We start from the raw sequence: 57,671 nt of genomic DNA, 5'->3' as shown, positions 1-57,671 counted from the left end.
CTTGTTTTCTGCTTGGTCATGTTCAGGTCGAACAGCAACGAAAGGCGTTGCATCTGTTCTGTTTCGTCTTTTGCATCCAGTACCCAAGGTGTTTCGGCCAGAAGGATGTTTTTCACTTCTTCGTCCTGTTGCAACTTGGATATAAGCGTTTCTTTGCTTCCGCCTTGCTTTTGCCATGCCTGAATCATATTGGCTACACGCGGATATTGTTGCATCATACTTGCTCCCAACGAATTGACATAGTAGCTCGCAAACCACGAAATAGCATCGTCGTTGCTTGGGTTGCTCAATACCGGCAATGCCATTACGGCGTACCAAGCCGGATTGTCGGCATATTCGAGTGTGAGGCGGTAATTAGTCAACGTAGCCGATTGGTTATTTTTGAGTTTCTCGTATACGAAAGTGTTTTCGCCTGCTTCGGTAACGTCGAATGGCATGCTTTCGGTCACCATCATACGGTTCGACAATACAGGCAATACGTGCTGCTCGCCGTCGCTGAAAGTCTCGCTTGTCGCAATAATGCGGCAACCCAGAAGCTGAATATCTTTGGGTACATCAAATGTCCACGATGCGGACGAAGAGGCATCTTTTTCGAGCGTGAATGCCTGTTCGCGGTTAGCTGTCGCTAAATCGATTACTTTCTCGGTCACCGGATCGAAGAATTCGATATATACTTTCCCGTCGATAGCTTTGTCAGACAGGTTTGATATTTTGGTCGAAATGGATGTTTTATCCCCTTCGCGGACGAAGCGCGGCATATTCGGTGTAACCATTAATTCTTTTTGTGTTACGACATATTGCTCTGTCTGGGCAGATTTCATGTCCTTGTCGTATGCCAGTACGCGGAATTTCCAGCGGGTATTACTTTCGGGAGCGGTGAACGATACAAGTGTTTCGCCTTTCTCGTTGGTGCGCAGTTGCGGATAGAAGAATGCCGTTTCGTTGAAATTGCGGCGGATTTGCACTTCTTCTTTGGCTGCACTTCCTCCTGTAGCTGGATTTTCGTCCATAATAACTTTATGGTCTTTCAGTTCGGCAATGTCTACACCGAATCTATTGTCATCTCCTTTCACATCAGCCATACTTACTTGTACTAGTACTTCTTCCATTTCGCTTTTTAGTGACGGAGGTGGAGGCACATTTTTTTCCTTTGCCAATCCCCGTATCATAATGTGAGAGCTATTGTCGAACTGGAAACCGAATAACTCCAGCACATCGAAGTCAAAATATTTTCTTTCAATGTCGTATTCGGAGTAGTGGCTACGATAGCTTGAACCGTATTTATCTATGGCTGCGTAATATTGGTATGGGCTGAAATAGTTATTGATATATGGTTTATTAAGCACCCAACTGCGTATATATCGTGACCCTAATTTATCGAGCGAACTGTCGTACATCGAAGCCAATACTTCGGCTATACTTGGATTGCCTTGCTGGTCTTTCACGCTGATGGTCCATGTTTCTTCCTGTCCCGGGCGCAGGCGGTCGCGGAATACCTCGAGCTTGATAGCGAGTTTGTCGTCGCGTTTTTCCTGTACTTTTTTCAGCGATATATTTTTGTTATAGAATTTTTCGTTCTTGACGTAAGTGAGACTCAGATATACTTGTTCGCCATATTCCTCTTTGTATGGGATTTTGAACATGTGATTGCTGTTGCTCAAGGTAATCCGTTTTTCTTCGAACAGCTTTTCTTTGTCGTATATCTGATACAGGATGCTAACGTCCTTTTCAGTCAGTCCGAATAATATTTCGGCCGGTTGGCTTGCAGAGAACGTGCCGTTTTTCTTGACTAACCATTCACCTGTTTCGATAGGCGGGCGCTTGTCGTTGTAGGAGAAGATAAGGAAATCTTTCTTATCTTCCACTTCTTTTCCATTGCTGTCTTTAGCTGTTATCTGAATACGGTATTTACCCGAAACAAGTTTATTCAGTTGCGCACGTAATCCTTTTTGTACACCGGTTTTGAATGTTCCGTTGAGGACTTCGTTTTCTTGTGTACCATTATCTTTGAGCTTATAAATCTGATATTTGCCGGAAGTCTCTATCGGGACATTATTCAGGTTCATAGCCTCTATTTTCACAGCCACAGTATCGGATTTCTCCAATTGTAGCGGAATGTTGATATTGATAGCCATCGAAACATCCCCAACAAGTAATGAGAAGCTGCCGGATTGTGTTTCGTTATTCAAATCGGTCACTTTCGCATTTATGGTGTATTGTTGGATGCTGTTTGCATATCTGATGCTGGAGCTGTTTTCGCCGGCTTTCGGCACAAAGGTGATTTCGAACGAACCGTCGGCATTTGTTTTCACGTTTCCATTATCAAACGCCGAAGTGTTTCCGCCGTATCGCCAGAAGCTATATTGCTGCTTATTGATGGTATATTCTACGGTGGCATCTTGCAGGCTGATTCCCGAGAAGTTTTTGGCATACCCTTTCACCGTTACGGTTTCGCCGAAGGTGTAGGTCTTTTCTACTTTGTCGAATGTAATTTCGAAAGTCGGACGCTTATATTCCTCTACCTGAATACTGAAGGTTTCACTTTCGCGCTCGGTTCTAAGCTCGATATTGTAATAACCTAATAATCCTGATTGAGGAACCGTAAATTCTCCTGCTACCGAGCCGAATTCGTTTAACCTTAGTTCTTTTTCGCCTACAATCTCGTTATTATTGTTTTTCAGCTTAGCTGTTACTTTCTTGTTAGTTACAGGTTTTTCCAAACCATTCATTACAACGCCTTTGAAGTATACGGTTTGCCCCGGGCGATATATTCCTCTGTCGGTGAAGATGCTTATTATCTGGTCATCTGCGTCGGGTGTATTATCTTCGTAATAGGAAGAACGGAAGTAATAATTAGTATTAACCGATTGTGTAGGAAATATGTCCTCGCCGTACTGCACAATATAAGAACCATTGAAATAATCTTTTCCATTCAACTCTTTAATACCCTTGAATGAAGCCAAGCCTATAGCATTCGTTGTAGCCTGAGCCAGAGGTTTGTCCGATTCGGGTTTTATATCTTCATTCTTTTCGTTCCGTTTATATATCGATACTGTTGCACCCTCGATAGGTTTACCTGTGATGCGGTCGACTACATATACCTGATAGCAGTTAGGTGCATTGTTGCGGCTGAAAGCAGCCATGCGTGTAACTGAAAAATTGAATTCGATTAGCTCGTCCAGTTCAGATTGTTCGGTTATCTGATACTTGCCGGGAGCGAGTTTTCCCAAATTCAGTGTCGTATCTTTCAGTAAATAAGATTTCTCGCGCTTATAATTGGCCGGATATTCCTTGAGTGTTTTTCCGCCATTTTTGCTTAGCATTAGCTCCGGCACTTCATCCAGAGCTTGCAGGTTTCTGTAGCGTATGTCTACAACCACTTCATTCGTAGGGTAATAAATGTTGTTCCCTTTGATGTCGAGATATGGCTTTTCTAACGCTTTTATGATTTCTTTTATATTACTGATTAACGGATAATTCGGATAATTGGCAACTGCCTTTTGACACAGGTTATATGCTTCCTCTGTACTTGCCGGATTATACGAATCGTAGTCTACAGCATATTCGTATCCGTATTTGTATGAATAATTGGATGACGAAAGCAGTAACCGGGCAATATTTTCTACAACGGCTGCATTTGTTTCATTATCTTTATACTTCTCTGCCAATTGTTTATAGAAATCTAACAGGCTATTGTTACTGAAATCGTAAGACAGTTCCGAAAGATAATTCGCTTTGTTTATTTCGGTCAATATAACGGTCGAGGTCATTCCTCTTGCGAGCAAATCGTTGAAATACTGCTTATAATAATAGAGCGCCAGTGTATTAGGCTTCTCTTTGATGTCAATCAATATATATTCATCAGCCGGAACAGCTAATTGCGAAGACGAAAACCCGGTATGTTCTATACTTCTATAATAGTCTTCGGTAGGTGTTTTTTGTGCCTCTTCTATCGCACGCTTCATCAGGAAGTCGTACAGGGTAGGGTAGTATGCGGGCGAATTGTCGCCCAACACGATGATATTATCAAATTCTTTTGTCGTGTGTTTCTTTAAAACCTCACTGTTGGCTACCGACTGTTTCAGATGTTCGAGTACTTTATCCGAAAAGTTGCTTCCCGACCATTCTTTTATATCCTCGGGAACAACATCGGTCAAGGCTGTCCGGTTGTAGAAATTCCACCTGTTCCAATTGTAATAATCGTTATACAACTCGGCTAATAAGGAGTTGAGCAACGCCTTATATGCTTCGTCCTTTGTTTCAGCCAATAATTGATTCAAATCGGCGAAAATGGCTGTATTATTTTTTTTATCTATCTTGATTTTATAGATGTTTTTGACTAACAAGCTTTTTATGACCTGTTGCGTATTTTTTTCGGCGATAGCCTGTTTCAGGATATCCTCCACCTCTTTCGCTGCCGATTGAGGCAAATCGTCCTCGTCGTATTGAGAAACTTGCTGCCAGAGCTGCTCGTATTTTTCGGGATTGTTCTGTGCCACCATATTTGCGGTAAATGATAAGATGATACCTACAATGATTAATAACTGTCTCATGCGATAATAGTTTATAATATAACAATAATATGCTTTACAAAGTGAGCTGTTTTTGCTCCGAATCCATAAAAGTAAGGATAAAATTAAGGATAATTCACTTTTTAATAAACGAAAATGCGATAGCTTATGTTCGGCATGTCCGTCAAAAGTTGTGCAATATCAGCAATAATCTATTTAGAAAAGAGTTATATTTGTGTGCAGTTAAGAAAAAGGTCTGTCGATTTGAAAAAATACAACTACATATTATTAGTTCTACTGTTGGTTATTGGCGGTTCGTGCCGCAATGCCCAATTGAAAAAGGCGGATGAAAAGTTTGCCAAAGGAGAATATTACGATGCTGCCGAACTATATCGGAAGGTGTATCGTAAGATTCCGCCTAAAGAGCGTGATTTGCGTGGCGAAGTGGCTTTTAAAACGGCCGAGAGTTTCCGCTTAATCAATATGCCTATACAAGCCAATTCGGCTTATGCCAATGCTGTACGCTACAAAGCTGATGACAATACGTTGCCTCTGCAATATGCGCGCACGTTGCACAAAACGGGCAACTATAAAAAAGCTGCCGAGATGTACGAACTGTTCCTCGAAACCTCGCCGGATAACCGCTTTGCGAGGAGCGGTCTGCACGGAACAGAACTGGCACAGCAATGGAAAGCCGCTCCTACGGCTTATACTATAAAGAAAATGAACCTTTTCATGTCTACCCGTGGCGGGGAATTTGCACCGATGTTATTGCCGCCCGATTACGACCAAGTGTTCTTTTCTTCGAGCCGTAAGGAATCGAAAGGAGATAACCCGAGCGAGATAACAGGCGTCAAGAATAACGATATATACTTTTCGCGCAAAGACGATAACGGCGAATGGATGGCTCCCGAGCATTTGGAATCACCCGTCAATACCGACTTTGACGAGGGCGTAACTTCTTTCAATGCCGGAGGAACGACGATGTATTATACTTATAGTCCGCAGGATTCGGTCAATTCGTCTTATAGCTCTATCTATATCTCGCAACGTGCGGGAGGCTCGTGGGGTGCTCCCAAACAGCTGAAATTGAGCCGCGATACGATGGCGGTATATGCCCATCCGTCGCTGACACCGTCGGGGGAGTTTCTCTATTTTGTTTCCGACCTGCCGAAAGGATATGGCGGAAAAGACATCTGGCGTGCTAATATGGTAGGCGATGAGATAAACTACATCGAGAACCTTGGCCCGGAAATCAATACGGCAGGCGATGAAATGTTCCCTTATATGCGCGACGATACCACTCTTTATTTCTCATCCGACGGACATCCGGGGATGGGAGGGTTGGATATTTTCAAGGCTGTATATAATCAGCATTCGGGCAGATGGGAAATCGGGAACATGAAATATCCGATAAACTCGGAAGGCGATGATTTCGGTATCACATTCGAAGGGGAGCGCGAACGGGGCTTCTTTAGCTCCAACCGGGGCGAAGGTCGCGGATGGGACAGGATTTACCGGTTCGAATATCCCGAGGAGAATATCCGTATCGAAGGATATATCGTAGACCCTGACGATGAATTTGTTACGAATGCCACTATCCGTATGGTGGGTAATAACGGCACGAATAAGAAAATCGACGGGCGGCAGAATGGTACTTACAATTCGTCGGGAGATATTGGCGTGAATTATGTCTTTCTGGCAAGTGCGCAAGGTTACCTGAATGCCCGTATGGCATTGAATACCTTGCCGAATGTGGCGGATTCCACCTATTTTGTTGATTTCGTAATGACGCCTATCAATAAGCCTGTGGTGCTGGAAAATATATTCTTCGATTTCGACAGAGCCACTTTACGCCCCGAATCGAAAGACGGTTTGAATGAATTGATAGAGCTTTTGAAGCTGAATCCGAATGTAACAATCGAGTTATCAGCCCATACCGACCGGCACGGTTCGGACGAATACAACGATAACCTTTCGCAGCGGCGTGCCGAATCCGTTGTCGATTACCTTATCGAAGGCGGCATAGCGAAAGACCGTCTGGTAGCGAAAGGATATGGTAAACGCGAGCCTAAGAAGGTAACGAAGGCTGTGATTAAGAAGTATAAACTATTTAACGAAGGGGATGTGCTGACAGACGCTTACATCGAGCAATTACCTCCTGAGGAACAGGAGATTGCCGACGAGATAAACCGTCGTACACAGTTCCGGGTATTGAGTATAACTTATAATATGGAATGATGCGCATAGTTGCTCTTATTATATCGCTATTATTGGCTTTCGGTGCGGTGCAGGCACAGGAACTGGTTGCCAAGGTTACGCTGAATACGCAGAAAGTCCAACTCTCCAATCAGGATATAGCCAAATCGCTGGAGGAAGGAATCAATCATATACTGAACGATACCAAGTGGACAAATACTACGTTCAACAAGAGTGAGCGCATCGATTGCTCGGTTGCCATCTCGCTGAATGAGGTGACTTCGAGCAATACTTTCTCGGCCGAAATCGTAATCACATCGCGTCGCCCCGTATATAATTCGGGTTACCTGACAACATTGCTCAATTTCAGGGATACACAGTTTAAATTCGATTACACCTACGGGCAGTCGTTGGACTACAACACGATGAGCGTAGACAACAATCTGGTTGCGGTGATTGCTTATTATGCCAACCTCGTTATCGGCTTAGACTTCGATTCTTTCCAGCTGAACGGCGGAAAACCTTATTTCGCCAAAGCGTTGGAGATAGCCAATACAGCTCAGGGCTTCGGGACAGTAGGGTGGGAGCCTTTCTCGAACAAGAATAACCGCTACGATGTAGCCAATGCCTTGACCGATGACGCTATGGCTGAATTTCATGCTATCTGGTACAAATATCACCGTCAGGGTTTGGACGAAATGGCTGCCAATCCCACACGCGGAAGGATAACCATTATCGAGACATTGAATACCCTGAAAGAACTGCATACCAAACGCCCTTCGTCGCCTATCTTTTCGCTCTTTGCAGAAGCCAAGGTGGCAGAGATAATACGGGTCTGTTCGGCCTGCACACCCGATGAGAAGAAGGAGATAAAAAAGCTGCTTATCAGCATGTTCCCGACAAAAAGCCGGGAAATAAACGAACTTAACTGAAAATGAGTACTAAAAAGAAGATTATCAACGACCCCGTATTCGGGTTTATCAACATACCTAACGATTACGTTTACAACATCATCAAGCATCCTTTTCTCCAGCGCCTCAACAGGATAAGGCAGCTCGGGCTGGCATCGTTCGTCTATCCCGGTGCGCAACATACGCGCCTGCACCATTCCATTGGAGCGATGTATCTGATGGGCGAAGCCATCAACAGCCTGCGCTCGAAAGGGCATGAAATAACCCACGAAGAGGCGAACGCGGCACTTGCAGCCATTTTGTTGCACGATGTAGGGCATGGCCCTTTTTCGCATGTGTTGGAATATACGCTAACGAACGGTATTCATCACGAAGAGTTTTCATTGGCGCTGATGGAGCAACTGAATACGGAGATGAACGGGCAATTGGATAGGTGTGTCGAAATCTTTACCGACCGTTATTGCAAGCGCTTCCTGCATCAGTTAGTCAGTGGGCAGTTGGATGTTGACAGGCTCGACTACCTGCGTCGCGATAGCTTCTTTACAGGGGTGACGGAAGGCAATATCGGCTCGGCACGTATTATCAAGATGCTCGATTTGCGTGATGATAAATTGGTTGTCGAAGCGAAAGGTATCTATTCTATCGAAAACTTCCTGATGGCACGCCGGTTGATGTATTGGCAGGTTTATCTGCACAAAACGGCTGTGGCAGCCGAAAAGATGTTGATTAAGACATTGAAAAGGGCAAAGGAACTGACAAAGAACGGCGTACAACTGTTTGCTTCACCGGCATTGCGCTATTTTCTGGAGAATGAGGTCAACAAAAGCCATTTCGAAAAGAATAAGGAGGAAGTCCTTTACTATTTCTCCCGCTTAGATGATAATGATATCTGGTGCGCCCTGAAAGTATGGGCGGAGCACGAAGACAGGATACTCTCCCTGTTGAGTTCGGGGCTGATTACCCGGGAGCTTTTCAAGATAAAGATTTCGGCAGAGCCTTATACCGAAGCATTTATACAAGCATGCGAAGATGACTATATCACCCGATTGGGCGTGAGCCGCGAAGAGGCATCCTATTTTTTCTCGGTGGATACGATTACGACCAACATGTATAGCGAGGCCGACGATAGTATCGACATCCTCTACAACGACGGGACAATAAAAAACATATCAGAGGCTTCTGATATGCTTAATATTCAATTACTTTCCAAGAAAGTGGAGAAGTATTATCTTTCTTATCTCAAATTAGCGTAATTCTTCGAGTTTCTCGAGGGTAAACCCTTCGAAGTTGGGGATAACAGCTTGGCATTTGCTTTCGAGCGATTCTTTGCTGTTGGTGGTTGCCAGACCGATAACTGTCATTCCTGCTGCTGTTCCGGCTTCGATACCTGCAAAAGAATCTTCGAATACAATACAGTCCTGCGGGTTGATATTCAGCTTTTTCGCAGCTAACAAAAAGCAGTCAGGAGCAGGCTTTCCATGCTCTATGTCGGCCGCTGTAATGACTATATCGAACAACTCGTCGAAATGCAGGGTGTTGTTTACAGCGTTCATCTTCGTTATACTCGAACTGGTAACTAAACCTACTGTCACGCCTTTGCTTTTTAGCTCTTTCACGAAGTTTACCGAACCGGCTATTTCATCAAAAGACATTTGTGCTTCGAATTTATCAAGATCAGCAGATATGTTGCGGATGTCTTTTTCGTCGTATTCCGAGAAGAAGCGTTTGAAGATACCGGGCAGGGTAGCGCCTTTTATCTTTTTTTCGAAATCCTGTATGCCGAGGCCGAATCGTTCGCCTGTATGCTTCCAGAATTTATCGTACTGCGATTCAGTATCAATCATTACACCGTCCATATCGAACAGCGCACAAATAACCTTTTTCATATTTTACCGGGTGTATAGTGGTTTTCTTTTAAGCATCCTGCAATGCTAAGTAATTGTAATCGCTGACTATTTTTCGGAGAAACACATAATCAGGTTCACTACTCTGATAGCCTGTAATCTCTTTGATCCGTTGGGAAAGCTTAGATGTGAAATAATCATTTCCGGCCATTTTAGAGTCGTTCATAATAGAACGTATTGTTTGTAAATCCCTGTCGGATAAGCGATCTAATACATCTATGTATGTTACTTTATAATCTTCGCGGAAATCGAGACTTGGTATCTGGAGCTGGCTTTTCGCATCCAGTTTCAGGCTGATGACGGTTGTTCCGGCTAATAAGTCGCCTAAGCGTTGCGAGTTCTTGGTAGCAGCAATCGATACGATGGCGACAATGCCATTGAATAATGAAAAATCCACCAAACGGAATAGCCAGCGAAGCATATAGCTGCCGAATGAAGGAGTAGTCCCGTCAGTATTGATAACCCGTATCTTCAATACCATCTTACCCGGGCTCTGGCCACGATTCCAAGCCTCAAATATCAGGTCGTAGAAAAGAATAGGGAATATCATAAGGCTCGAGAAGAATATGGTGGGCCAGTTGTATTCAAATATAGTTACTCCACCCATCAGCGCGAATATATACATCAGGCCGACGCATCCGATTACCCACAGTATCATAACAAGGTAATCGATAATATAAGCAAGAACACGATGTCCGATGCTTGCCGGTTCGTAGTCTATGGTTACGTTTTGAGTGGTTTGTACTTCTATCGACATAGTTTAATTCGCTATACGAGAAAACAAAATTACAAAAAATAGTGTGTATATTGCAATATCATCTAATCAATATTTTATGGAAAAGCAACTATTATTACGTAATCCTGATTTATATCCCGATGAAAAGGTCTTAGGCGACGTTTTGGGGGATGTCTATCCTGTGCTGTTTAAGTTGACGGAAATGATGGAAAGCCCTGATTATGGATTGACCATTAACTGGAATTTTTATAAGGATGGGAAGGCATGGTTGGGGAAAGTTGCCGGCAAAAAGAAGACAGTATTCTGGTTATCTATTTGGGAAGGGCATTTTAAACTGAGTTTTTATTTTACCCCGAAAAATTGGATGGGGGTTATGGATCTGGATATTGATCCGGCGATAAAGGAAGATTTTGAAAGAATCGATAAAACGACTCGCCTGATAGCCCTTATTATAGCTGTCGATAGCAGGGAACAGTTGAATGATATATTGCAGGTTATTAAGTATAAGCTCTCTTTGAAGTAATTCCCGCTATATAAATAAAGAGCCGGATGAATCACTCACCCGGCTCTTCGGCCTATATACCTAATTAAGTAATTTAATTAGTTGTTATTATTAATTCTTTACCTTCTTTCAGTTGGTCGTGAGTGATGAAATAGCCATCTATTTTCTCACCGCCATAAGTTATGTCTGTAATCTTCTCTCCATTACCTTTTTTGGTGATGGTGAAATCTTTACCGTCGAGGTTGAATACAACCTTATCGAACAATGGAACGGTAATGATATATTCCGGATCGGCTGGAGAGTAAGTATATAATCCCATCGCATTGAATACATACCAGGCTGACATTTCTCCTGCGTCGTCCATACCACAATATGCAAGTCTTTCAGGTCCCATGCGGTAGTATTCATTCATCAACTTATTCAAAAGTCTCTGAGCTTTTTCCTGTTTGTCGATAAAATAGTACATATAGATAACCCCATGATCCGGCTGGTTTCCATGGCAATATTGACCGATAAACGTTGTCAGGTTATGCGCTTCGTAGCCTTCCCAAGGAATAGTGAAAAGGGAGTCGAATTTCGTTTCGAATGCTTCTTTGCTTGGATAAAGGTCGATAAGTCCTTTAGAGTCGTGGGGAGCGAAGAAGGTCGATTGCCATCCGTTGGCTTCGCGATACATGTATTCGTAGAATGGACGTTTCGGGTCGAACGGGGTAATCCATTCGCCATTTGCCAGACGTCCGCGCATCAACTGCGTTTCAGGATCGAACAGGTGCTTGTAGCTGCCGGTTCTCTTCATCAGTTTGTCGTAGTTTTCCGTGTCACCGAGTTCTTTAGCTAAAAGAGCAGTCGCATAATCGTCATAAGAGTATTCCTGCGTCTTGGTTACGGCAGCTTTGGCTACGGTTTCCAGTTTTGGATCTTTAATATCTTCTTCCGAAATCCATCCTCTTTCCATGTATTCTTTGATGTGAGGGCGTCCGCCTCGGCCTTCTACAAAGGCATTATTCAAAAGGATTTGGTAGGATTTGTTGACATCGAAGTCTTTGATTCCTCTCAAATAGCTTCCTGCGATGAATGCAGATGCATGGTCTCCGTGGAAGAAGGTCGGCATAAATCCTCTGATTTCGCCTTTGTCTGTTATCGATTTGATAACGTCGGAAGCTACATCCGGAGATACCATGCCTAACAATATCAGTTTGTTTCTGTAATCATCCCAGAATGATGGTTCGATATAGTAGCGGAATCCTTTGTTTACCACTTCGCCTTTTTCGTTTACGAAATCACCATTGGCATCGCTCAGTAATATCGGATATAAGAATGAACGGTAGAGAGTAGAATAGAATGTTACCATATCATCTTCTTTTCCGCCCGATACTTGTACTTTAGAAAGCAAAGCCTCCCATGTGTCGCTGGCTTCTTGCTTTACCTGTGCAAAATCTTTAGCAAGCATTTCGGCTTCGAGGTTAGCTTTCGCATTCTCTACACTCACATACGAGAATCCCACTTTCATTTCGAGCGGATCATCTGTATTGTCGTTATCGAGGAAATTTACAACGCGTACTTCTCTATCGCCATCCTTAACAGCTTCTACATTTTTGATCTTGTGGTTTGTTACCGCATAGAAATAGAACGTAGGCCCTGTTTGCTGATAACCTGTGAATACGTTATCGCCTGATTTTTCGATCTCCCATCCTCTGACGCGTTCGTTGGAGCGGGCAAGGTCGGCTAATAGCTTTTTATTCTTTCCGTCTTTGTATGTATATTTATGATATGCACAACGCAGGGTAGAAGTAACTTCTGCATCGATGTCATACTTTTCAAGATACACCTGATAATATCCCGGGCTGGCCGATTCTTTATCGTGGCTGTATGTTGTATAGTAAGCATTCGGGTCGATATCACCTTGTACACCGATAAACGGAACATAGCAAAGATTCCAGTGCCCTTTACTTGTGTGGACGAAAGCATGGATAACAGAGTCTTCGTATTGATAACCCGAACCGCTTCGCCACATAGTAACAGGCGTAACCTGCACCATCGAGTTAGGTACCGATGCTCCGGGAAACGCTTCGCCTCCCCATGCACGGCGTGTTGGGTTATACCCCAAATCTACACTATCCCACAGCGTTGTAGTCGCCATAAACGGATTGACATAATCGGTCAACCGTTTTTCTTCGGTGGTCGTACAGCTTGCAATGACTACGAGCAAGCCCATAAGAATGATAAAATTAATTTTTTTCATAGCAAATATTTTATGATAACAATTTTGGTTCACTTATGGATTGATTGTCCTAAACAAAAATAAATCTATTGCTCCGATATGTTAATACACGAATGTGACAAAGCAGTCCGAATACTGGACATGGTGTAATAAATTGTAAAAAGAGGAGATATTGTCATATGCATGACCATGAAAAACAAAAAGGATTTCAATTTCTTGAAACCCTTTTGTGCGCACGAAAAGATTCGAACTTTCACACCCCTACGGGCACTACCTTCTGAGAGTAGCGTGTCTACCAATTCCACCACGTGCGCAGAGTAGACCGTTGATGGGTGCAAAGATATAAGATTTTTGTGAAATATAAATACATCTTTGCCAATAAAAAAGTTCGGCGGAGGATAATAATCGGCAGAAGTTGGCGTTTCAGATATATGTAAGGAAATAAAATAATACTTGCCTATGAAGAAAACTACCAAATCTCAATCGCTGAAGTTCATAACAAGCAAAGATAAGGTTGTCGCACCTTTAAATTCTACGCTTGATTTTATCCGGGTGTTCGCCAGGATATATGAACCGAAAGAAACAAAGACGAGTTCTCTTACTGAAATCTGTGTGAATTAGTAAACCTTTAAGGGAAAGTCAAAAACAGGCTGTTACGATGAACGTTACAGCCTGTTTTCTGTTTGGTGTTTGCTGTTGGAAATGAAAAGGCTTCACGCCTGCATATAATAATTAATAAGTAGTGTTTGCTAATCTATTTTTTCTTTGTCTCGACAACGATAACGCCATTCTTAGCTTTTTCCCCGTATCGTTTTATGGCTTCTTTGTTCTTCAGGACACTGATGTTTTTGATGTCATCCTTATCCATGTGCTGGAAGTCTTTAGTCGAAACTTCTTTACCGTCTATTATCCAGAGAGTATCGAATAAATCGCTCGAATTGCTCGAAATATTTATGTCACCTGTATTATTCCGCGATGATATTTTGTAAGAATATGTATAGGCGTTTTTGGCCGGAATAATTGATAGCGAATCGGCGCTAGTTATCTTTACTAGGAGGTTCTTCATCCGATTATTTGCTGTTAACAGAGAATCAGCATTTTCCAGATTGAACTGATAATCTTTTCTTACCGATATATTCCTGATTTTGCCTACTAATGCGGAATCTAAATGCGAGATATTCTTGATTCTGCTTATGAATGCCGAATCTTCACTTGCACTGTTAAACGAAAAGGATACACTGTTTTTCGACAAATCTGTAGGATTTAGCATATTCAGCGAATCCCGGAAATTCACCTGTACTATATTTCCGCGTAATAGCGGTTGCAAGCGTCCTTTTACAGAATCCGTCAGCATATTGGCATTTCCAAACACTTTGAATGCTTTTGCATTGGATGGGTTCAATAAAATCAAGCTGTCGGCCTGTACTTTCCCATCCTCAAAATATAGCATGCTTACCGTCCTTTCGGGTATCTGTTTAATATATAGGTTGATAGAATCCGGATTGTTAGGGAATGTTTTTGTGATTGATTTCTGAACCTGTATTTGCGTATTATCATTGTTTGCATAAACAGTGTCGAATACCACCTGTACCTGTACGCGGATCGAATCTTCGTCGCTATCCGCCTTGATTTCGTTATTCAGGGGAGCATGCAACTCCGGCGAAGAATCCATGTCGATTACATAGTTGGGCTTGGCTGAAGCCCAGATATACGCGCCCATCAGCGGAATGACGATCAATACTGTAATCTTTTTCCAAGGCGAACTTTTTGCTTTAGTTATCATAGTCAATCTATTTAAAGGATTAGACATATTAAATGCACTGGAGAAAGCGAAGACCGGCCCCCCGAACCGTTGATTGATGAGAACGGCACGATATAGGGTAGGGGATATACCTTCATCTATCACCGCTTTGTCGGCCAGATATTCATGATTCTCTTTCTGCAACGAAATGTATTTCCATGCCAATGGGTTGAAACATTGCACAATAAGTACGATTTGTCCTATCAATAAGTCGATCCAGTGCTTTTGGCGTATATGCGACAATTCGTGCTTGATAATCAGGTCTGTTTCGGTCGGGGATAATTTTTTACTATCGAAGAGTATATAGTTGAATACGCTGAACGGCGATTTTATCTTCTCCGAATCTATTAGTACATAGTTCTCGCCCGAATATGATTTCCGGGCATTCGTCATCCTTTTTATCTTGAGCATCGACCTTATAGCGCGGAACAGCATTATTCCGACGATTACGAAATACACACCGCCTATAATCCTCCATACATTGACCGTATTGCCCGAGCTCACACTTTCTTCTGCTACTGTCTGGGTATTGGTTACAATATTGGCAAGGAGTTCGTAAGGTATATGCACATCATAAGTATAGCGGATGCAAGGGAGAATGAAAGACAGAGCCAATCCGGCCAACAGATAAATACGGTTGAAATGGAAGAAAGTAGTACGTCTGAGGAAGATTTGATAGATGAGCATGAAAACACCCATACATAATCCCGATTTGATGAGGTATATTATTAATTCTCTTTCCATAGCATAATCTTGTCTGTAGGTTATTCTTCTTCCGGTTTCTCTTTAAGCTCCTTACGCGCTTCTTCGAGCAGCTTGTCTACATCCTCGATACTCAGATTCGTTTCCTTCGCAAAAAAGGAACACATAGACGAGAACGAGCCGTCGAAGTAGTTTTTGATAAACCCGAAGAGCTGCTTTTTGGAGTAATCGCCTTTCGATACGATTGCCTTGTAAATATTCGTACGGCCTTCGCTTCGGTGTTCAACAAACTGTTTATTCTCAAGAATACTCAAGATAGTCGCGATAGTGGTTCGGGCAGGTTTGTTCTCTGCGAATGCTTTCAGGATGTCCTGTACAGTACCTTCCTCCATCGTCCACAATATCTGCATTATTTGTTCTTCTGCTTTTGTCAGTTGCATAATAATATGATTCAAGTTTACTCGACAAATATATGTCTAAGAAATTAGACGAAGAAGAAAATATTGTTAAATTGTTTAAAAATTTAGACGAATTTTATAAATTGTTTATTATCACCGATTTATTTCGAAAAGTAACACAAGTATACTTATTTTCGACGTTTTTTGGCGAGTTATTTTTTTCATTATAGCTAATGCTTTTTGTCATGCTGAGTGAAACGAAGCATCTCGCCTCTTTATAGAGAAGAGACTTCTCTCTTTCGTTCGAAGTGACAATAAAAAGTAACATACCTCTACTTATTTTCGACGTTTTTTTTAATCGAGTTACCTTTCCTCGTAACTTGTAACTGCCCGTAGGGCGAAGTAACTCGTAACTAATAAAACTTGTCAACCTATTTACTGCTTAAATAAATATAGATAAAGTCAGTGCCAATTTTGATAATTCATTAACTTTAGGCACTTATATAAATATACTGAATGACAGACGAAATCTTCCCCCTTGTAGATGAACAAGGAAATATCGTGGGACAAGCCACCCGTGCGCAGTGTCACAGCGGTAGCAAACTGCTGCATCCGGTAGTGCACCTGCATATCTTTAACAATAACGGGGAACTATTCCTGCAAAAGCGTTCGCCGAAGAAAGATATACAACCCGATAAATGGGATACATCTTCTGCCGGACATATAGATTTGGGCGAGAACCCCGATACGGCAGTCCGGCGCGAAGCATACGAAGAATTGGGAATTACCGGAATAGAGCCTGTTTTTATTACTTCCTATATTCTCGAGAACGAACAGGAGCGCGAATTGAGCTATTGCTATTATATCGTCTATGACGGTGTAATACAGGTGGATAATGACGAAGTTGCTGACGGGCGCTTTTGGACATTGACCGAAATTGAAGAGCAGGTAGGTAAAGGCGTGTTTACCTATAACTTCGAACAGGATTTTTTTGCATTTCTGAAAGGCTGGATGAACCATACAAGTGAGTTCGGTTCAATATAATTTCATACATTTGTATTTCGCATAATCGGATAATATGAACAGAATCTATCTAATTGGCTATATGGGAACGGGTAAAACGACTTTGGGCAAAGCATTGTCCGAAAAGTTGGGTTATTGTTTCATCGATCTCGATCACTATATTCAGGAGCTTTATGGCAAAACCGTTGCCGAATTGTTTAGCGAATACGGCGAAGCCGGATTCCGTGAGATAGAGAATAAAACTTTGCGCGAAGTGGCTGCGTTCGATGATGCAGTTATTTCCACGGGAGGAGGTACACCTTGTTTTTTCGACAACATGGACGTAATGAACAGCTCCGGCACTACAGTCTACCTCAAGGCAAGCCCCGAAGCCCTTTTCAACAGATTGAGCATTCCCGAGCATAAAGAGAAACGTCCGCTGATAAAAAATATGGACGAAAAAGATTTGTTACAATTTATAGCGGAAAACTTGGCTAAGAGGGAAGCGTTTTACGAGCAAGCCTATATCGTATTCGAAACAGAGAATCTTATCAGCCGTGATAGTATAGACGAACATATCGAACGGATAACACAGATATTATCACCCTATATAAATAAAATTAGACAATGAAAAAGCCCATCGTTCTTTTATTAATTATTTCGTTATCAACACTTCTTTCGGCACAGGTCAGCGAAGGAGGAATACCGCCTTCATTCGATGCCGTCGAAGCAAAAATACAACGCTCGGAGCGTATATATGATATCAGGCTCACAGCCGATATAAACAAACTGAAACAGGAAGATGCACTTGTGACCGACAAAAACATTCCTTCCCGTGTGGCCGTTATCGTTCCGGTAAACAAAGATTTAGCCCGCGACGGCGAATGGCAGACATTGGAATCGGGAGAAACTATTTGTCGTCTGACGCTGAAATCGGAAGGAGCGAAAGGTATTGTCCTTTATTACAGCAAATTCAGAATTCCTTATGGCGGTAAGCTATTTATCTACGACAAAGACCAAATCCAGCTGTTAGGAGCGTATACCCATCGCACCAATCCGCGTGGAGCAGAATTTGTTACCGAAATGGTGTACGGAGACGAGCTCGTTCTGGAATACGTCGCCCCTTCGACGGATAAGCCCGAAAAACCACAGATTGTTGTGTCCGATTTGGCGCATGCCTACAATCATATCGAAGATAACATCTATGCCAAAGCTTTGCCAGATAGTACTGGCTTTCGGGCATCGGGTAGCTGTCAGGTAAACATCAATTGCCCCGAAGGCAATAGCTGGCAGGTGCAGAAGAAAGGTGTTGCCCGCACCTATACAAAGATAGGCACTTTTATGTATCGTTGTTCAGGCACACTGATCAACAATACCAATAATGATAAACGGGCATTTTTCCTCTCTGCCTATCATTGCTTTTATCAGGGACGTTATACAGCCGATTTCAATACCATATTGTTCTATTTCAATTATGAATTTCCGGGCTGTACCAATGGCGTGTATACGCCTACCGAAACGAAAACACTGGTGGGGGCGCAATTGAGAGTTGCCAGCCCTATCGACGGGGGATCTGACGGAGCATTACTCGAATTGTTAAATCCTATACCGGACGATTACGATGTCTATTTCAACGGGTGGGATATCACCAATACCCCTTCACCGAATGGTGTATGCATCCATCATCCGCAAGGTGATGTGAAGAAAGTCTCTACTTATACTACTGCAACTACTACCGGCACATACTCCGATACGGACGACACGTCTATTGCCAACGCTCACTGGGTAATCACTTTCTCGCAAACGACTAACGGGCACGGGACGACCGAAGGCGGTTCGTCAGGCTCTCCTTTGTTCAACAAAAACGGATTGTTGATAGGTTCCCTTACGGGAGGATCATCAGGTTGTACCAACAGGGCCGGCGAGGATTACTTCGGCAAGATATTCTATCATTACGATCAGCACCCGAATACAACATATCACATGAAACCTTATCTGAATCCTTCCGGCGAAACGGTTACCACTCTGCCCGGAAGGCATAATTACGATATCCCTCCTGTTGTTGGTGAGGATCTGAAACCCGTTTTTGCCTATTGGGATCCATTAGAAGGGTATCATTTAACTCTAAGGGTGAGAGTGCGAGATGCCGAAAATGAAATAAGCCGTATTCGCATCGTCAATTTCAGAGGTTATACCATTTTAGATAAGAATGGTAAATTTGATTTAGATTTGGAGGGTATAATCAAAATAGATACAACAGGTTGGCCTCGAGGATTATATATTCTGATCGCCGATACTAAAGACGGACGCTTTTCATTTAAACTGATAAAATAGAGGGTACACATTCATGGCAAAAATAAAGACAGTCTATGTTTGCAGCAATTGCGGCAACGATTCACCTAAATGGATAGGTAAATGCCCTGTCTGCGGGGAGTGGAATACCTATGTCGAGGAATCGATTGCTACATCTGCCACCAAAACAAAGAGCGAGATACTGTACGCAACCGAAAAAGCAAAGCCGCTTCGCCTGAAAGATGTAGAAACGGGCGAGGATCCCCGCATCGACCTGAAAGACGGCGAACTGAACCGTGTACTCGGAGGCGGTATGGTACCCGGCTCTCTGATTCTCTTAGGTGGCGAGCCTGGAATAGGCAAATCGACGTTGATTCTGCAAACAGTATTGAATCTGGATAAGATAAAGACATTGTATATTTCGGGTGAAGAAAGTTCGCGCCAGCTGAAGATGCGAGCCGATCGCATCAATGCCAATAACGAAACATGCTATATCTTGTGCGAGACGAATCTCGAACAGATCTTTACGCAGATAAAGAATATCAACCCCGATTTTGTTGTCGTAGACTCTATACAGACAATACATACCGAGTTGGTCGAATCCTCTCCCGGAAGCGTGTCGCAAGTGCGCGAATGTTCGGCAGCCATCCTCAAATTCGCTAAAGAAACGGGAACGCCTGTCGTACTGATTGGGCATATCAACAAAGAAGGTAGCATTGCGGGGCCTAAGGTGCTGGAACATATTGTCGATACTGTCCTCCAATTCGAGGGAGACCAACATTATATGTACCGCATTCTGCGCAGCATCAAAAACCGCTTTGGTAGTACGGCCGAATTAGGCATCTACGAAATGCGCCAAAACGGGCTTCGCGAAGTGAGCAATCCGTCTGAGCTGCTTCTTACACAGAACCACGAAGGACTGAGCGGCGTATCTATTGCTGCTGCTATCGAAGGCTTGCGCCCTTTCCTTATCGAGACGCAGGCACTTGTCAGCACGGCGGCTTATGGAACTCCGCAGCGATCGGCAACGGGCTTCGACATTCGCCGGATGAATATGCTTCTGGCGGTATTGGAGAAGCGGGCAGGATTTAAGCTTATTCAGAAGGATGTATTCCTGAATATTGCAGGCGGATTGAAAGTTAACGACCCGGGGATGGACTTGTCCGTGATGAGTGCTGTGCTCTCATCCAATCTGGACATTGCTATCGAGCGAAGCGTCTGCATGACAGGTGAAGTCGGTCTTTCGGGCGAGATACGCCCTGTGAACCGCATCGAACAACGCATATTGGAAGCCGAAAAACTGGGCTTTAATAAGATATTGATTCCACAAAACAATCTGAAAGGCTTTACGACCAAAACAGAAATCGAGATTATACAGGTACGCAAAGTGGAGGAAGCCTTCCGTACATTGTTCAGCTAAACTAAAAGGATAAGATTATGCAAAGCCGGCTGGCGAGGGTTGTATTTTCGTTTATGCTCTTGATAATGTTAGGAGTCATAGGCTTCTTTTTCATTGTTGTCGCCGCTATGTCGGTCGATGGCGATTTTTATATATACCTCACACTTATCGCTTATTTCTTGCTGCTGGTATGGTTTATCCTTTGGTCTTTTAAGCTGCTGAAACGCCGTATACTGTTATATTCGATGCTTGGTATCATATCGCTTTCAGTCATATCCGTAGTGTGCAAGAATATGCATACTTCCTATATCAATAATATTCCCGTAGTGGATGAGCAAAGCCTTTACTTATCCGAATACGAGCCGTTTATGAATAATACCAAGGCGGTTTACCTGCCTTCCGAATCGACATTGAAGTTGGCGGATAACCTGCCAAGGATGAATGGTGCAACAGCATTATACCCTTTATATGCGGCATTTGTGCAGGCTACCTATCCGGAGAGGGGCAATTATACTCTGCACGGCGATATCATAAAAGGGAATACAACGCCTAAAGCATACGAAGAGCTGATAAACGGGGAGGCAGACATTATATTCTGCGCAGCCCCTTCCAGGAAACAGGTGGAGGAAGCTAAGGCACAAGGAGTAGAATTCAAGCTGACGCCCGTCGGGCGCGAAGCCTTTGTCTTTTTTGTGAATAAGGACAACCCGATAGACAACATTATTGTCGAACAAATTCAGCAGATATATTCGGGCGGGATAACAAATTGGAGAGATGTTGGAGGCAAGAATCAGGAGATAAAAGCCTATCAACGCCCTGAAGGTAGCGGCAGCCAGACAATGCTGGAAAAGATAATGTGTGATACCCCGTTGATGCAGCCACTGCAAAACGACAGGGTAGGAGGCATGGGCGCTATTATAGAGCGTACCGCATCCTACAAAAACTATGACAATGCCATCGGCTATTCCTTCCTGTTTTTCGTGACAGGGATGGTCAAGAACGACGATATAAAGCTATTGAAAGTGAATGGAACAGAAGCAACCCGGGAAACAATCGCTTCGAACGAATATCCTTTTGCCGGAGACTTTTATGCTATAACCACGAATAAGCTTGCTAACCCGAATGCTGACAAGTTGATAGATTGGATATTATCGGAGCAAGGTCAATATCTTGTTGCCGAAACTGGCTATGTGCCTATAAAAGAATATGAAAGATGAATTATAACGAAACAGTAGAATATCTCTATAATCAGCTTCCTGTCTATCAGAAGATAGGGGGAGCAGCCTATAAAGAAGGCTTGGATAATAGTCTGGCTCTCGACAAGCTCTTCGACTATCCTCATACGAAATACAAAACCATCCATGTAGCCGGCACAAATGGCAAAGGATCGGTTTCGCATACATTGGCTGCTATCCTTCAACAAGCAGGATATAAGGTCGGGCTATATACCTCGCCGCATCTGGTCGACTTTCGCGAACGTATACGGATAAACGGGAAGATGATATCCAAGCAATATATCGTCGACTTTGTCGAGGCGAACAAAGCAGCCTTCGAGCCTATACAGCCGTCATTCTTCGAGTTGACTATGACAATGGCATTCAAATACTTTGCCGATAACGAGGTCGATGTAGCCGTCGTAGAAGTCGGCTTGGGCGGCCGTTTGGACAGTACCAATATTATCACCCCGGACCTAAGCATTATAACCAATATCAGCAAAGACCATACGCAGTTCTTAGGCGACACTCCCGAAAAGATAACTGCCGAAAAGGCCGGAATAATCAAAGCGGGAATCCCCGTTGTGATAGGCGAAGCCGAAGGTAGCGTTCGCAAGGTATTTGAGGAAACAGCCGGGAGGGTAGGAGCGCCTATCCTTTTTGCCGAAGACGAACGGATAATCAAATCCTCTATCCGCACGGCAAGCGGATGGCTGTTCGATACCCGCTATTTCGATCAGGTCAAGGGGCAATTGACAGGTTATGCCCAGTTGAAGAACGCCGCAACGATACTGACAGCTGTCAAAGAACTGATACGCTTAGGATATAACATCTCTACTAAAGCCATTCGCGAGGGTTTTGCGTATGTTGTCGACATCACCGGATTGATGGGGCGCTGGCAGACGGTACAAACCAATCCGCGTATTATCTGCGATACGGCTCACAATGTGGGCGGAATGAAATATATTGCCGAACAGTTAGCCGGAGAGCGCTATGGCAAACTCCATTTCGTTTTGGGGATGGTGAATGATAAAGACATTTCCGCCGTCCTGGACTTACTGCCCAAAGAGGCTATTTATTACTTTACCCGCGCTTCTATTCCGCGTGCTTTGGATGAAAAGGAGCTTGCCTCCAAAGCGGCAATGGCTGGCTTAACGGGGCAGGTTTATCATACCATTAAAGAAGCTATCGATGCAGCCAAGCAAGCTTCTGCTACCAATGATTTAATCTTCATCGGAGGCAGCAACTTTGTTGTGGCTGATGCACTGGAGTACCTGTTGGATATATAAATCATTCATCCAAATCAATAACCCTTTCGATACCAACTTCTTCGACAAAATACCTGTCGTGGCTGATAAGGAGTAGCGTGCCGGAATACCCTTGTATGGTAGAACTCAATACACTCATACTATCTATATCGAGATTATTGGTCGGCTCATCCAGAATTAGTATATCCGGCACTTTAGCCGAAATAATCAGCGAACAGAGCGATAGCTTCATCTTCTCCCCGCCACTCAAAGCCGCACAAGGCTTATTCCACGAATCGGCAGGAAACAAACTACGGGCTAAGTGCATCTTCACTTCATGCTCGGGCATATCGATATTGAAACTTTGTGCCTGCTCGTAAACACTTTTTCGTTGGTCTATTATAGAATATTGCTGGTCGAGATACATGTAATCGAACGCCGCTAATTGGAGAGTGCCTTTAGTTGGTTTCAGTCCTTTGGTTACGAGCTTGATAAGCGTTGTTTTGCCCGTTCCGTTTCCTCCTTTTATCAATATGCGTTCGCCACTCGAAATCGTAAAGCTTATACCTTCTTTCCATACACTTTCTTTCCCGTAGGCATAGTTTAGTTCGGTGGCTTCTATCAACGTCTTACCCCGATGCAGCAGGGAATTTTCTATCTGTACTTTCAGATGTTTGTTTTGGTCGATGTTCTCCTGCAACTTGCCGATGGATTCGTGTAAGTCGCTGATTTTCTTGTTATGCGTATCAGCTAACTCGGCAGTTGTATTTTCAGCTAACCCTTTTTTGGCATTAGCGATAATACGAGGCAATGCCTTTTTAGCTGTTTTAGCGCTTCCCCGCGATTCCTGACGCTGTCTTGCCTCGGCAACCTCCTGTTGCTTCCTTTTGGCTTTCTTTAATTCCTGTTTCTGGCTATCTATTTGCCTGACTAAAGCATCCTGCTCGGCCTTCTTCTGTTTTACGTAATTATCATAATTCCCCGGATAATAGCTAACCTTGTCGCCGGACAATTCGTAAATGTCAGTGAGCAAGTTCAATAAATACCTGTCGTGGCTCACGATAAGCAACGTAGCGGAGGTCTCTTTTATCCATTTATATAATTTATCGCGTGATGCGCTGTCGAGATGGTTCGTTGGCTCATCCAACAGGATAAAGCGGGGCTTTTTTAAGATGATTGCCGCTAAAAAGACTTTAGTCTGCTCGCCTCCGCTCAATTCCCTCAATGGCGTATCGGGCTTTACATCGGATATTCCCCAATAATCGAGTGCAGATTCTATCTTGCTTTCTATGTCCCAGTCGTCGCCGATGATGTCGAAGTAGTGTTGCTCGGTACTGCCGGAAGCGATAGCATTTAATGCCTCTATTTTCTCTTCCACTTCCAAGACTTGGGCGACGTTCTGTTCCTCATGGATGTTAGTCTCTTGAGGTATATGGAAAGGCTGCACATCCACTTTGATATTCGGATATACCGGATTATTTATTATTGCGCGCAATAAAGTCGTTTTGCCAATGCCGTTTCTGCCGACTAAGGCAATTTTCTGCCCTTCGTTTATGTAGAGGCTTATATTTTTAAAGAGCGCATCGCGGTCGGGATGCTGATAGCTGAAATCTTGTATACTCACGATATTCATAATACTCAAGCATATAACTATAAGGCATAGATTACACCCTATAAGATTAATGATAAAATTGATGTGAAATAATTGCAATAGAACCAATAACAAACTGAATATCCTGTTTCAGATATATTTGCTATCGGCGATGAAACCTAATTTGTAGTCAGGTGGTTTCTTATCTATTACATTTCTACGGTTTTTCGTGAATACTAAAACAAAGATAATGAAAATAAATAGCGGGAGTATTTTTTAACAATAAAATTTCATACAGTCGTATAAAAACAAGAAAAGCGGCTAAATTAGCCGCTTCTTGCGTTGTCCCACCAGGATTCGAACCTAGACAGACAGTACCAAAAACTGTAGTGCTACCGTTACACCATGGGACAATACCTCGCTTCGTTAAAAGCAGTGCAAAAATAGAACGATTTGTCGAAACTTCCAAATATTTGCACTATAAAATTCTACTTCGCTACCAGAACAAAATAGTTTTTCTTACCTCGTTGCGCAATAATGTATTTATCTGCAATGAGATATGACGAATCTATGTTTTGGTCGAATTCCGATAATTTTTCTTTGTTTACCGTCACGCCACCTGCCTGAACCGTCTTACGCATTTCCCCTTTCGATGGAAATACAGCCGCTTTTTCTGTTAGCAGGTCGACAGCTTTGATGCCACCGGCCAGTTCGTCGCGCGAAATATCGAATGTCGGTACGCCTTCGAATACTTGGAGGAATGTTTCTTCATCCAGCTTTTTCAATGCTTCGGCCGTCGCATTTCCAAAAAGGATATTCGACGCTTCCACGGCTGTTTCGTAATCTTCCTGCGAGTGAACCATTACGGTTATTTCCTTAGCCAATCGTTTCTGCAACGGGCGTAAGTGTGGCGCGGCTTTTTGCTCTTCGACCAATATATCTATCTCTTCCTTGCTGAGCGCGGTGAATATTTTGATATATCTTTCGGCATCTTCGTCGCTCACGTTTACCCAGAACTGGTAAAACTTATATGGCGAAGTATAGCGGCGATCGAGCCATACGTTACCTGATTCGGTTTTGCCGAACTTGGTGCCGTCGGCTTTTGTGATAAGCGGGCAAACAAGGGCGTAAGCTTCTCCTCCGGCGGTGCGGCGGATTAACTCGGTACCTGTCGTGATGTTTCCCCATTGATCCGAACCACCCATTTGCAGGCGGCAGTCATATTCTTTATAGAGATGTACATAATCGTAACCTTGAAGAAGCTGATAAGAAAATTCGGTAAACGACATTCCCACAGACGATTCTCCATTCAGACGCTTTTTGACCGAATCTTTAGCCATCATATAATTCACGGTAATATGTTTACCAATGTCACGGATGAAATCAAGGAAAGTGTAATCCTTCATCCAGTCGTAATTATTGACTAAAACAGCTTTGTTCGGTTTGTCCGAATCGAAATCGAGGAATTTAGACAATTGTTTTTTGATGGCCTCCTGATTGTGACGCAAAGTGGGTTCGTCGAGGAGATTACGCTCCTGCGACTTCATCGATGGGTCGCCAATCATACCCGTTGCACCCCCGATGAGGGCAATAGGGCGATGACCTGCACGTTGCAGATGCTTGAGCATCATAACGCTTACCAAATGACCAATGTGCAGCGAATCGGCAGTAGGGTCTATACCCACATAACCCGATGTGATTTCTTTCTGCAATTGTTCTTCAGTACCCGGCATAATTTCATGGATCATGCCTCTCCATCTCAGTTCTTCAACAAAATTCATCGATTTAATATTATGTTTTACAATATAATAACCATTTTTCCTCAAAAAGTAACAAAAGTATATCTATTTCGAGTGCTTCTCTGAAGTTACTTTTTTTTTTCTGTTTGTCATGCTGAGTGAAACGAAGCATCCCGTTATATTATCGGGGTGAGATCCCTCGCCTCTGCTCGGGATGACAAAATATATCAAAAAAGTAACAAACTTATACTCCTTTCGGCAGTTTTTACTAAGTTACCTTTTCTTGTCAACTCGTCTACTTGTTTACTCGTCAACTAAAAATATATAGATAAAATTATTTCAACTTCCACTCGGTTCCTTCTTTCCCGTCCTTGATGTCGAAACCGATTTTTGCCAGTTCGTCCCGTATCTGGTCGGACGTTGCCCAATCTTTGTTGGCTTTGGCTTTGGCGCGGATATCGAGCAGCAAATCAATGGCTTTGGAATATGCTTCGAGATGCGCGTTGTTTCCGCCTTTCGATTCATCTTTTATCCCTAAGATATTGAACAGGAATAAGTCGAAAACCTCTTGCAGTTCTGTTATATCTTCCTGTGTGAGTGCCGTTTTTCCATCACAGCTCGAGTTGATAATCGTTGCCGCTTCGAATAATTGAGAGATAACAATTGCCGAGTTCAAGTCGTCATTCATTGCCTCGTAACATTTCTCACGAATACCTTTTACATTAGCCGACGATGTCGACGACGGTGTTATTTTCGCTATCTTATTATATGCATCCAACAATCGTTGCATGCCTTTCTCGGCAGCTTGTAGCGCTTCGTTGCTGAAATCTACCGTACTACGATAGTGCGCTTGCAGGATAAAGAAGCGAATTGTCATCGGGCTGTATAACTGATTGAGCATGCAATGGTTACCCGTGAAAAATTCTTCAAGGCAAATAAAGTTGCCGAGTGATTTTCCCATTTTCTGTCCGCCGACAGTAATCATATTGTTATGCATCCAGTATTTTACTACACGATGCTTTTCTATCGCTGTATTCTGGGCGATTTCACATTCGTGGTGCGGGAACATTAAATCCAGTCCTCCTCCGTGAATGTCGAATTCTTGTCCCAAGTATTTGATACTCATAGTAGAACATTCGATATGCCATCCGGGGAAACCGTCGCTCCATGGCGAAGGCCAACGCATAATATGCTCGGGAGACGCTTTTTTCCACAAGGCAAAATCTACCTTACTGCGCTTTTCATCCTGACCGTCCAAATCGCGCGTAGTATTCAGCATTTCCTCTATATTGCGATGCGAAAGAATGCCGTAATCGTAATCTTTGTTATATTTTTCTACGTCGAAATAGACTGAACCGTTACTTTCGTAGGCATAGCCATTTTTCAGTATCTCTTTTATCGATTCTATCTGTTCTATAATATGCCCCGATGCTCTCGGCTCGATAGACGGAGGAAGTACATTCAGCGCTTCCATAGCTGCATGGTAGCGGTTGGTATAGTATTGCACCACTTCCATCGGTTCCAGTTGTTCGAGGCGGGCTTTTTTGGCAATCTTATCTTCCCCTTCGTCCGCATCATTTTCTAAGTGGCCTACATCGGTGATATTGCGCACATAACGCACTTTATATCCGAGGTGCGTCAGATAACGGAAAAGGATGTCAAATGTAATAGCCGGACGGGCATGTCCCAAATGCGGATCGCCATAGACCGTCGGCCCGCAGACATACATCCCGACATGAGGTGCATGAAGCGGTTCGAATACTTCCTTAGTACGGGTTAATGTATTATAAATAGATAGTTTCTGCATAATCGTACGACTGTAATTATTTCGACTTACAAAGGTAGGCAAAATAACTAAATGCAGATTGCTTTTCGGCTTATTCTATTGCTTTATTGCAAATATTTCTGCCAGATAGCGGCTCACTTCCCGGGCATGTGTCACAGGCATCAGGTGATCGGCTTCTTCTATGGTGTAAGGCATTTTTATCTGCTTATATGGGAAAATCTGGTCTTTTGTCCCATGTATATGATAAGTATTCGGAGATTCCGATTCCGGTTGCCATTGCGTAATCTGGTCTACCGCCCATCGCACATACACCGGATCGGTGTGAACCATCAAGGCTGCTACCTGCTCCGGAGGCATATCGAACAGGATGCGGGAAAAAACATTGGTGACGAACTTGGTCGCGCCGAATACCGATTTGGGAACGAAGCCGACAAAATGTGCCCGTTTAGCAACTTTGAAAAGGGTAGGGATTTCTTCGGACGATTTCATGGAAGCCATTATAATGTTTCTCTGTGGTGTCAGGAATTTGTTCATTTCCTGTATGATAACCGCCCCGAACGAATAGCCTGCCAATACGAACGGCTGCGCTGTATCTATATCCTCTGCCATACGGCGGGCATAATCGTTTAGTGATTCGCCTTCGTACGGAATGAGCCATTCGATGTATACTTTCTCGTAACCTTCGGGGAGGACTATTTCGTCAAAGACAGAGCATGGGTTGCACATCCCCGAAACGAAATAAACTTTTATCGGTTTCTTCTTTCCGAAAAGGCTTTTTACTTTTTGCAGGAGATTATTGAAAAATCCTTTCTTATGATTATTCATATCAAGAGGGTATTAGGTACAACTTGTACAGTCTAAAATAGTAATTTCTATTGTTTTAGCCTCAAAATTTGTGTTAAAATATGGAACTATTTATACACTACCACTTCGAACCCTAATTTTTTGCGGGGGATGACTGTATTATTTCTTCCGTTATAGATATAATTTTTGTCGATAAGTATATTATATTCAATTACGCTCAATGTCTTGAAGTCGGGCAGAGGCAAGGTAAGTTTCTGTGTATTATTCTCTTCCGAATATCCGAAATTCCCATCGGCATATAGCAGGTGTTTTCCATCTGTCAGAAAAGCAGACTTTTTCCCATTGTAACTGAAATAGGTCAATTTATCGACATCTATGTCGTTCACAACCGGCCTGTTGTTGATGTAAAGTAAGCCTTTGTATGTGTAGAAATTGGACTTGTATAGCTTATATTGAGTATGATCTATTATCTCGTATTCGCCGGTTGCATAATTCTTAATCCAGATATTGCCTACCGGTATCATTAGGTATTTGGCATATCTTCCATCTTTAATGACATTATAAAAACCGTCGGGCGTCCATACGATAGAACCATCTACACTTGCAGAGGCACACGCATCTATATATAAATCTTTTCCTTTCTTATAATATCCTGAACGGTAAATTATTGGTATCCATCCGGTTATATTTGCAGGCAGTTTTACCCTTGCAGTATCGATAAGATAAAACTCACTTGTCTCGCTACACTCGTATGTGTTATTGCCATCGGTGAGCAGCGCACTTATCCAATTGGATGGTCGGTTAGGTTCTAATATAATCTTTTTCGTTTTGCTGGCATCTAAGTCCAGTCTCTTTATTTCGGAGCTATTATATGCATATACTGAGTTGTTGTAGGTGAAATAGTTAGAGTAAGTGATTGCTTCGCCGTTTCCGTCTTCATTCTTTTCTAATAGTCGCGAATCGTATGACCAAAACATGGTGCGATCTTTCGAATCGAGGTGCGACCCTAACCAATATAACCCGTCTTTAGTCGTAAAATAATGTCTATCTATATGCTTGACTGATGATGTGTCGAAATATTCGAGTCCGATGACAGAATCCATCTGGGTGGCATAAGAATCTGGATTATAGGCATATAATTCGCCGTTTTTTTGATACAGGAAGTCGTTTATCCGTTTATATTCCGAAATGTCTATCATTTCTTCCAGTTCTCCATATCTTTCGCCATAGACTTTTTTGCCATCGGTAAAGTAGGATGTACCGTATATAAACCGCGCATCCGACAGGCTGTCTAATAGGTTGAAGTATTCTTTGAACTTAATATACCTCCCAAATACAATCAGTTTAGTTTTTTTGTAGTTTATACTCCTATCCTGTACTACCTGAATACCATCCCAATGCGTGACAGAACCATCTTCATTTTTTCTTTTACCTCCAATCATCCCTTCAACATATATTTTCTTCTCGGAAGGGTTGATGATGTAACTGTTTATTTTGTAGGTAGTTACTTCTTCTGAAGACTTCTCTTTGTTCAAAATGGAACAGGAAGACAATAGAAAAAGTGCAGCTATGATGCTTATTATGTGGTATTTCATACTTCAAACTTATTCGGTATATCGTCCATAATTGCGAATAGCTCGTCTACCGTATCAGCCCTGAGCATGGCAACCCGTGTCTTTTTGAAATCGGCTATCCCTTTGAAGAGGGGTGAGGCTGCCAGATGCCGGCGGCTGTGGAGTATTCCGCCCCGTTCGCCAGCATTGCTCACATTCTCGCGAATCATATCTTTCAGTATCTCCAGATAGTAGGCAAATGGCTTTTTAGGCAATAACTCTCCGGTCTCGAGGTAGTGCTTCATCTCCTCGAAAATCCAAGGTGCGCCGATACTTCCGCGCCCTATCATCACGGCATCTACATGCGTTTCGTCGAATCGTTGCCGGCAAATTTCAGGCGTTGTTACATCACCGTTGCCGATTATCGGAATATGCATGCGTGGATTATTCTTTACAGCCGAAATAAGCGTCCAGTCGGCTTCTCCCGTATACATCTGTGAACGTGTGCGCCCGTGTATAGTCAGTGCTTGTATGCCGCAATCCTGCAACTGTTCGGCAAGTTCTACAATTATTTTGGATTCATGGTCCCATCCCAAACGAGTTTTCACGGTGACAGGGATGTTCACCGCTTTCACAACAGCACGGGTGATTTCGAGCATCAATTCGGGCGTTCGCATCATACCCGAACCCGCCCCTTTTCCGGCAACCTTCTTCACCGGGCATCCGAAGTTGATATCCAATATATCGGGATTGTACTCTTCGCATATCTTAGCCGCTTCCACCATAGCGTCCACTTCGCGCCCGTATATCTGTATGGCGACAGGGCGTTCACGTTCGCTAATAGCCATTTTGGCTTCGGTTTTGTTTACACGGCGGATAAGCGCATCGCTCGAGACAAACTCGGTGTATACCATATCTGCCCCGAAACGTTTGCATAACAAGCGGAAGCCCATATCGGTCACATCCTCCATGGGTGCTAAAAACAGCGGATTTTCAGGAAATTCTATATTGCCTATTTTCACTTATATCTTTATACTTAAATTACCAAGCCAATCGTATCCATGGGCTTTGTTCGTTTTCTAAAGCATCCGACGCAAAGTTCGAAATATTCATCCAGTCGCCGTCGCCTGCTCCTCCCCAGATGCCACGTCCGAGCATGTAACTTCTGGCATAATCTTCCCAGTTATTAAACTTCTGGCGGGCTAAGCGGAGAGCCTCGCCGATATAGTGCCAAGCTTCTTTATCGCTGATGTAGCCGAGCGAGTAGGTCGCGCGGGCAATGAAAACTACACGCCCGAAATCCCACGCATCGGCGCCGATAGCAAAATCTTCCTCCGGCTCCTCGAACCAATATTCGTCTTCTTCGTATATTTCGTCCAGATTCTCGAACAGTACCATAGCTTCCTCCTGACATTCTTCGAAAGGTGTCCCTTCTAAATCTATATCGTCAGCATCGACACAATCCTGTTCTATTTCTATCTGGAGCAAGGCATTGAACATATGGCGATGCCCATTATCGCCCAGACGCGCTTCCATAAAGTAGATAGCGTCGTTGTGATTTTCGATTCCCCAGCTATTTTTGATGAAATTGATTTGTGATTGGTCGTTCTTTCCTGAATCGAGGCTGTCGGCATAGAAGCCGTTCAGCTCGCCGATGATAAGCCCTAAGGAAATGCCAAATAGTTGTTCGTCTGTCAAATGTTCGGGGTTCGGATTTTTTTTGTAGTATTCAACTTCATTTTGTTCCTCATTCTTGGAACTGCTACCGAAGATGTTAGATAAAAAGCCTGCCATAGTTTTGGTGTTTTGTTGTTACTAAAATTTGTTATCAATGATACAACAAAAATACAATTTTTATTGAGAAGTCATTCTTTCGTCGCCCGCAACATCTCTCTTTTTCCCGGAGGGCCGGGCAGACGCTCGACCGTGAATCCTGCCTGCTGCATCATACGACGAATAACTCCTTTGGCACAGTAGGTTACGAGTATTCCGCCTCTATTCATGATTTGATATAGGAGGTCGAATATCTCTTGCGACCACATATCCGGCTGTTTGTCAGGAGCAAAAGCATCGAAGTAAACAAGGTCTATATCGTGCAACTCATTCAGCCGAAAGCTTTTAAAATCAGCTTCAATTTTATGCAGGATAAAATAGGGCAGTATTTGTATATCCTTTTCCCATTCGGCGGTATGCAGCTTGTCAAATAAGCCTTGGGTAGATTTATCTATTTGCCGGGCGTAGTTGAGTTTTTCCGTCAGTTCTGAGGGTAGGGGATATGCTTCGATTGTGGTGTAGTGTATCTTTTTTTGCTGCTTTTCGGCTTCTAATGCTGTCAGGTAAGCATTTAGCCCAGTGCCGAAACCGACTTCGAAGATACGGATATCCTTTTTCGGGCAATGGTTCACGCCCGTATTGATAAAGATATGCGTCGATTCCTGTATAGCTCCGTTGACCGAATGATAATGCTCATCCAGTTCGGGAACAAAAAGCGTATGAGAACCATCTGCCGTCTGCTCGATTTCTGTCCTCATAGCTGTTTTAATCTTCTTTTTGAATCAGCACTACGGCATAGGCCGCGAAACCTTCTTCGCGTCCTACGAATCCCATTTTCTCGGAAGTGGTGGCCTTGATAGAAATATCCTCTTCGGATATACCGAGTATAGTTGCCATCGTCTGCTGCATGGCCGGTATATGCGGGTTGATTTTAGGCTTTTCGGCACAGATGGTTGCATCTATATTGCCGATTGTATAGCCTTTTTCGGCGATTAGTTTGGCAGTCCTTTTCAACAGGATTTTGCTGTCGATGTTTTTGTATTCGCCTGCTGTATCGGGGAAATGGTAGCCTATATCGCGCATGTTAGCGGCACCCAATATAGCGTCGCATATAGCATGAATTAGGACATCCGCATCGGAATGTCCTAATAGTCCTTTTGTATGATTTATCTTGATGCCACCGAGCCATAGCTCGCGGCCTTCGGTCAAACGGTGTACATCATAACCGAATCCTACACGTATTTTCATTATTTAGATGCAAAATTATATGCCAATGAGAAACGAAGGGTTTGGTCTAACGGGTTCTGATTTACTGTCGAAAGCAGGTAGGCTGCATCCAGTTGGATGGATTTCATCTTGAATCCTGCACCGAAAGTAAAGTAGCGGCGGTTACCTTTCATTTTGTTTTCGTGGAAGTATCCTGCACGCACTTTGAACTGGTCGTTGTAGTCGTATTCAGCACCGACAGAAACTGCTATCTCTTTCAATTTTTCAGAGAATCCGCCATCTTCCGAACCGAATGATTTGAAGATACCCGAAATAGAGTTAATATCGCGCCAGTCATCAACCCTTTTTGCATAATCGAGAGGGTCTTCGTTGTCACCTTTGATTGGTGGGGTAGGTACTAATAATTTATTCAAATCGACGCTCGCCGAGATAGTACTCACTTCGCTCAATGGATACATCAACGATGCACCCAGACGCATGTTAGTCGGGATAAAGTTGTTGGATGCTCCGCCATTGTTCGAAAGCTTACCTCCGATATTAGAGATATTGAATCCGAAGCTTAACAAACTTTCCGATTGTCCGAGGTTTATATACGATTCGTTATATCCGGCAATGTCGGCAGCGAAAACGCCGTCAGCTTCGCCATCATCTCCAGTCGGTCCTGAATAATCCGAGTGGATATAACGCAATGTTACGGCCATCGAATAAGTCTCTGTCAGTTTGCGCGAGTAGCTGACATCAACAGCCAACTCGTATGGAGAGAATATTTCTCCGCCGAAAATTCCGCTCGCCCCTTCCATCGAAGTGTGTTCCACATCGCCGATAGAGAAATAGCGGATAGAGGCACTGATAGCCTGATTGTCACCCGAACCTATTTTATAGTATCCCACGCCATAGGCAAGGTATATGTCGTCTACAATTTTCTTCAACCAAGGAGTATATCCGAGCCCTGCGCCCGCTTTGTCGGGCGAAAAGGCATATTTTGCAGGGTTCCAGTATTGTGAATAAACGTCCGGTGCTGTTGCTACTCCGGCGTCTCCCATACCTCCGGCACGCGCGTCGGGTGCAATAGTAAGCGAAGGCACTGCTGTGGGGATAGGGTTGTAACTGTCTGTTCCGATTTGAGCTGATAACCCGCCGATAGTAGCTATCGATAATATTCCGGTCATCAGGATTTTGTTAAATGCAACTTTCATGTAGTTTCTATTATTTTATTTAATTCTTTTCTTGTTCTGTTCTTAGCTGTATAATCAGTCCTATAATGAAACTGAATATTTCCGTTTTTATTGTATTCTCTCCCTCTATTTTTATACTTTATTTTTAACAAACCTGAATATTAAATAGTTCATCTTCCTCGATATAACCTTTCAGGCAGTCGCCGATATCTATACGTCCTACGCCGGCAGGTGTCCCTGTGAATATCAGATCACCGGTTTTCAGTGTGAAAAATCTGCTGGCATAAGCGATAATCTGGTCGATTGTATGTATCATTTCCGATGTATTCGCTCTTTGGACTGTTTCGGCATTTTTATCCAAATGAAAGTTCAGATTTGTTACCTCTTTTCCGTATTTTTCTTTGGGCACAAAGTTACCAATAACAGCCGAATTATCAAAAGATTTGGAAATTTCCCATGGTAATCCTTTCTTTCGGAGTTCGGTTTGCAGATCCCTTGCCGTCAAATCCAGCCCTGTTGTTATTTCTTTGTAATAGCGATGAGCAAAGCGTTCGGCGATATTTTTGCCCATCTTGTCTATTCTGACTACTATTTCGGCCTCGTAATGTACGTCGGAAGTGAAGTCTGGTATATAGAATTGATTCTTGTCGTTATGCAGAATAGCCGAATCGGGTTTGATGAAAAGAACGGGCTCTACAGGCAATATTTCTTGATTACTCTCCTGTATATGTGCGTGATAATTCAGCCCTACACAAATAATTTTCATGGTTATTGCTGTTTCTTTGCTTTGATTCGTCCTAACATTTTGCGTATTCGCAATGCTACAACACCGAAGACGCCTTCGCGGAATATGCTCGAATTCATTTTAGACTCGCCGTAGATGCGGTTGACAAATATGATAGAAACTTCTTTTATCTTGAATTTCAGACAGTAGGCTGTATATTTCATTTCCACCTGAAAGGCGTATCCTTTGAAACGGATATTGTCCAGATCGATTGTTTCCAGCACTTCGCGCCGGTAGCAAACGAATCCGGCTGTGGTATCCTGTATTTTCATACACGTGATAAACTGCACATATTTGGATGCAAAGTAAGACATCAGTACCCTGCCCATAGGCCAGTTGACAACATTCACTCCGCTGTAATAGCGCGAACCTACGGCAACATCCGCCCCTTGGGAGGTACATGCTTCATGCAGGCGTGGCAAATCGGCCGGATTGTGCGAAAAATCGGCATCCATCTCGAATATGTATTGGTAACTGCGTTGTAGCGCCCATTTGAATCCGGCAATGTATGCCGTTCCCAAGCCTTGTTTGCCTTCGCGTTCTATCAGATACAGCTTCTCGGGGAATAGTTTTTGGAGGTCTTTGACGATTTCGCCTGTTTTGTCGGGCGAGTTGTCGTCGATGATGAGAATATCGAAAGCATGAGGAAGCGCAAATACCGCTTTTATAATTGCTTCGATATTTTCCTTCTCATTATATGTTGGTATGATAACTATTGAATCAGACATTCCCATGTTAATTTTTCGCTCCCAAAAATAATACTTTATACCCTATAAATGACATAAAACGAGGAAAAAAACAAAAAATCCTAATGTCTTTATGGAATTTTAGCGATTAAACTATCTATTAGGTAAAAGATAAATAATTGTTGAACTATTAAAATTATACAGCTATGAAAAAGTATATGAACATCGAATCTTCAGAGTGGTGCGATATGGTATTCGATAAACGGAATAAAGCATACGGTGCTTACGCTTTGCGCCAGTCATCAACCAAGCGGCATTTGCTGGCATTTGGTGTCGTTTTTTTGTTTGCGATAGCTATTGCGGTGCTTCCGATGTTGGTAAGCACAATAAAAGCGGCAACAACCAAGTATGTTAGTGGAATTGACGAGCCTCGCATAATGACAGATGTAGTGATAGAACCACCTGTAGTAGATATCCCCGAACCGGAAATGGAGCAGCCTAAAATGAAAGTAGAAATAGCCAAAACAATTGCGTTCACACCTCCGCGTATTGTTGAGAATGTCGACCCTGATAAAGAAATGAAGCCACAGAGTACAATCAAAGAATTTGGCGGATTAGTAGGGAAAGTCAATGTTTTGGACGGTTCTACCAGTAAGTTTGCGATAGATCCTTCTACCCTGAAAGAGAACCTTGCTGTTACGAAAGAACCGGAGAAAAAGATTCACGATTTTGTAGAGACAATGCCTGTTTTCCCGGGTGGCGAAACGGAAATGAACCGTTATCTGCGAAAAAATGTGAATTACCCTATGGATGCACAAGAGCAAGGTATTCATGGACGTGTAACAGTTCGATTCGTTGTAGACAAGAATGGTAACATCTCTAACGTAACCGTACTGAAAGGTATTAATCCGAGCTGCGACCGCGAAGCTGTAAGGGTTGTCAAATCGATGCCGAAATGGATTCCGGGACGTCAGAATGGTAATGCCGTAGCTGTCTATTTCAATTTGCCTATCGTTTTCCGCTTACAATAATTCCAATTCCATAACGAGATGAAAACGATAAAGGGTGTAAACCGGTTGGTTTGCACCCTTTGCATTATTATAGAACGAAGAGCAATTGATTACGAGTTCGTGTCATTTTCGGGTTGCTTCTGCGAATCTTTGATTAGCTGCATGCGCTCTGTTCTGTATTTAGTACGTAATTCCGAGAGTTGTCTCTTTTGCTCTTCGGGAGCTATTCTGCTCTTTTTTATTGTTTGTTTCTGCTGGAAGAAGTTATCTTCTAATTTATCTAATTGCGAAAGCGTTTCATCGCTTAGGTTTCTCTTTCCGAAATGCCTGTTTCCGTGGCGTGCAAAGTCTCCTTTTCTGCCATCGTGGCGATGATGCATGCCCCCTTTCCTGAAGTCTTTGTTATGGCGGTTCTTGTTGGCCATTTCACCTCTTTGCATCCTGTTGGGACGGTTCTTTTGCATTTCCTCCCATTTGCTTTGCTGTTCGGGTGTGAGTATTTGCTTCATCGCATTGCGATGCTCTTGAGCCATCTCACTGCTTTTCTCCCGGAAATCTTTTCTCAATTCCTTCATTTTCTGCTGTTGCTCTTCGGTGAGGTTTAGCTCCTTTGCCGGATGCTTGCGGTCGCTACGTTTAGGATTGTCCTTTACTTGTGCCAATGATGCCAACGAGATTCCTGCCAATAATAATGTTGCTATAAATACTTTTTTCATGATCTATTGTTTTTATTTGTTTCATACTCTTAGAGTTGCATTTTGGATGAAAGTTTAAACCGGATTAGATACTTTAACATTTGCAATATATTTGTGAAATAATTGTTATTATGGGAAGTACCTTTATTTTAATGATGTTATGAAAAAGACTGTTCTTTCCATCTTGGTTCTGTTTCTGCTTGCTTCCTGCGCGTCATATAAAAAGTATGACTATAAACCCGTAGAGTCGCTCGAATCGCTGAATGGTATTTATTATGATTTCCGGAAGCGCTTATACGAGATAAAGCCGGGAAAGCAAAGTTTCAAAGAAATCTTCTTAGACAAGCAACCTCATTACTATTTGGGAGATCCCATTTCATATACGGAGCTTATAAAGTAGCTTTATATCTATTTTATAGATAAAAATTCTTGCAGAAATCTTGCGGATATAAGAAAAATACATATCTTTGCACCGCAAACGCAAAATATGGTGGTTGTAGCTCAGTTGGTTAGAGCGTCGGATTGTGGTTCCGAAGGTCGCGGGTTCGAGCCCCGTCTTCCACCCAAAAGAGAAAGCCGAGTTAAAAGATTACTTTTAATTCGGCTTCTTTAATTATAGGAACTCTCCCTTTTTATTTCTTCTTGTTAAGCCGTTCAATGCGGTTTTTCAAATCAGGATGGCTCGAAAACAGCTTGTTGAATTTGCTATTCTCCGGCGCACCCGCTTCTACTTGCAAAGTCAGTAAGACATTTAATGACGATGCCATATTAGAAGCATCTTTACCGCATTTCTTTAGGAATTCATAGCCGTAATCGTCGGCAGCATTTTCCTGTTTCTGCGAAAATTGGGCATTTCCCAACGATTCAGCCAGATTTCCCAAATCCGAATCGCTCAATGTTGCTACTGTTGCGCCTCCTGCTGCTCCGGCAGCATCTTTGAGTGCCGACATTCTCAAGGCAGCCACAAAAGCATCTTTGGAGTCCTTGTTTACAACGTGACCAATTTCGTGCCCTATCACCGCTAAAATCTGCTCATCGGTCATAAGGTCCATCAATGATGTGAATATACGGATGCTTCCGTTGGGGCGGGCAAAAGCATTGACATCTGTTACGTGATATGCTTTTATGTCCAAATCGTATTGTGCTATCAGTTCCTGAGGAACATTGGCAACGATTTTTTCGAGACGCTCGGCGTATGCTTTTGTATTCTCGTACTCGTCTGTAGTCCTGCATACATGATTGTGTTCGTCTTCCCACTTGGTAGCCTGGTCGGCATACCCTTTCAGTTCGGCATCGGTCAGTGTGAACGATTGTACCCCCTTGCTGACAGCATCGACAGCTTTTTTATTGACTTTCAGTTTTCCAAATTGTGCGTTTGCCGCGAGGCTGAATGAAAGCACTAAAGCGAATGCTAATAATAATCTTTTCATAATAAGTTGTTGTTAATTTTGAATAATCACCACAAAATTAAGCATTTTTTATTATGAATCGGTTAGTTTATTCTGTTATCATTTGCACATCCTCTACTTCGGAAGGCATAATCTCGATTATTTCCTGCGTTTCTTTCCTGCGGTCGATGAATATCCGTTTGGCCATTTTCCCTACAATGCGTGTCGAAGCGGCATCTAATCCTCCGCTGATAATGCCTCCCAGCAAAGGAATTGCCTTGCCTGCCGAAGCGGCACTTTTCTCTCCGATTTTCACGGCGAGTTTGGCTGTCACTTTCGTATTGATGGAGGCTAATGTCTTTATCAATATCTTTTCGCCTACTTTGATAGACAAATTTTTGATAAGCTCTTTCGCGCCGTTACCGACCATGCTCAGATAGATAAACGTCTTCACCTTGTCGTCGCGTATATCGTGCCCACCCATATAGGCGATAGCACATATCATCCGTATCTGTACATATATCACACTGGCAATATTAGCCGGAACGGTGATGGGCATCGTGATAAGTCCACCAAGGCCTGTAACGAAGCCGCTTGCTGCACTTTTGGCCGTTTGCCAGCGGATAAGCGAATCCACCTGCTCTTCGAGTGTTCCACCTTTGTCTATATAATTGTGAGCCAGTTCGTATGCCGAATCTACGCCGGTGAAACCGGTGACGGCTTTTGAGTAAGCCCAGTCGAGCGTTTTGGCTATAACGCCTTTTTCGGGATTTATATGCTGGTTTTGTGTCATCCTGTTATTGATATTTTTAATAATACAAGTTTACATATTATTTTGTTAATATGTTGTTTAAGTGAATTAAAAAAACAATAAAAACGCTTTACCTGTATATAGATAAAGCGTTTTAAAATTAAGTAGTTTTTTTTAGATTCTTTTCAAATACTGATTCAGGTTTCCGGCATTTACATCCATCGCCACGATTTTTCCATCCTCGTCGATGAGATAGCTTTTGAAGCCTTTCTCGAGCCGGTAGAGCTTTGTTAGTTCCGATTGAAGATTTTCGTCAGCCCAACATTGCACAGAGTTGCCCGTGCCATCGGTTACGACTGTCTTTCCGAATACCTTTTCGCTCTTGTCGAAGGATACAGAAACCATTGTTACCGGATAATTTTCTATGTCAATCACATGCGACATCAGAACGTTCTCCTTGCGTGAATTGGCATCATACGAAGCCCAGAAGTTCACTAACAGTCTTTGTCCTTTCAAATCAGTAAGATTAATAATCGCTCCCTTGTCATCTTTCAAACTGTCGATTGAAGGGAACAGTTCTCCCGGATAAATACCTTCCGAAGGTTTTGTAGTTTTTGACGTTGCCGCGACTAATCCTATAAGGATTGCGCCTGCAATCAAAAAATACATGAAATACTTCATAAAATAATTATTAGGTTTTCACTAAAGTCTGGAGAAGTCCTTTGGGATACTACGCCAAACCCTCCCATGTTTTGGGAACAAGGCATCTTCATCTACGCTTAGCTTATCAGCATGCCCTGCGAAAAGTTGCCGCAAAGATACGACGATATGCGCATAAACAAAAATCCTGCCGGAAAAGTTTTTAACAATCCGTCTGTTTTCTTCCTATCGATTTTTTTTGTTTCTTTGTGGATAACGCTTCGAAGAGGTTTACGGAAAATGTTAAAATATATCTACATACTGGCAGGATTTATTTCTTTGGCCTTAGGATTGATTGGTATAGTCACCCCCGGGTTGCCTACCACTCCTTTCATCCTGCTCACGGCTTTCCTTTTCGCTAAAAGTTCGCCAAAACTGCATCAGAAGCTGCGCGAGAATAAAGTTACCGGCTATTACCTGAATCGCATAGGGCAGGGGCTTCCCCTCAAAGCGCGCTTGGTATCTATCGGCATCATGTGGTGTATGGTTTGCTTTTCGGCCTTTGTCATATTCGATGCCGGCAGTAAAGGACGCTATATTGTACTGGCTGCTGGAGTGGTCGGCACAGTGGCTCAACTTATCTTCCTTCGCAAACGTAAAGCTACACCCGCGCCCGAAGTGGTTGTAGTGGAATCTAACCCCGAAAACAAGGATCTTTAAACTGCCCCTAAAAAGCCTCAAAACTGTCGCTTTTCTGTACCACTTTTTGTACCAGTGGTTGTTTTCTTTTTGTCTTTATTATGAGTGAGTTAAGCTTGTTTTTTGGTACAAAAAAACGTGTTTTTTGTGTGGTCACTTTTTCTGTTACTTAACTGTAAAAAACGTAAAAGGGAGAAACCGCTCTCCGGCTTCTCCCTGTATAGATAAAGTTGATTTATATCGTTTAATCTTTTATGCAGCGGACGGAGTACATATAGAATCGTTGCATTGAACCTCTATGAACCTGCGTTTTATCATATTTTAAATATCGAGCCCATGCTTGGTAATTGGAAGTGTTTACACCACTCGCTGTCCAAAATATCCCATAATTGCCGTAACTGCCGCTTTTACTATTGGCAGCCTCTCCGGCAAATAAGTTGTTGAAGCCGGGAGCTATCGTAGCGATGCTGTTGATGGTATTACTTTTACCGTTGGTGCCATATATGGATTGAGTAGGTGCAGGGCAAGGGTTGTTCATCGCCTCACCGTGACCACCAGAGGCTGCACCTCGCAAACCGGTTGCGCCAACAGTAATAGTACCGTTTGCATCTTCGAGGACACTGTATCTGCTCGTATTAGCGTTTATTTCCTGTTCTAACTCAGTCCATTCCATATCGCTCGGTAAATGCCAACCATTAGGGCAAATACCTTGTGTTGGTGTCGGTGTTGCCGGTTCATTATCATTGGAGATGGCTAGTCCGGGAGCTCCACCTTTTCCAGCGGTAGCAGCATCCCAGTTATATAGCAATCCCAATCGCTTGTTGCTGTTGAAAAGGGTAGCTGTGTTAGTTGTATTGTTTTGTAAATTGGGGTAGCCGTAATTGGCAGTATTATTCTGACTGTTATAACTTGGAGTTAAAATACGCCCTTGTGTATGTCCCGGACCCGGTGCAGGAGCATAAGAGGTCGCTGCCAGATTATTGAGCATCCAACGCTGTGTGCCAAATAACCCTGAGAGGAAAATATTGCCATCTTGATCCCGATGTAATTGTATGCCGTTTGGCTGAGTTTTAGCATGAGTGCCTCCTGCTGGTACACTGGCGATTTCAGTAGATGTAAAGCCGGCACGTTGTGCCCATTCTTCCAAAGTCGGGTCATTGCCGGTAGTATTACAATGGATAAAAGAGACGGTTACATCTTTGAATCGCTTGGGAGTTTGGGTGTCACCAAAAGTGATATCAGCAATATTATAATGATTTCCTGCTCCGGCAGAGTATTGAACGTTTTGTGTACTATTAGTGCTGTTTTTTAGGTCGGCACCTCCTGTTGTAGGAGTAATATTCACTAGTCCAGAAGTCCCTGTTGTAGTTGTTTTCCATGTAGCGTTTCCTTGTACATTGAAGTTGCCTGTTATGGCAGTTGTATATGCAAACTGTGTATTGGTAAAGGAATTATTCACTTTCAGGACATAGTTGGTCTGATTGAGGGTGATAGTTTTGTTAGCAGCAGGACCACAATCATTCGCTGGGATATTGTAGACTAACTGCCATTGGCGACTCTGCCATGGATTAGTGGATGTAATATTAGGAAAGTCGGTATTAGTCATATTGTTTGCTTGCAGGGTATAGTTATCAGGTGATACGGTCAAGTTTTGTGTTGTTCCGCTTGTCCATGTCGGCATAGTAGCAAACATGTTAGCATAGCTTGTGTAATTCCCTGTCGGGGTAAAAGTAGCACCATCTCCAGTGAATGCTACATTCAAGTTGATAGCAGGAATACTTGTTCCTCTTACATCTAATCCGCTGGGGATATCTACAAAGTCGTTCGCAATACCTGTAACAGAAAAGGAAGGGGTCGCTAAGATTTCTTTGTTCAATATTTGAATCCATTGATCGCCATTCCATAGATAAATCCCCTTGGTGAACTTTCCATCGCAATTGGTAGTATTATAAACTACTAATCCCGCATGATTGGCATCTTCAGTGGCTTTGTCGTAGGTTTTGCTACCTTGAGTATAGTTTATACCACTGATACCATCGAACATAGGAAATAGTTTGTCTGTATCAGTTAAACTTACGCGAGGCATTGCTAACCCTTTAGTGGTATTGCCATCCATTTTTAACTCTAATAGAGCGCCGTCTACGGGTTTTCCTCCGCTGCCGATGGTCACTTGTCCTTGTAGGCTGACTGTTGCTGTAAATAAGGCTATAAATATAATGATAGCCTGTGTCAAAGTTCTGTTCATAATAGTATTAATTTGATAATTAGTAAATTTTTATAGCTTTTAGCCATTAGCTGATAGCCAATAGCTTTATTGTCATCCCGAGTGGATACAAGGGATTTCTTGCCGATTTGCGTGTAGGGGGCAATAAACATTGCCCCGTATATGTCGGATATTGCGGGCGAACGATATTTGGCTCGCCTACGCTTCGCCGAACGATGTTTCGCCCCTACATGGATTTTGTTGTTGACTGATGACTGCTCACTGTTAACTGAAAAGTCCCGCTTCTCCTCACGGAGAAGACGGGATGAAATGGGGTGAATACCCCTGACATTAACACAAGCATATTTTTTAGTAGACGAGTTACAAGTTACGAGTGACGAGTAGGGGCAAAGCCGTACAGCAGTTCGCAAGTTATCCCTTGTAACTCGTAACTGTGCGAAGCACGAAGTAACTGCCCGAAGGGCGAAGTAACTTTTTTCTAAAAAAAAGACCCTGGAAATTTGGATTAATCCGAAATATTTACTATATTTCGTGTGTGTGTGTGTGTGTGTGAATACGCCATTTTATCAAATATCAGATTGATAAAAAAGATATTAAATAATAAAATAGCGTTTTTTGTGCACATAAATAGCCTGAAGTTTTATAAGGCAAAGAAAGGCACTTTTTCCGATATAAGCAAATCATTCCCTCTTTTTTACCTTTTTCTTTCGCAGCTACCGGCTTTTGAGATAAAAATATTTATGCTTAAGAATATTGATTTATATTTTCATTATTCGCCTTTTTTCTTTTCTTTTGTATAAGGCCAAAAACGAATAGAACTAATTAATATATAAAATACTTTTATGGAGAATAACAATGGAAACAACGGGCAGATTCAGATAGAGTTGCCCGAAGATGTGGCACAAGGTACTTATTCCAATCTCGCTATCATATCGCATTCCTCATCCGAGTTTGTAATAGACTTTGTCCGTGTCGTACCCGGCATACCTAAAGCCAAAGTAAAGTCACGTATCATCCTTACGCCGGAACATGCCAAGCGTCTTCTGTATGCTTTGAACGACAATATCAACCGCTACGAACAGTCGAGTGGCGAAATCAATATAGAGGAAAAGGGTAGAGGTTTTCTTCCGCCTATGAACGGGAATCTGGGAGAAGCCTGATACGATAGCTTTAAATATTAATACCAAAAGAGCCAGTTTATGAGAATAGGAGTACCAAAAGAAATCAAAACGCTCGAAAGCCGCATTGCAATGACGCCCGCCGGGGTACACGAGTTAGTCTCTAACGGACACGAAGTGTATATTCAGACAGGGGCAGGGGTAGGCAGTGGCTTCTCGGATGAAGCCTATGTGGCGACAGGAGCGAAGATACTTCCTACCATCGAGGATGTTTATAACACAGCCGAGATGATAGTGAAAGTGAAAGAACCACTCAAAGAGGAATATAAACTGATAAAAGATCACCACGTAGTATTCACTTATTTTCATTTTGCATCCAGCAGGGAACTGACGGAAGCAATGATAGAGAGCAAAGCTGTTTGTCTTGCCTACGAAACCGTAGAATTGCCCGACCGCTCGCTACCATTGTTGATACCGATGAGCGAAGTGGCCGGAAGGATGTCGATACAGGAAGGCGCACGCTTTCTGGAGAAACCGCAACAAGGCAAAGGGTTGCTGCTGGGCGGAGTTCCGGGTGTTCGTCCTGCCAATGTCGTTATCATAGGCGGTGGAGTAGTAGGGATGAATGCTGCCCGTATGGCTGCCGGACTGGGAGCGAATGTTACGATATTGGACAAAAGCCTGCCACGTCTGCGCTATCTGAGCGAAACGATGCCGGCCAATGTGACTACGCAATATTCTAACAGCCATGTTATTGCGCAATTGAGCAAAACGGCAGACCTGATAGTAGGGGCTGTGCTCAATGCGGGCGAAAAGGCGCCTGTTATCCTTTCGCGCGAAATGCTGAAGGATATGCAGCCGGGAACGGTATTGGTAGATGTTGCTATCGATCAGGGCGGATGTTTCGAGACATCGAAACCGACCACCCACAAAGATCCGGTGTATGAGATAGAGGGTGTCATACACTATTGTGTAGCCAACATTCCGGGTGCTGTCCCGATGACTTCGACGCGCGCGCTGACTAACGCTACTTTGCCGTATGTTCTTCTTTTAGCAAATCTGGGGTGGAAAAGAGCCTGCGAAAAATACGCCGATTTGCGAAAAGGACTGAACATCATCGGTGGAAATATTGTTTATAGGGCAGTTGCCGATGCGTGGGGATTACCATATCGAGAGTATTAACTAAAAGCAATACTATGGAAGCAGAAAATATCAGGCCCAAATTTAATTTTTTCACGATGTTTCGCGATGGGTTTAGGGGTATGACCCTCGGCAAAACACTGTGGATGCTTGTTATCATTAAATTGATAATCATGTTTTTGATATTGAAGCCTTTCTTCTTTCCTAATTTCCTTAATTCGCAGGCGAAGACGGATGAAGATAAGGCCGACTATGTAAGAGAACAACTAATAAATCGCTAATTTAATAGAACTTAATCGTATTTATCATGGAAATCTTAAGTAATTCATTACTCGATTGGTCACGATTGCAGTTTGCCATGACAGCCATGTATCACTGGCTGTTTGTTCCCCTCACACTGGGGCTTGGCGTCATCATGGCCATTATGGAAACTGTGTATGTTCGTACAGGAAACGAACAATGGAAAAAGACTGCTAAATTCTGGCAATTAATTTTCGGGATAAACTTTGCTATCGGTGTAGCAACCGGGCTTATCCTCGAATTTCAGTTCGGAACCAACTGGTCTTTTTATAGCTGGACGGTAGGGGATATCTTCGGAGCGCCTTTGGCAATCGAAGCTATCGTTGCCTTCTTTATGGAAGCGACGTTTATCTCTATCATGTTCTTCGGCTGGAAACGTGTAAGCAAAGGGGCGCACCTGGCAGCTACATGGCTGACTATCACGGGTGCAACTATTTCTGCCCTTTGGATATTAGTCGCTAACTCATGGATGCAATATCCTGTGGGAATGGAATTTAATCCTGATACGATGCGTTTCGAAATGACCGATTTCTTCGAAATCATATCGCCGATGGCCATCAATAAACTGATACATACCGTTATATCCAGCTGGATATTGGGTAGTATATTCGCTATGGGTATCGCTGCCTGGTATATGCTGAAAAAGCGGAACATCGAGTTTGCCAAGCAAACGATGAAGGTTGCGACAGTATTCGGTTTAGCGGCTTCTATCATTACTATATGGTCGGGGCATGGTGCAGCACAGAAAGTAGCAGAGCATCAACCGATGAAGCTGGCGGTGATGGAAGGTCTATATACGGGAAGCACCGAAGCTAATCTGGTAGCCTTTGCCATCCCTAATCCGGATAAGACATGGAATAATGACGAGCCCGATTATCTTTTCGATATTCCTATCCCCGGAGGACTTTCGTGGATGTCGTTCGGCGACAGCAAGTCGTATGTGCCGGGTATCACCAACTTGATAGAGGGAGGATATAAGAATCCGAAAGGAAAGACCGAACTATCTTTCTTTGAGAAGCAGGCAATGGGCAAAACGGCTAAAGATGCCTTGAAAAAATTTGAAGATGCAAAAAAAGCCGGGAATACAGTGCTGATGGAGCAGTACAGAAAAGATATAATGGACAATGTAGCTTATTTAGGCTATGGATATTTAGAGAATCCGGAAGATACTATCCCGAATATCTCGCTGACATACTGGTCGTTCCACATTATGGTATATCTGGGAGGATATTTTATCTTATTGTTCCTTGTTGTCGGATTCTTTGTGTATAAAAAGGATTTGTCGAATAAGAAGTATATTCTCTGGGCATGTATTTTGTCCATACCTCTTGTTTATATTGCCAGTCAGGCGGGTTGGGTAGTTGCCGAAGTAGGGCGTCAGCCTTGGGCTATACAGGATATTCTGCCTGTGCAGGCGGCCGTTTCGTCACTTTCGGCAAGCTCGGTAATAACAACATTCATCCTCTTCCTTGTATTGTTTACGGGATTGCTTATCGCCGAAATTCGTATTATGTTGAACCAAATAAAGAAAGGTCCCGAAGCATAATAATTGCGGAGGAATCGTTCTTTATCAAAAATATAAAGTATTATGGATTACTCATTTTTACAACATTACTGGTGGTTTCTTATCTGCCTGATAGGCGGTTTGTTCGCATTCCTTTTATTCGTGCAGGGTGGACAGTCGATGATTTTCTCGCTGGCGAAAACCGAACAGCACCGTTTCCTTCTGGTCAACGCTTTAGGACGTAAATGGGAATATACCTTTACGACATTGGTAACCTTCGGGGGAGCTTTGTTTGCATCGTTCCCGCTGTTTTATGCTACAAGTTTTTCAGGCGCATACTGGGTTTGGATGGCTATTCTGTTCTGCTTTGTCATTCAGGCAGTAGGATATGAATACATGTCTAAACCGGGCAATACATACGGACGCAAGACCTATCAATGGTTCTTACTCATCAACGGATTTCTGGGAACATTTCTGGTAGGTGTGGCTTTGGCTACATTCTTTACCGGCTCTCTGTTTGGTGTAGATCCCGAAGCTGTTGCAAATAATCCGTTGGCGATGAAAGTAAGTTCATGGCAAAGCCCTTGGCACGGATTGGAAGCATTGGCAAATGCCCGTAACTTGTGTTTGGGCTTTACAGTCTTTTTCTTGGCGCGTACATTAGCATGTCTGTATTTTATCAACCGCATGGAGGATGAAAGCTTAATTGCCCGTTCGCGCAAGTTCTTGCTATACAATGCCGTGCCGTTTGTAGTATTCTTCCTTATATTCGTTATCTGGACATTCGTGTCGGCAGGATTTGCAGTGGATCCGGTAACCAAAGTGGTAAGTCTGGTGCAATATAAATACCTTAACAACCTGATAGAGATGCCTGTGATAGGTATTGTCTTCGTACTCGGGGTATTATTGGTGTTGTTTGGTATTATCATGAGCCTGTTGAAGAAAACCTTCACAAAAGGTGTTTTCTTTGCAGGGGTAGGTACGGTATTGACGGTTTGCTGTTTGTTGCTGATTACCGGCTTTAATAATACGGCGTATTATCCTTCTACATACGATTTGCAGGCTTCTTTGACTATACAGAATTCATCGTCCAGTGAATTTACGCTGACGGCTATGATGTATGTCTCGTTCTTGGTGCCATTCGTATTGGCGTATATCATTTACGCCTGGCGCTCGTTGGAACGCAAGAAGTTCAAAGCAAAGGATCTTCCCGAAGACGGACATGTTTATTAATCAACTGAAGATATGATAGAAAAGCCTCTACAAATTAAAATAGTAGAGGCTTTTTATATCCGATAAACTCGTGTATATTAACTTTTCAACGCTTTAAACAGGCGTTTTATCATTTTGTCGCCTAAGTCGGTTTTCACCTCTATATGCTCTATAACTGCTTTGACAAAAGGATTCTCTTCGAAAATTCCGCGAACCTGTTCGAAGTCTTCTTTGCGAATATCGCTGTTTCCATCGACGCCGAAGCTGGTTCGGGCTGATAACGAGAACTCTTTCTTGGCATCCTCATAGATGAGCTTGTCTAATTCCACTACAGCCTCTTTCCATTGGTCGATTATATAGATAATATCCTTTGCCGTAATGGTTTCGAGCGAGAGATTAAAGTATTGTTGAATCATATCCCAAGCCCATGTCCATTCCAGCGAATAATAATCCCTGTGCAATTGCTCGAAGACGGCATTTACCTCTTCAGTAGTCGCAATGCGGTCTTTTTCTATATCTTCTATCAATTTGTCTATCTCGCTGCTTGGAGCTATCAACCCGGCCAAATCGCGCCAGCGGTTAGAGCCGATTGGCGTATCCGGTTTCAGACGCGCTCTGATTTCTTCGTTGTCCGAGCACGGACAACTCTCGAGGCGTGAGATGATAGAGTTCCCTAAGAACTTGATTATAGCTATATTATAATATTTCAAGCCTTTCTTTAGAGACGTATTCTTTATCCGGCAATTCTGATAGAAATAACTTGCCGAAGTCTCGCCGCACTTATTCTGTAAGTCGTTCAACACATTGATTGCCTGAAACATTTTCTGCACAGTGTAGGGGCTTAGCAGGTTGAAGTTGATTTGGTCGAGATGATTCGGGTCTTTGCGTTTATCCCGTTTTGGGAATTTCTGCGCATCACGTATCGTACCTACACTCTTGAGGTTCAAACCCGGAAGAAGGACGGTTTCATCGTTGTTTTCAATCAGATACGAGAAAGGCATCTTGGACGTATCCGAATGCCCGTAATGACGTCCCATAACCAACGAAAATGCTCCGATTTTGGCAGGCCAGAGGATGTAAGAATCACTCGTCGTACGTCCGCCACGCTCCATAATTCCCTGATGAATAGGGCCGAGTTTATACATATGGTTACTTTGGTTAGAACCCGAACCGGCATTCATAAAGGAGAACATTCCGGCGATGAGCAGCGTGGATTTGTGGTGCGTAACCGTGTAAGGGCCTGCAAATATGGCACATGCTTCGCCGTTCTCGCCCTGACAGTTGCTAAAGAACAACGAGTCGTTGGCGGAGTAGGTATGCCCTAATTGGCATGCTTGTCCTACAAAACAGCGGGTAAGCATCGTTCCGTCTTCGATATGCGCTCCCGAGCTGATAATGAAATCTTTGACCATCACATTATAGCCGATATGCACCGGATCGTGTTCGTTACTGTTGATGCTGCCGTTCTCTAACTGGCGCGTGCCTTCTATGACCGCATTGTCGCCGATGCAAACATTCTTTATCGTTCCCGTATTGATGATGTGTACATTATTGCCTATCGTCCCTATTTCGGAAGCCTTCTTTTTGGCATAATTGTGTACCATCTGCTGCATTTTCCCGATAAGGATAGGGCGATGGCGGTAGAAGGAAAGGATGTACGCAAAATGGGCGCTAAGCTTGTCATACATCATCACTTCGCGCCCACCTGTTTCGTTCAATACCGATACTTCCACGGCATTACCGAACGACGATTCGCCGTCGACTAATATCTGTTCTACATTCTGGATATATACATTATCGCCGATGTTGTAATTGGCAATATAATTCTGTACATATTCAATCAGGACATTGTCGCCGAAGGTACAGTTGTGAATATAGGCATTCCGTATGCAGGCATGCTTCCGTATGCCACCGGGAAGGGTTATATCCTTTTCTAAAATACCAAGGCGTATATTGCCCGAGAATTTCACGTGTTGTACATAAGCCGCATCGAATCCTTCTTTTACAAGAACATTGCTCCAACTTTCGGCAGAGCAATGTTGATTTTCCAAGAGGCTTATCTCCTGAGAAGTTAAATTTCTATAGTTCATTTTTCGAGAGGTGAGGTTTTATTATCGTTTTTTTACATATTCGTTTTGCGGAAAGGCGGTTTTACGACCTCCGCTTTTAAGTTTTTGTTTCTTACTTTGATATATATTTCCGAACCGATGGTGGCATATTCGGGTTTTACGTATCCCATACCTATGCCTATTTTGCGGGTAGGGGACATCGTACCCGATGTAACCACACCTATCTGTTCGTCCTTATCGTTTACAATCTCGTAATCGTGACGAGGTATTCCTTTTTCCTGCAATTCGAAAGCGCATAGCTTGCGTGTAACGCCGTCTTTCTTTTGCTTTTCGAGGATGTCGCGGGCAATGAAATCTTTTCCATCTGCAAATTTGGTTATCCAGCCCAATCCCGCTTCAATAGGAGTCGTTGTATCGTTCAGGTCGTTTCCGTAAAGGCAGTAGCCCATTTCGAGGCGTAACGTATCGCGTGCGCCTAAGCCGATAGGTTTGATGCCGAATTCTTCTCCCGCTTCGAACAGGTTTTTCCAGATATACGGCGCATATTCGGGATAGAAATAGATTTCGAATCCTCCTGCTCCTGTATAACCCGTGTTGGAGATGATAACATTTTCCATCCCCGAACCTTTCAAGTGTCCGATAACAAACGAGTAGTAGGGGATAGTGGATAAATCGATTTCGGTCAATTTCTGAAGCGTAGCCAATGCTTTAGGCCCTTGTATGGCTAATTGCCCCATTTTATCGGAAGCATTCTCCATTTCGGCCTTTTCTATGTTGTTCTCGACTAACCAGTTCCAGTCTTTTTCTATGTTAGAAGCATTCACCACCAAGAGGTATTTATCCGGTTCGTAATGATATATAATAATATCGTCTACAATGCCCCCTTGCTTGTTTGTGAAGCACGAATATTGCGCTTTCCCTATCTCAATCTTGCTTACGTCGTTGGTTGTTACGCGTTGCAGGAAAGCCAGTGCGCGAGGGCCTTTGACCCATATTTCGCCCATGTGCGAAACGTCGAATACGCCGACTTTTTCTACTACGGTCATGTGTTCGTCTATGATGCCCGAATACTCGATAGGCATGTTATATCCTGCAAATTCATGCATTTTAGCGCCTAAGGCTATATGGATATCGGTAAATGGTGTTTTTTTCATGTGGCTGATTTTTGGTATATAAGTTGATAAATTAAATGTACTAATTTTTATTTGGCTGTACCATTACTGGGATAAGCTTTTAATAGTTTTTTCGCTTCCTTCGCTTTGATAACCGATACGCAGCCGTGGCGCGCTTCGGATGGGAAGGTCACATCCTCTACGACCGACCAATGAATCAAATCGGGTGAATATGACAAACCGAAGCGGTTGGTCATGCAATAGTCGTAGAACAGCAACCATCCGGGATTTGTTAAATCTTTCGTTACGGTCGGGCCTTCGGTTATTACCGGGACAATCTGCCCGTCGTTTAATGGCCCTTCTACGATTTCGTAAGGTCCTTCCAGATTTTGAGATGTGGCTACACGGATAGATCTTCTTTCGCCGGTTTTTGCTCCAAATTCTTCTTCTTTGTGGAAGAGATAGTAAGTACCGTCATGCTCCTGCAATGTGCCGTCGATAACGGAATAGGAGGGGGCAAACAATTCTTTTGCAGGAGTGAATGTTTTCCAGTCGTGTGTTTTGCAATACCAGAGACGGCTTTTTTTCCATCCTGCATCTTCGAATGAGGATGACCAGAACAGCATATATTCGCCTGTATTTTTATCGTAAAACCACTCGGGCGCCCAGATATTTCGGGCTAATTCGCCCGCTTCGTTCCTAACGTCCTTCATCAATGGAAGATGTCCTTCAACTTCCCAGTCAATCAAATCTTTCGATGTAATATATAGGCAACTCGGCCCTGTTTTTTCGTAGTCTTTTATTCTAAGGCCGCCACCGGTCGATAAAACCCGCCAAAGTCCATCGGAGCTGCGGCGGACATAAGGATCGCGCATGTGTCCGTCCCACACCGGTTCATTGTTGTTCAGCGCTGTCCAATGACGGCCGTCTGTGGATAGAGCTATATGCAATTTGTTTATCAGCATCGGGTCGGGTAAAGGAACTTCGACTGTTTTTCCTTCGGAATCAATCTCGATGCGGGTAGGGTAACGCTGACGGAAATAGGTCAGCATGTAAACATCCTTATTCCCTTCAATTTTAAATTCCTTTTGCGTGCCGGCTTTCTCTGTGTCCGAACCCTTTTCGGATTGAGCGAAAACGCCGGTGAAAAAGGCAAGCATTACGAAAAATATTGAAAATCTCATCATTTATCCTTTATTGTTCAACTTGGTAAAGTGTTTATCTTTTTGCCACTAATTCGGCTATTTTAACAATTACCTGTACGGCTTTCTCCATCGATTGCACAGGAACAAACTCGTATCGTCCGTGGAAATTGTGTCCTCCCGCAAAAATATTCGGGCATGGCAACCCCATAAACGACAGGCGTGCCCCATCGGTTCCTCCGCGTATAGGCTTCACGATAGGTGTAATGCCGAGCATCACCATCGCTTCGAAAGCAGTATCAACAATGTGCTTTACAGGCTCTACCTTTTCGCGCATGTTGAAGTATTGGTCTTTTATGGAGATAGTCGCGCTATTCGGGTATAACTTGTTGATATATGCTACCGCATCCTGTATCAGCTGTTTACGTTGCTCATATAGCTTTTTGTCGTGGTCTCTTATGATGAAGCTTACTGTCGCAGCATCGACGCCTCCACATACATTGGTGAGGTGGAAAAAGCCTTCGTAGCCTGTGGTATGCTCAGGACGCTCGTCGGCTGGTAAAAGGCTTATCAGTTTGTGTGCCACTAACAAGGCATTTATCATTTTATCTTTGGCATATCCGGGATGTACACTCCGTCCCTGTATCTTTATCTCTACTCCGGCAGCATTGAAGTTTTCGTATTCCAGTTCGCCGATAGGGCCGCCATCCATCGTATATGCCCACTCGCAACCGAATTTCGCTACATCGAAATAGTCCGCTCCTGCGCCGATTTCTTCGTCCGGCGTAAATCCTATACGTATCTTCCCGTGTTTGATTTCGGGATGGTCGATTAAGTATTGTATAGCCGTCAGGATTTCAGCTATACCCGCTTTGTCATCGGCTCCGAGTAGGGTAGTGCCATCGGTTACAATCAGGTCTTGCCCTACATAATCCGTCATCTCGGGGAAATCTTTCGGTGAAAGGACTATATTTTGTTCTTGATTCAATACTATATCTTTTCCGTTATAATTGCTGACAATACGCGGATTGACATTCTTCCCTGTCATATCGGGGCTTGTGTCCATGTGAGCGACAAAGCCTATTGTTGGTATTTTCTTATCCGTATTTGCCGGCAAAGTAGCCATTAAATAGCATTTATCGTCGAGTGAGACCTCTTCCAATCCCATTTCGCGCAGTTCTTTTTCCAGTTCGCGGGCTAAAACGAATTGTCCGGGTGTACTCGGAGTAACATCGGTTTTTGTGCTGGATTCGGTGTCGAATCGGACATATTTCAGGAAACGGTCGGTAACATTCATATTTGCAGAAAAATATTTAATAAGATTATAATTGGTAAATAAAAAAATAAGTCGCTGACAATTAATAGAATCGAATATCGTCGCCACTTACACACAAATATAGTAAATCGGCTGCAAAGGAAAAAATGTATTGATGAATTTTGCAGATTAAAAAAAACTTTCTACTTTTGTGCTCGGGTAAGTCCTATACGGTCAGCTCCCGATTAATCCCCCAGGGTTTGATCGCAGCAAGGGCCGTCGGTTGTAGCGGCGCGATATAGATCGCTTACCCACCTGCCTCTTTAGCTCAGTTGGCCAGAGCACGTGATTTGTAATCTCGGGGTCGTTGGTTCGAATCCGACAAGAGGCTCAAGAAAAAGAAACCACTCGATGTAATCGGGTGGTTTTCTCTTTTATAAACTTTCCTTCCGTGATATTGTTTAATATGTAACAACTTAAAATTGAGGATGTATGAAACATATCGTATTGATTGGAGCAAGTGGCTTTGTAGGCTCGGCCATTTTGAGAGAAGCCTTGGACAGAGGGATAGAGGTAACAGCCATTGTGCGGGATAAGCGTAAGATATCGGTAGAGCATAAGAATCTTCTTGTAGTAGAGGGTGATATCTTCGAACCTGATATGCTTTCTCGCATCGCAAGAGGAAAAGATGCCGTAATAAGCGCCTACAATCCGGGATGGAGTAATCCCAATATTGCAGAAGAAACAATAAAAGGGTATAAGTCAATTATAAACGAACTCAAGAAGGCAGGCATCAAACGCCTCCAAATAGTAGGAGGTGCGGGAAGTCTATATGTCGCTCCGGGCAAGACATTGATAGATTCGGGCGAAATCCCGGAGAATATATTCCCGGGTGTAAAAGCTTTAGCAGATGTATATTCCAATATTTTGAAGCCGGAAACAGCGCTGGATTGGGTATTCTTTTCTCCTGCAGCCACTTTGGAGAATGGCAAGCGAACAGCTAACTACCGTCTCGGGCTGGATGATATGATATTGGGCGATGATGGTGAAAGCCGTATATCGGTGCAGGATTATGCTAAGGCGATGATTGATGAGCTGGAAAATCCAACGCATCATCGACAGCGTTTCACAATAGGATATTAGAGTAAAAAGGCGGATTATTCGATGAATCCGCTTTCTTTATTTTAGTTCTATAACGCTTACCAATTTTTCCCAAGAGAAATCTTCTCTCAAAGAAGTAATAGACAGTGATTCTAAATTTATTTTTCCATCGATGATATCCTGAAGAGCCTGTTGAAAATCAATATCGCCTTGGATAATTTTTCCAAAACCATTTTGAATGACATCTTTAGCGCCTACAACACCCGTTGTAACTATATAGTTCTGAAATCTATATGCTTCTGCGTATACCGTAGCATATGATTCATATTCCGAAGTCAAAAGGAAAACTTTAGCACGATTATAATATTCCCATAACTTACTTTTATCGAAAATTGGACCGGTAAAAACGACTTTATCTTTTAAATGGGGATTATTCTTATAAAAAACGTCAATTTTTTGCTGAAAGTCCTGCTCGACTTTTTCAATTGGCCCTACCAATATTATCTTCCAGTCTTTCAAATTGAGTTTTTCTGCTGCCCGTAATATCATTTCCGTATTTTTAGGATAGGTACCTAAACGGGCTACGGTGATTATTAGGTTTTCTTTTTCCTGAAATGTTCTGATTTTTATGTTTGTCTGTGCTAATAACTCTTCATCAAAACCGTTTGGAACAATGCAAATTTTTGTCCTCTTTATCGCTTTTATTTTGATTAATTTGTCAAAAACTTCACGCGCCTCTGTTGACATATAGTTAATCCGGTTTATCCAGAAATATAACATAGGTCTTTTCCTTAAAGGATATTTGGCAATATCTAATATCGTAACACCTCCATCCAGTTTCAGATAAGTTTTGCCGAACGGATTAAGCAATTTATATATAAACAGCATCAAGATAACCTGCCAACGCCCATGTATACTCATCAAGTAGTTGATTTTCCATGCATTGCGGAGTAGATATTTAAGAACATTGCTGTTCAGATAAAAGTGTCGCGATTCCGAAATATTTTTCTTCGAACGGATACGCTCTATTTTAACGCCCCGGACAGAATCGCCCAAAGCCCTGTTGGTTTCTGTGTCAGGACAGACTATGGTTACATCCAGATTGTGAATTTTACCCAGATAATAAGGAACTTGAAACACGTCTTTACCAAGGTGTTCCTTTTCGAAATGTTTAAAAATGAGTGTCAGGTTTTTTCTTTTCTTCATCCAAAAGAAAGTTTAATAAGCACTCTCGAACTGCTCGAGGAAACGCTTGTCATTTTCGGAGAAGTAGCGCAAATCTTTGACACGATATTTGAGGTTGGTAATACGTTCGATACCCATACCTAAGGCATATCCTGTATATTCTTTGCTGTCGATGCCGCAATTATCCAGTACATTCGGATGCACCATGCCGCAACCGAGTATTTCTACCCAACCGGTATGTTTGCAGAAAGGGCAACCCTTTCCACCGCAGATGTTACACGAAATATCCATTTCGGCGCTTGGCTCGGTAAATGGGAAGTATGACGGACGCAAGCGTATTTTGGTGTCTGCGCCGAACATCTCCTTGGCGAAGTAGAGCAGTACCTGTCGCAAATCGGCAAACGAAACGTTTTTATCGATATATAAGGCTTCTACCTGATGGAAGAAACAGTGTGCGCGGTAAGATATAGCTTCGTTGCGATAGACGCGTCCCGGGCAAATAATGCGGATAGGAGGCTGCGTCTTTTCCATCACACGGGTTTGCACTGATGATGTGTGCGTGCGCAAAAGAACCTGCGGATCGTGCGATATGAAGAATGTGTCCTGCATGTCGCGTGCGGGATGATCGTCGGCGAAGTTAAGCGCCGAGAATACATGCCAGTCGTCCTCTACTTCGGGACCTTCGGCTATGGAAAAGCCTAAACGGCGGAAAATGTCGCAAATTTCTTTCTTAACGATAGACAAGGGATGGCGCGTGCCGAGCGGGATAGGGTAGGCTGTACGCGTAAGGTCGATGTCGTCGGAAACAGTATTGTTGTTTTCGAGTGCCTCTTTCAGCTCGTTGATGCGTGCCTGGGCTTTCTCTTTCAACTCGTTGAGTTTCATACCTACTTCGCGCTTCTGATCGGAAGCGACGTTGCGAAAATCGTTCATCAGTTCCGATATCTCACCCTTCTTACTCAGGTATTTG

Annotated in this window: 48 protein-coding genes and 4 tRNA genes (2 of these 52 only partly in view); 21 read left to right on the top strand and 31 right to left on the bottom strand. The window is 43.1% G+C overall.

The genetic code is table 11. The features are described from left to right. Positions 1-4,553 carry the 5' portion of an alpha-2-macroglobulin gene (locus D0T66_RS01740; RefSeq protein ID WP_255489677.1) on the bottom strand. It extends 1,348 nt beyond the left edge of the window, so only the first 4,553 of its 5,901 coding nucleotides appear in the window; it begins with the start codon at positions 4,551-4,553; its stop codon lies beyond the left edge, outside the window. 222 nt (positions 4,554-4,775) lie between these two features. Between D0T66_RS01740 and D0T66_RS01735 the strand changes: the two genes are divergently transcribed. Genes D0T66_RS01735 through D0T66_RS01725 form a run of 3 tightly spaced genes read left to right on the top strand, consistent with a single transcriptional unit; the run spans position 4,776 to position 8,874 of the window. Continuing rightward, entirely contained in the window at positions 4,776-6,752 is a 1,977-nt protein-coding gene (locus D0T66_RS01735; protein ID WP_185154802.1) for an OmpA family protein, read from the top strand. Then, positions 6,749-7,642 carry a DUF4835 family protein gene (locus D0T66_RS01730; RefSeq protein WP_163355280.1) on the top strand — a complete coding sequence of 298 codons (894 nt, stop codon included), beginning with the start codon at positions 6,749-6,751 and terminating at the stop codon, positions 7,640-7,642. The genes D0T66_RS01735 and D0T66_RS01730 overlap by 4 nt, the downstream gene beginning before the upstream one ends. Positions 7,643-7,644: 2 nt before the next feature. Further along, positions 7,645-8,874: an HD domain-containing protein gene (locus D0T66_RS01725; protein ID WP_163355279.1), complete on the top strand. Its 1,230-nt coding sequence runs from the start codon at positions 7,645-7,647 to the stop codon at positions 8,872-8,874. On the opposite strand, the gene D0T66_RS01720 is transcribed toward D0T66_RS01725, so the two are convergent. Both D0T66_RS01720 and D0T66_RS01715 read right to left on the bottom strand, forming a co-directional pair. Continuing rightward, on the bottom strand, positions 8,866-9,507 hold the full coding sequence (locus D0T66_RS01720) for an HAD family phosphatase (protein ID WP_163355278.1): 642 nt from the start codon (positions 9,505-9,507) through the stop codon (positions 8,866-8,868). The genes D0T66_RS01725 and D0T66_RS01720 overlap by 9 nt on opposite strands. Before the next feature lie 28 nt (positions 9,508-9,535). Continuing rightward, positions 9,536-10,282: an RDD family protein gene (locus D0T66_RS01715; protein WP_163355277.1), complete on the bottom strand. Its 747-nt coding sequence runs from the start codon at positions 10,280-10,282 to the stop codon at positions 9,536-9,538. Positions 10,283-10,358: 76 nt separating this feature from the next. On the opposite strand from D0T66_RS01715, the gene D0T66_RS01710 reads away from it, so the two are divergent. After that, positions 10,359-10,784 carry a DUF3788 family protein gene (locus tag D0T66_RS01710; RefSeq protein ID WP_163355276.1) on the top strand — a complete coding sequence of 142 codons (426 nt, stop codon included), beginning with the start codon at positions 10,359-10,361 and terminating at the stop codon, positions 10,782-10,784. Positions 10,785-10,857: 73 nt separating this feature from the next. On the opposite strand, the gene D0T66_RS01705 is transcribed toward D0T66_RS01710, so the two are convergent. From D0T66_RS01705 to D0T66_RS01690, 4 genes are all read right to left on the bottom strand, one after another. After that, positions 10,858-13,005: a GH92 family glycosyl hydrolase gene (locus tag D0T66_RS01705; RefSeq protein WP_163355275.1), complete on the bottom strand. Its 2,148-nt coding sequence runs from the start codon at positions 13,003-13,005 to the stop codon at positions 10,858-10,860. 209 nt (positions 13,006-13,214) lie between these two features. Then, positions 13,215-13,298, bottom strand: a tRNA-Leu gene (locus tag D0T66_RS01700). Between the two features lie 440 nt (positions 13,299-13,738). Next, positions 13,739-15,529, bottom strand: a complete 1,791-nt coding sequence (locus D0T66_RS01695) for a M56 family metallopeptidase (RefSeq protein ID WP_163355274.1) — start codon at positions 15,527-15,529, stop codon at positions 13,739-13,741. Between the two features lie 20 nt (positions 15,530-15,549). Further along, entirely contained in the window at positions 15,550-15,927 is a 378-nt protein-coding gene (locus D0T66_RS01690; protein WP_163355273.1) for a BlaI/MecI/CopY family transcriptional regulator, read from the bottom strand. A gap of 474 nt (positions 15,928-16,401) precedes the next feature. Here D0T66_RS01690 and D0T66_RS01685 point away from each other — a divergent pair, with 474 nt between their 5' ends. From D0T66_RS01685 to D0T66_RS01660, 6 genes are read left to right on the top strand one after another with little or no spacing between them, the layout of a single operon-like run. Continuing rightward, a complete protein-coding gene (locus D0T66_RS01685; RefSeq protein WP_163355272.1) occupies positions 16,402-16,929 on the top strand; it encodes an NUDIX domain-containing protein in 528 nt (175 codons plus the stop codon). A 34-nt stretch (positions 16,930-16,963) separates the two neighbouring features. After that, positions 16,964-17,518 (top strand): shikimate kinase, encoded by a 555-nt coding sequence (locus D0T66_RS01680; protein WP_163355271.1) that lies wholly within the window; start codon positions 16,964-16,966, stop codon positions 17,516-17,518. Continuing rightward, positions 17,515-19,221 carry a serine protease gene (locus tag D0T66_RS01675; RefSeq protein ID WP_163355270.1) on the top strand — a complete coding sequence of 569 codons (1,707 nt, stop codon included), beginning with the start codon at positions 17,515-17,517 and terminating at the stop codon, positions 19,219-19,221. The genes D0T66_RS01680 and D0T66_RS01675 overlap by 4 nt, the downstream gene beginning before the upstream one ends. A 13-nt stretch (positions 19,222-19,234) precedes the next feature. Beyond that, complete coding sequence (gene radA, locus D0T66_RS01670; RefSeq protein ID WP_163355269.1) at positions 19,235-20,599, top strand: DNA repair protein RadA; 1,365 nt, start codon at positions 19,235-19,237, stop codon at positions 20,597-20,599. 17 nt (positions 20,600-20,616) lie between these two features. After that, positions 20,617-21,795: a PstS family phosphate ABC transporter substrate-binding protein gene (locus D0T66_RS01665; RefSeq protein ID WP_163355268.1), complete on the top strand. Its 1,179-nt coding sequence runs from the start codon at positions 20,617-20,619 to the stop codon at positions 21,793-21,795. Then, positions 21,792-23,081, top strand: a complete 1,290-nt coding sequence (locus D0T66_RS01660; protein WP_163355267.1) for a folylpolyglutamate synthase/dihydrofolate synthase family protein — start codon at positions 21,792-21,794, stop codon at positions 23,079-23,081. Before D0T66_RS01665 ends, D0T66_RS01660 begins: the two co-directional genes overlap by 4 nt. A gap of 1 nt (position 23,082) precedes the next feature. Here the strand turns inward: D0T66_RS01660 and abc-f are convergent, their stop codons facing one another. The 13 genes from abc-f to D0T66_RS01595 all read right to left on the bottom strand — a co-directional run bounded on the left by abc-f (position 23,083) and on the right by D0T66_RS01595 (position 36,205). Then, a complete protein-coding gene (gene abc-f / locus D0T66_RS01655) occupies positions 23,083-24,672 on the bottom strand; it encodes a ribosomal protection-like ABC-F family protein (RefSeq protein ID WP_163355266.1) in 1,590 nt (529 codons plus the stop codon). 300 nt (positions 24,673-24,972) lie between these two features. Beyond that, positions 24,973-25,043 (bottom strand) — tRNA-Gln (locus D0T66_RS01650). Between the two features lie 75 nt (positions 25,044-25,118). Next, the gene (gene tyrS / locus D0T66_RS01645; RefSeq protein WP_163355265.1) at positions 25,119-26,411 is read right to left on the bottom strand and encodes a tyrosine--tRNA ligase; all 1,293 of its coding nucleotides are present in this window, start codon (positions 26,409-26,411) and stop codon (positions 25,119-25,121) included. A 292-nt stretch (positions 26,412-26,703) separates the two neighbouring features. After that, positions 26,704-28,176, bottom strand: coding sequence for a cysteine--tRNA ligase (gene cysS, locus D0T66_RS01640; protein WP_221412165.1), 1,473 nt, complete (start codon positions 28,174-28,176; stop codon positions 26,704-26,706). 75 nt (positions 28,177-28,251) lie between these two features. Further along, a complete protein-coding gene (locus D0T66_RS01635) occupies positions 28,252-28,980 on the bottom strand; it encodes an alpha/beta hydrolase (protein ID WP_163355264.1) in 729 nt (242 codons plus the stop codon). A gap of 86 nt (positions 28,981-29,066) precedes the next feature. Then, the gene (locus D0T66_RS01630; RefSeq protein ID WP_163355263.1) at positions 29,067-30,554 is read right to left on the bottom strand and encodes a hypothetical protein; all 1,488 of its coding nucleotides are present in this window, start codon (positions 30,552-30,554) and stop codon (positions 29,067-29,069) included. Beyond that, positions 30,551-31,534, bottom strand: a complete 984-nt coding sequence (gene dusB, locus D0T66_RS01625; protein ID WP_163355262.1) for a tRNA dihydrouridine synthase DusB — start codon at positions 31,532-31,534, stop codon at positions 30,551-30,553. Before dusB ends, D0T66_RS01630 begins: the two co-directional genes overlap by 4 nt. A 19-nt stretch (positions 31,535-31,553) precedes the next feature. Beyond that, a complete protein-coding gene (locus tag D0T66_RS01620; RefSeq protein WP_163355261.1) occupies positions 31,554-32,306 on the bottom strand; it encodes a DUF1266 domain-containing protein in 753 nt (250 codons plus the stop codon). Between the two features lie 71 nt (positions 32,307-32,377). Then, entirely contained in the window at positions 32,378-33,043 is a 666-nt protein-coding gene (mnmD, locus tag D0T66_RS01615; RefSeq protein WP_163355260.1) for a tRNA (5-methylaminomethyl-2-thiouridine)(34)-methyltransferase MnmD, read from the bottom strand. Between the two features lie 7 nt (positions 33,044-33,050). Beyond that, on the bottom strand, positions 33,051-33,533 hold the full coding sequence (gene ispF, locus D0T66_RS01610; protein ID WP_163355259.1) for a 2-C-methyl-D-erythritol 2,4-cyclodiphosphate synthase: 483 nt from the start codon (positions 33,531-33,533) through the stop codon (positions 33,051-33,053). Beyond that, positions 33,533-34,708 carry a type IX secretion system outer membrane channel protein PorV gene (gene porV / locus D0T66_RS01605; RefSeq protein ID WP_255489674.1) on the bottom strand — a complete coding sequence of 392 codons (1,176 nt, stop codon included), beginning with the start codon at positions 34,706-34,708 and terminating at the stop codon, positions 33,533-33,535. The genes ispF and porV overlap by 1 nt, the downstream gene beginning before the upstream one ends. A gap of 124 nt (positions 34,709-34,832) precedes the next feature. Beyond that, complete coding sequence (locus tag D0T66_RS01600; protein ID WP_163355258.1) at positions 34,833-35,453, bottom strand: fumarylacetoacetate hydrolase family protein; 621 nt, start codon at positions 35,451-35,453, stop codon at positions 34,833-34,835. Between the two features lie 2 nt (positions 35,454-35,455). Continuing rightward, positions 35,456-36,205 carry a polyprenol monophosphomannose synthase gene (locus D0T66_RS01595; RefSeq protein WP_185154801.1) on the bottom strand — a complete coding sequence of 250 codons (750 nt, stop codon included), beginning with the start codon at positions 36,203-36,205 and terminating at the stop codon, positions 35,456-35,458. Positions 36,206-36,363: 158 nt separating this feature from the next. Between D0T66_RS01595 and D0T66_RS01590 the strand changes: the two genes are divergently transcribed. Then, positions 36,364-37,188, top strand: coding sequence for an energy transducer TonB (locus tag D0T66_RS01590; protein ID WP_163355256.1), 825 nt, complete (start codon positions 36,364-36,366; stop codon positions 37,186-37,188). Positions 37,189-37,277: 89 nt separating this feature from the next. Here D0T66_RS01590 and D0T66_RS01585 read toward each other — a convergent pair whose 3' ends face one another. Beyond that, the gene (locus tag D0T66_RS01585; protein ID WP_163355255.1) at positions 37,278-37,883 is read right to left on the bottom strand and encodes a Spy/CpxP family protein refolding chaperone; all 606 of its coding nucleotides are present in this window, start codon (positions 37,881-37,883) and stop codon (positions 37,278-37,280) included. A 139-nt stretch (positions 37,884-38,022) separates the two neighbouring features. Between D0T66_RS01585 and D0T66_RS01580 the strand changes: the two genes are divergently transcribed. Further along, positions 38,023-38,262 carry a hypothetical protein gene (locus tag D0T66_RS01580; RefSeq protein WP_163355254.1) on the top strand — a complete coding sequence of 80 codons (240 nt, stop codon included), beginning with the start codon at positions 38,023-38,025 and terminating at the stop codon, positions 38,260-38,262. 89 nt (positions 38,263-38,351) lie between these two features. Further along, positions 38,352-38,427 (top strand) — tRNA-His (locus D0T66_RS01575). Positions 38,428-38,494: 67 nt separating this feature from the next. On the opposite strand, the gene D0T66_RS01570 is transcribed toward D0T66_RS01575, so the two are convergent. The 3 genes from D0T66_RS01570 to D0T66_RS01560 form a co-directional block, all read right to left on the bottom strand. Then, on the bottom strand, positions 38,495-39,292 hold the full coding sequence (locus D0T66_RS01570; protein ID WP_163355253.1) for a M48 family metalloprotease: 798 nt from the start codon (positions 39,290-39,292) through the stop codon (positions 38,495-38,497). A 67-nt stretch (positions 39,293-39,359) separates the two neighbouring features. Continuing rightward, positions 39,360-40,043 (bottom strand): EcsC family protein, encoded by a 684-nt coding sequence (locus D0T66_RS01565; protein WP_163355252.1) that lies wholly within the window; start codon positions 40,041-40,043, stop codon positions 39,360-39,362. A gap of 132 nt (positions 40,044-40,175) precedes the next feature. Then, positions 40,176-40,682, bottom strand: coding sequence for a peroxiredoxin (locus D0T66_RS01560; RefSeq protein WP_163355251.1), 507 nt, complete (start codon positions 40,680-40,682; stop codon positions 40,176-40,178). A 258-nt stretch (positions 40,683-40,940) separates the two neighbouring features. Here D0T66_RS01560 and D0T66_RS01555 point away from each other — a divergent pair, with 258 nt between their 5' ends. Beyond that, the gene (locus D0T66_RS01555) at positions 40,941-41,360 is read left to right on the top strand and encodes a YbaN family protein (protein ID WP_163355250.1); all 420 of its coding nucleotides are present in this window, start codon (positions 40,941-40,943) and stop codon (positions 41,358-41,360) included. Positions 41,361-41,583: 223 nt separating this feature from the next. Here the strand turns inward: D0T66_RS01555 and D0T66_RS01550 are convergent, their stop codons facing one another. Beyond that, on the bottom strand, positions 41,584-43,584 hold the full coding sequence (locus D0T66_RS01550; protein WP_163355249.1) for an FISUMP domain-containing protein: 2,001 nt from the start codon (positions 43,582-43,584) through the stop codon (positions 41,584-41,586). An 821-nt stretch (positions 43,585-44,405) separates the two neighbouring features. Here D0T66_RS01550 and D0T66_RS01545 point away from each other — a divergent pair. The 5 genes from D0T66_RS01545 to cydB are packed head-to-tail and all read left to right on the top strand — an operon-like array spanning position 44,406 to position 48,858. Beyond that, positions 44,406-44,723 carry a DUF3467 domain-containing protein gene (locus D0T66_RS01545; protein WP_163355248.1) on the top strand — a complete coding sequence of 106 codons (318 nt, stop codon included), beginning with the start codon at positions 44,406-44,408 and terminating at the stop codon, positions 44,721-44,723. 39 nt (positions 44,724-44,762) lie between these two features. Further along, complete coding sequence (gene ald, locus D0T66_RS01540) at positions 44,763-45,863, top strand: alanine dehydrogenase (RefSeq protein ID WP_163355247.1); 1,101 nt, start codon at positions 44,763-44,765, stop codon at positions 45,861-45,863. 14 nt (positions 45,864-45,877) lie between these two features. After that, positions 45,878-46,102, top strand: a complete 225-nt coding sequence (locus D0T66_RS01535) for a DUF4492 domain-containing protein (protein ID WP_163355246.1) — start codon at positions 45,878-45,880, stop codon at positions 46,100-46,102. A 23-nt stretch (positions 46,103-46,125) separates the two neighbouring features. Next, a complete protein-coding gene (locus tag D0T66_RS01530) occupies positions 46,126-47,667 on the top strand; it encodes a cytochrome ubiquinol oxidase subunit I (RefSeq protein ID WP_185154809.1) in 1,542 nt (513 codons plus the stop codon). Positions 47,668-47,709: 42 nt separating this feature from the next. Then, on the top strand, positions 47,710-48,858 hold the full coding sequence (cydB, locus tag D0T66_RS01525) for a cytochrome d ubiquinol oxidase subunit II (RefSeq protein ID WP_163355244.1): 1,149 nt from the start codon (positions 47,710-47,712) through the stop codon (positions 48,856-48,858). 77 nt (positions 48,859-48,935) lie between these two features. On the opposite strand, the gene D0T66_RS01520 is transcribed toward cydB, so the two are convergent. Genes D0T66_RS01520 through pepT form a run of 4 tightly spaced genes read right to left on the bottom strand, consistent with a single transcriptional unit; the run spans position 48,936 to position 54,457 of the window. Beyond that, positions 48,936-50,927: a DUF4954 family protein gene (locus tag D0T66_RS01520; protein ID WP_163355243.1), complete on the bottom strand. Its 1,992-nt coding sequence runs from the start codon at positions 50,925-50,927 to the stop codon at positions 48,936-48,938. Positions 50,928-50,959: 32 nt separating this feature from the next. After that, a complete protein-coding gene (gcvT, locus tag D0T66_RS01515) occupies positions 50,960-52,060 on the bottom strand; it encodes a glycine cleavage system aminomethyltransferase GcvT (protein WP_163355242.1) in 1,101 nt (366 codons plus the stop codon). Between the two features lie 47 nt (positions 52,061-52,107). Further along, positions 52,108-53,205: a glycoside hydrolase family 43 protein gene (locus tag D0T66_RS01510; RefSeq protein WP_221412164.1), complete on the bottom strand. Its 1,098-nt coding sequence runs from the start codon at positions 53,203-53,205 to the stop codon at positions 52,108-52,110. A gap of 31 nt (positions 53,206-53,236) precedes the next feature. Then, the gene (gene pepT / locus D0T66_RS01505; RefSeq protein ID WP_163355241.1) at positions 53,237-54,457 is read right to left on the bottom strand and encodes a peptidase T; all 1,221 of its coding nucleotides are present in this window, start codon (positions 54,455-54,457) and stop codon (positions 53,237-53,239) included. A 275-nt stretch (positions 54,458-54,732) separates the two neighbouring features. Here pepT and D0T66_RS01500 point away from each other — a divergent pair. After that, positions 54,733-54,806 (top strand) — tRNA-Thr (locus D0T66_RS01500). 101 nt (positions 54,807-54,907) lie between these two features. Then, positions 54,908-55,558: an NAD(P)-dependent oxidoreductase gene (locus D0T66_RS01495; protein ID WP_163355240.1), complete on the top strand. Its 651-nt coding sequence runs from the start codon at positions 54,908-54,910 to the stop codon at positions 55,556-55,558. Positions 55,559-55,594: 36 nt separating this feature from the next. On the opposite strand, the gene D0T66_RS01490 is transcribed toward D0T66_RS01495, so the two are convergent. Together D0T66_RS01490 and pheS are read right to left on the bottom strand one after the other, a co-directional pair. Next, the gene (locus D0T66_RS01490; protein ID WP_163355239.1) at positions 55,595-56,722 is read right to left on the bottom strand and encodes a glycosyltransferase; all 1,128 of its coding nucleotides are present in this window, start codon (positions 56,720-56,722) and stop codon (positions 55,595-55,597) included. Positions 56,723-56,734: 12 nt separating this feature from the next. Beyond that, a protein-coding gene (pheS, locus tag D0T66_RS01485) for a phenylalanine--tRNA ligase subunit alpha (RefSeq protein WP_163355238.1) crosses the window boundary here: on the bottom strand, positions 56,735-57,671 show its 3' portion. It continues 83 nt past the right edge of the window; 937 of the gene's 1,020 nt are visible here — the last part of the coding sequence; the start codon falls outside the window, past its right edge; it ends in the stop codon at positions 56,735-56,737.

The sequence above is a fragment of the Dysgonomonas sp. 25 genome, from assembly GCF_010501075.1.
Taxonomy (GTDB): domain Bacteria; phylum Bacteroidota; class Bacteroidia; order Bacteroidales; family Dysgonomonadaceae; genus Dysgonomonas.
Note: the sequence above shows the minus strand (reverse complement) of the source record. Positions and strands in the feature narration are given on the sequence as shown.

Bases quoted from the DNA above. Each gene is read 5' to 3' on its own strand.
- gcvT (WP_163355242.1), bottom strand. From the start codon at position 52,060: ATGAAAAAAACACCATTTACCGATATCCATATAGCCTTAGGCGCTAAA.
- ald (WP_163355247.1), top strand. From the start codon at position 44,763: ATGAGAATAGGAGTACCAAAAGAAATCAAAACGCTCGAAAGCCGCATT.
- radA (WP_163355269.1), top strand. From the start codon at position 19,235: ATGGCAAAAATAAAGACAGTCTATGTTTGCAGCAATTGCGGCAACGAT.
- D0T66_RS01490 (WP_163355239.1), bottom strand. From the start codon at position 56,722: ATGAAGAAAAGAAAAAACCTGACACTCATTTTTAAACATTTCGAAAAG.
- pepT (WP_163355241.1), bottom strand. From the start codon at position 54,457: ATGAATGTTACCGACCGTTTCCTGAAATATGTCCGATTCGACACCGAA.
- D0T66_RS01495 (WP_163355240.1), top strand. From the start codon at position 54,908: ATGAAACATATCGTATTGATTGGAGCAAGTGGCTTTGTAGGCTCGGCC.
- D0T66_RS01520 (WP_163355243.1), bottom strand. From the start codon at position 50,927: ATGAACTATAGAAATTTAACTTCTCAGGAGATAAGCCTCTTGGAAAAT.
- D0T66_RS01620 (WP_163355261.1), bottom strand. From the start codon at position 32,306: ATGGCAGGCTTTTTATCTAACATCTTCGGTAGCAGTTCCAAGAATGAG.
- D0T66_RS01550 (WP_163355249.1), bottom strand. From the start codon at position 43,584: ATGAACAGAACTTTGACACAGGCTATCATTATATTTATAGCCTTATTT.
- D0T66_RS01510 (WP_221412164.1), bottom strand. From the start codon at position 53,205: ATGATGAGATTTTCAATATTTTTCGTAATGCTTGCCTTTTTCACCGGC.
- D0T66_RS01710 (WP_163355276.1), top strand. From the start codon at position 10,359: ATGGAAAAGCAACTATTATTACGTAATCCTGATTTATATCCCGATGAA.
- D0T66_RS01705 (WP_163355275.1), bottom strand. From the start codon at position 13,005: ATGAAAAAAATTAATTTTATCATTCTTATGGGCTTGCTCGTAGTCATT.
- D0T66_RS01685 (WP_163355272.1), top strand. From the start codon at position 16,402: ATGACAGACGAAATCTTCCCCCTTGTAGATGAACAAGGAAATATCGTG.
- D0T66_RS01570 (WP_163355253.1), bottom strand. From the start codon at position 39,292: ATGAAAAGATTATTATTAGCATTCGCTTTAGTGCTTTCATTCAGCCTC.
- tyrS (WP_163355265.1), bottom strand. From the start codon at position 26,411: ATGAATTTTGTTGAAGAACTGAGATGGAGAGGCATGATCCATGAAATT.
- D0T66_RS01585 (WP_163355255.1), bottom strand. From the start codon at position 37,883: ATGAAAAAAGTATTTATAGCAACATTATTATTGGCAGGAATCTCGTTG.
- D0T66_RS01715 (WP_163355277.1), bottom strand. From the start codon at position 10,282: ATGTCGATAGAAGTACAAACCACTCAAAACGTAACCATAGACTACGAA.
- D0T66_RS01725 (WP_163355279.1), top strand. From the start codon at position 7,645: ATGAGTACTAAAAAGAAGATTATCAACGACCCCGTATTCGGGTTTATC.
- cysS (WP_221412165.1), bottom strand. From the start codon at position 28,176: ATGCAGAAACTATCTATTTATAATACATTAACCCGTACTAAGGAAGTA.
- D0T66_RS01665 (WP_163355268.1), top strand. From the start codon at position 20,617: ATGCAAAGCCGGCTGGCGAGGGTTGTATTTTCGTTTATGCTCTTGATA.
- D0T66_RS01675 (WP_163355270.1), top strand. From the start codon at position 17,515: ATGAAAAAGCCCATCGTTCTTTTATTAATTATTTCGTTATCAACACTT.
- D0T66_RS01565 (WP_163355252.1), bottom strand. From the start codon at position 40,043: ATGACACAAAACCAGCATATAAATCCCGAAAAAGGCGTTATAGCCAAA.
- D0T66_RS01555 (WP_163355250.1), top strand. From the start codon at position 40,941: ATGTTAAAATATATCTACATACTGGCAGGATTTATTTCTTTGGCCTTA.
- cydB (WP_163355244.1), top strand. From the start codon at position 47,710: ATGGATTACTCATTTTTACAACATTACTGGTGGTTTCTTATCTGCCTG.
- D0T66_RS01695 (WP_163355274.1), bottom strand. From the start codon at position 15,529: ATGGAAAGAGAATTAATAATATACCTCATCAAATCGGGATTATGTATG.
- D0T66_RS01560 (WP_163355251.1), bottom strand. From the start codon at position 40,682: ATGAAGTATTTCATGTATTTTTTGATTGCAGGCGCAATCCTTATAGGA.
- porV (WP_255489674.1), bottom strand. From the start codon at position 34,708: ATGAAAGTTGCATTTAACAAAATCCTGATGACCGGAATATTATCGATA.
- D0T66_RS01600 (WP_163355258.1), bottom strand. From the start codon at position 35,453: ATGAAAATTATTTGTGTAGGGCTGAATTATCACGCACATATACAGGAG.
- ispF (WP_163355259.1), bottom strand. From the start codon at position 33,533: ATGAAAATACGTGTAGGATTCGGTTATGATGTACACCGTTTGACCGAA.
- D0T66_RS01680 (WP_163355271.1), top strand. From the start codon at position 16,964: ATGAACAGAATCTATCTAATTGGCTATATGGGAACGGGTAAAACGACT.
- D0T66_RS01595 (WP_185154801.1), bottom strand. From the start codon at position 36,205: ATGGGAATGTCTGATTCAATAGTTATCATACCAACATATAATGAGAAG.
- mnmD (WP_163355260.1), bottom strand. From the start codon at position 33,043: ATGAGGACAGAAATCGAGCAGACGGCAGATGGTTCTCATACGCTTTTT.
- D0T66_RS01635 (WP_163355264.1), bottom strand. From the start codon at position 28,980: ATGAATAATCATAAGAAAGGATTTTTCAATAATCTCCTGCAAAAAGTA.
- abc-f (WP_163355266.1), bottom strand. From the start codon at position 24,672: ATGAATATCGTGAGTATACAAGATTTCAGCTATCAGCATCCCGACCGC.
- D0T66_RS01580 (WP_163355254.1), top strand. From the start codon at position 38,023: ATGAAAAAGACTGTTCTTTCCATCTTGGTTCTGTTTCTGCTTGCTTCC.
- D0T66_RS01730 (WP_163355280.1), top strand. From the start codon at position 6,749: ATGATGCGCATAGTTGCTCTTATTATATCGCTATTATTGGCTTTCGGT.
- D0T66_RS01535 (WP_163355246.1), top strand. From the start codon at position 45,878: ATGGAAGCAGAAAATATCAGGCCCAAATTTAATTTTTTCACGATGTTT.
- D0T66_RS01590 (WP_163355256.1), top strand. From the start codon at position 36,364: ATGAAAAAGTATATGAACATCGAATCTTCAGAGTGGTGCGATATGGTA.
- D0T66_RS01720 (WP_163355278.1), bottom strand. From the start codon at position 9,507: ATGAAAAAGGTTATTTGTGCGCTGTTCGATATGGACGGTGTAATGATT.
- D0T66_RS01545 (WP_163355248.1), top strand. From the start codon at position 44,406: ATGGAGAATAACAATGGAAACAACGGGCAGATTCAGATAGAGTTGCCC.
- D0T66_RS01660 (WP_163355267.1), top strand. From the start codon at position 21,792: ATGAATTATAACGAAACAGTAGAATATCTCTATAATCAGCTTCCTGTC.
- D0T66_RS01690 (WP_163355273.1), bottom strand. From the start codon at position 15,927: ATGCAACTGACAAAAGCAGAAGAACAAATAATGCAGATATTGTGGACG.
- D0T66_RS01630 (WP_163355263.1), bottom strand. From the start codon at position 30,554: ATGAAATACCACATAATAAGCATCATAGCTGCACTTTTTCTATTGTCT.